Source organism: Paenibacillus sp. MZ04-78.2 (assembly GCF_024213375.1).
Taxonomy (GTDB): Bacteria; Bacillota; Bacilli; order Paenibacillales; family NBRC-103111; genus Paenibacillus_G.
Map to the genome: position 1 here is coordinate 1 of NZ_JANAVJ010000034.1, position 56,301 is coordinate 56,301.

Here is a 56,301-nt window from a genome sequence, read left to right on the forward strand (position 1 = left end):
CTGTTACTAGGATTCTGGATAAATACGTCTATTTGTCGCGTCTTGATAACCCAAAAGTTGGTTAATCAACAGGCGTGTAATTATATATACCCATCCGTTGCAGCGCATCAAAAACGGGCTGATTATATCCATTGGCAGGTGAACGAGCTGCGGAAGGCATCCGGGCAACCGAAAGGGCTATCAAATAAAAGCGCACATTCCTTCCTTGAATGTGCGCTTTACTTAACGAAAACACGTTATTTGAGCAAAATTTTTTAAGTTCAGTTTCTTCTCTGAATAACCTTCTTTTGTAGCTCATCTTTTGTCGAAATCATAAAGATTAGAGCGATTATACTGTAAGTGGTTAAATTCCCCCAGACATAATCTAACCATTGTTTGAAAGGTCGAATTGGACATTATGACTGGACCCATAAGCAAAATCTGGAGTACTCTATCTATGGCGAACATGATGAAAAATTCCGGCGAATTTGATTCGAAGCTTGCGACGAATTCGGTATATAATGGATACGAAACGGCGACCGGTTATTTTAGGTAGAAAGGCGATGGAAAAATTTCATGTCGATGCGTATGCTAAAAATATTAACGATTCTGCTCCCTCCTCTGGTCATTGGCGGGTTCGAGTACATACGCCATGACTTCCTGCTGGACGTGCTGTCCATGGAGACGGGCAACTTCTACATGACGCTGCTTACGCTGCTGCTGTCGTTCTTATTCGGCAACTGGATGTTCAACCGCATCCAGGCCATGAACGCGAAGCTGGCCGTCGAACAATCGAAGCGGGCGGTATACGAGGAGCGTGAGCGGCTCGCTCAGGAGCTGCATGACAATATCGCGCAAATTTTGTTTTTCCTGAACGTGCAGTTGAAGAAAGGTCAGATCGAAGAGGCGCGCTCGGCCGTTTCCGAAATCGACCACCATCTGCGGCAGGCGATCTTCAACCTGCGGACAGCGCCGGAGGAGGGAGCCGATTTCGGCTCGCGTCTGCGGACGTGGCTGGAGGAATGGAGCGGCATGAGCGGCATCGCCGTCAACCAACGGATTACGGTTCAGGAGGAAGGGATATCGCCGTCGGCGGAGGTGCCTTTGTTCTCCATTATCCGGGAGGCGTTCACGAACATCCGCAAACACTCGTATGCCGACCACGCGGAGGTGGAGCTTGGCCCGACGCAGGACGGGCGGAGCTGGAGACTGCGCATTGCCGACAACGGCAAAGGCATGGAAGGCGATACGGGACATCGGCCGAACCGGTACGGCGTATCAATTATGCGCAAGCGGGCGCAGGAGCTGGGGGCGGAGCTGGAAATCCGGGCGAAGGAAGGGCAGGGGCTGGAGCTTATCGTTACCGGACCGCTGCGGGAGGTGAAGCTGTGATGATGAATTACCGGGTGCTGATTGCCGACGATCATCCGTTAGCGCGCCGCGCCATTCGCACGCTGATCGACGGGGAGGACGGCTTCGAATGGATAGGGGAAGCCTGCAGCGGAGCCGAGGCCATCGAGCTGTGCGGCCGGCTGCTGCCGGATCTGGTGCTGATGGACATTCAAATGCCGGGGATGAGCGGCCTTGAAGCGACCAAACGGATTAAACAGCAGTATCCGCACATCCGCGTCGTCATGCTTACGGTGTCCGACGACGTGGCCGACCTGTTCACGGCTGTCCGGCATGGGGCGCAAGGATATCTGCTCAAAAACATGGACCCCGACGATTGGATCGCCTACTTGCGCGGCTTGCTCGACGAGAACAGCGAAATTTCCCGCGGCATGGCCGACCGGCTGTTTCATTCGTTCCGTTCGGCCGGCAAATCCGCGGCCAGCGACATCGGGCCAGGTGTGCTCTCGCAGCGTGAATGCGAGATATTGAGCTGCGTCGCCAGCGGGCAGAGCAACCGCCAGATCGCCGAGACGCTCGTGATTACGGAGAACACCGTCAAGAACCATGTCAAAAATATTTTGTCCAAGCTAACCCTCGACAACCGGGTGCAATTGACGGCCTATGCGGTACGTCACGGATTGACACAGATCGGACAAAAACAAGGGAGAAAATAGCCCGGTCGAGCCATTCTTCCGATAAGCGGTTTAAGATAGGATAAACTGACTGCTTATAAAGAAAGGGGCTTTTAATTATGAAAAAACTGCATTTTGCGCTCGTGCTCGGACTGCTTGCTTCCATGCTCGGAGGAGGCTTCGCCAGCGCGCATGTGGTCGTGCTGCCGAAAGAGACGACGCAGGGAAGCTATGAGAAATTTGCCGTTCGGGTGCCGACGGAGAAAGACATTCCGACGGTTAAAATCGAAGTGAAGTTTCCGCTCGACGCCGTATCGATCTCCAGCTTTGAGCCGAAGCCCGGCTGGAAATACGAGCTGACGAAGGATGCGAACAATAAAATTACCGGCGTGGTATGGATAGCTACCGGCGAAGGCTTGGGCGCAAAGGAATTCGGCGAGTTTTACATGCAGGGGAAAGTAGCCGATACCGCTACCGCGATTACGTGGAAGGCATACCAGACCTACAAAGACGGCAGTGTCGTCGAATGGGTCGGCGCGAACGGCTCGGACAAACCGGCTTCCGTGACGAAAGTGAACGCGAAACCGACCGGAGCCGGAACAGACAGCCACGGCCACACGACAGCGCCAGCCGCACCGGCGGCGAATAAGGCTGCGTCCGAAGCTCCCGCCGCGTCCCAAACGCCGCTTTACTTGTCTATCGCGGGCGTTGTGCTCGGAGCCGCAGCGCTGATCATTTCGCTGATGCGCAGAAAAGCCTAGTCCGTCAACAACCGGACGTCTATATGCAAGGCTCGTTTCCATCGTTCCGATAGGAAACGGGCTTTTTGGCTTGTCTTTTCCCCCGCAAAACGGTTAAACTGGTGAAAACGCCATTCTAACAACACCACGTCAAAAAAAGGAGTCAGCCATAGGATGCCGTCAAAAATTTTGAAAGAGTTTAAAGAGTTTGCGATAAAAGGAAATATGATCGACCTGGCGATTGGGGTGATCATCGGAGGCGCATTCGGCAAAGTCGTCACGTCGATCGTTAACGATCTGGTTATGCCTCCGATCGGGCTGCTGCTCGGTAAAGTCAATTTTACGAACTTGTTTATCAGTCTTGACGGGAACTCTTATGTAACCATAGAAGAAGCGAAGAAAGCCGGAGTAGCCACGTTTAACTACGGATTGTTCCTCAGCACGCTGCTTGATTTTCTGATCGTCTCGTTTGTCATCTTTATCGCCGTCAAGCAGATCAACCGGTTCCGCCGCAAAGAAGAGGTTAAGCCCGACCCGAAAGAAAACGTCAAGGAATGTCCGGAATGCTTGTCCGAAATCCCCAAAAAAGCATCCCGCTGCAAATACTGCACCGCCGTTCTCGAAGCCCCGGCTGCGGAACGCGCTTAGCCCCTACAGCCTGCGCTCCTTCTTGAAACCTTAGGGAGCCTGGCTTTTTCTTAAGAAATTATTCAGAAAAACCTCCATTTGATCTAAAGATATTTTGGATATCCTAAGTACATCAAATCCCATTGGATGAAACAAACGGACTCTTACTTTCGTTTGATATAGTAATATAATGAAGGGATACTGGTTCGAACCACGTCTAAATGGTTAAACTTAGAGCAACGAGGGGGCAATGCATTCATGAGTTTTCACACCAACGTTCAAGAAAAGGTGCTTTTTTTAAATAAATTTATTCGATCTCCTAAACAAATGGGCAGCATTACGCCCAGCTCCCGATTTTTGGCCCGTGCGATGACCAAGCCTGTTCCTTGGGCTCAAGCGCAGGTAATAGCGGAGCTTGGAGCCGGGACGGGCGCGCTAACCCGGTTCATCCGGCAAGCCAAGGGGCCGAAGACGAAGGTGCTCTTGTTTGAAAAGGAACAACTACTGAGGAAGCAGCTGGAGGCGCAGTTCCCGGAGTTTTCCTGTCATGCCGACGCCTGTAGCATGGGGCAGGTGCTGAATCAGCAGGGGATCGAGGGATTGGATGCCGTCATCAGCGGTCTGCCCTTCTATAATTTCCCGCAACAATTGCGCGACCGATTGGTCGAACAAATCACGTCGTCCCTTAAGCCGGGCGGCCGGTTTATCGCGTTTCAATATTCGCTGCAAATGAAGTCTCAGCTCGAACAAGACTTTGACATTGAAACGATCCGCTTCGTCCCCTTTAACTTTCCTCCTGCATTCGTGTATGTGTGCCGGAAGCCGGGAGGAACGGCGCAATGACTTACGATACGCTGATGCTGTGGATCGGGCAGTTCGGGTATTTGGCTTTGTTTTTCGCGCTGTGGCTCGGCATTATAGGGATGCCGATTCCCGACGAAGTCATCGTGATGACCGGCGGCGCGGTGACGGCCAGCGGCCTGCTGCATCCCGTACCCGCCTTTCTCTTAACCTATCTGGGCGTCGTATCGGGATTATCGCTCGGATACATGCTAGGCCGGTACGTGGGCACCCCGGTATTGGAGCGTCTGCGGAAAAAGAAGAAAATAGATAAAGCCTTGGAGCTATCGGAAAAGCTGAATCAAAAATACGGCAGCATGGCTCTGGTCATCAGCTATTTTTTCCCCGTTGTCCGCCACGTCCTGCCCTACCTCGTCGGAATGAACAAAATGTCGTTCCGCCGCTATGCTCTCCTTTCCTACACGACGGGGTTCGTATGGACGCTCGCCTTTTTCTTCATCGGACGGCTGACAGCCGGTCACGCCCAAGAAATCGGCATGCTCATCTATAGCTACGGGCTCAAGCTGCTGTGGATTCCGCTGGCGCTTGCTGCCGCATGGATTCTTGTCAAGCTCGCGCAGCGCAAAAAAATTGCAGGAGGGTGATTCCGTTGCAGCAAGCGAACAGCGTATTGGTAGCTGACGACGATCCGGGGCCAATTGTTTTCTTTGGATACGGGAGATTCATTGCCTGATAGCACCGGACTCGAACTGTCGATCGCGCGCAACATTGCGCGGGTTACAATATATTAACAAGCGGAAATTCCGTATGTTCTTATTGACTTTACATGAATAATTTTGTACACTTACATCGTTTCAACCCATTGGATCGAATGTTTCATTCAATTTCATAGAAGCACTTCTTATCAAGAGAGGCGGAGGGATAAGGCCCGATGAAGCCCGGCAACCGTTCCTTACCAGTTCGGAAATTCAGAACTGTAGGAAATCAGGTGCCAATTCCTCCAGAACCAAACCAAGGTTCTGGCAGATGAGAGGGACATGAGTTAAACCGCTAACCCTGTACCTCGTCGTGCAGGGTTTTTTTGTGCAAGCGGACGCGCCCGTTTAACCGAACAAGGGCCGTTTATTCCGGGGAGGAATACGATTTGATTCAGTTGAAAGGTATTGCGAAAAACTACGATGTCGGGGGCAAACAGGTTACGGCGCTGCGGAATATCGATTTGACGATCCGCAAAGGCGAGATCTTCGGCATCATCGGCCATTCGGGGGCAGGCAAAAGCACGCTGATCCGCACGATCAACATGCTGGAACGCCCGACCGCCGGAGAAGTCGTCGTGGATGGCGTCGAGATAACGAAGCTGGGCACCGCTAAGCTGCAATTGGAGCGGCGCTCGATCGGGATGATTTTTCAGCATTTCAACCTGCTGTCGTCCGCGACGGTAGCGGATAATATTGCGTTCCCTTTGCGGCTCGCCAAGCTGACGAAGGAGCAGATCGCCCGCCGGGTGGAGGAGCTGATCGGACTCGTCGGATTAACCGGTCACGACAGCAAATATCCGGCGCAGCTGTCGGGCGGCCAGAAGCAGCGGGTCGGTATCGCCCGCGCGCTGGCGACGAATCCGAAGGTGCTGCTGTGCGACGAGGCGACGTCGGCGCTCGATCCGCAGACGACCGGCGCGATTTTGTCGCTGCTGCTGGATATTAACCGGCAGCTCGGCATTACGATCGTCCTGATTACGCACGAGATGAACGTGATTCGCACGATTTGCGACCGGGTCGCGGTCATTGACGGCGGAGAGATCGTGGAAGAGGGACCGGTGACCGACGTGTTCTTGAAGCCGCAGCATCGGACGACCAGGGAGTTCGTCGCTCAAGTTTCCGATGTGGCTGCGATCGGACTGGAGACTTCCGGGAGCGCGGCCGCGGGCAATCGGACGCTTGTCCGGGTGACGTACATCGGCGAACAGACCTACCAGCCGGTGCTGTACGAAACGATGCGCGAGAAGAACGTGCCGTTCGTCATCCTGCAAGGGACGGTATCGAAGCTCAAGGATACCCCTTACGGACAGCTTGTCGTTGAGCTGCACGGGCAGGAAGGCGTCGCGGAGCAGGCTATCGCTCTGCTGCGCGGCCGCGGATTGGATGTGGAGGTGATTCAGCATGGATGAACTGCTTAATCTGGATTGGGGAGCGATCGGAGAGGCGACCTACGACACGTTGACGATGCTTGGTCTGTCCATGGTGTTTACCGTGCTAATCGGTCTGCCGCTTGGCATCATCCTCTTCTTAACTTCGCGGGGGCAGCTTCTCGAGCAGCCTGTCGTGTACGCGCTGCTGTCGCTCGTGGTCAACGTGCTGCGCTCGGTGCCGTTCGTGATTCTAATGATTATGCTGATTCCCTTTACCAGGCTGGTCGTCGGCACGTCCCTCGGGGTATCGGGCTCGATCCCGCCGCTGGTCATTGCCGCGGCACCGTTCTTCGCCCGCCTGGTGGAAACGTCGCTGCGCGAGGTAGAACGCGGCGTCGTGGAAGCCGCGCAATCGATGGGCGCGACGTACTGGCAGATCGTATCGCGGGTCATGCTGCCCGAAGCGCGTCCGGGCTTGATCGCCGGGGCGACGATTACGGCGGTCACGCTCGTGTCGTATACGGCCATGTCGGGGGTCATCGGAGGCGGCGGTCTTGGCGACCTGGCGATCCGGTTCGGCTACCAGCGTTTCCAAACGGTCGTGATGATCGTTACCGTGCTGCTTCTGCTCGTGCTGGTTCAAATCCTGCAGTCGCTGGGCGACCGGCTTGTCCGGAAATTTCAGCGAAAATAAGGATTTTATTATACAAAGGAATCGATACTATAGGAAAAGGTGGAGGAATCTTACTATGAAAAAAATGATGATCACCGCATTGTCCGTCGTGATGGCCTTCTCGCTCGCTGCTTGCGGCACCAAATCGGCAGCTCCGCAAACGGGAGGAGCGACACCGGCTCCCGGGAAAAAAGAAGTGACGCTGAAGGTCGGCGCAACCGCCTCGCCGCATGGGGAAATTTTGAATTCCATCAAGGCGAAGCTGAAAGAGCAAGGCGTCAATCTGGAAGTGAAGGAATTCACCGATTACGTACAGCCGAACGTACAGGTGTTCGAGAAGCAGCTGGATGCGAACTTCTTCCAGCACAAGCCATATCTGGAGCAATTCAATAAAGACAAAAGCATGAATCTCGTGACGGTAACCGGCGTTCATATCGAGCCGTTCGGCGGCTACTCGCAAAAAATTAAAAAGATTGACGAACTGAAAGACGGCGCAATCGTTGCGATTCCGAGCGATCCGTCCAATGGCGGCCGCGCGCTGGCGCTGCTGGAGAAAAACAACCTGATCAAGCTCAAAGAAGGCGTTGGCGTCAAAGGCACGGTCAGAGACGTCGTCGAAAACAAGAAAAACCTGATCATCAGAGAGCTGGAAGCCGCTATGCTGCCGCGTACCTTGGGTGAAGTCGATCTGGCGCTCATCAATACGAACTACGCGCTTGAAGCGAAGCTTGTGCCGACGAAGGATGCGCTGTTCATCGAAGCGAACGATTCCCCGTACGTGAACATTCTCGTATCCCGCCCGGACAACAAGGATTCCGAGGCGATGCAGAAGCTGGCTAAAGCCCTCACGTCCGAAGACGTGAAGAAATTTATCGAAGACAAGTACAAAGGCGCCGTCGTGCCTGCGTTTAAATAAGCGATAGCAGTAAGCGGAGCGGGACCTTAGGGTCCCGCTTTTTTAAATTTCTCGAGGCAACGGGGCATCGATTGGCGTCCTTAGAGTGGATTGTCACGCCTTCGAGGGATTGATATAATTGACATAATGATAATATCGATAGCAGAGGTCGTGACGCATGCAAAGCGAAAGACAGCCCTTGTACGTGCAAATTCAGGAGCACTTCAAGCAGCTCATCTCCTCCGGCAAACTGGCCGACGGGGATCGGATTCCTTCCGAAAAGGAGCTGATCGCGAAGTTCAACGTCAGCCGGATTACGGTAGCCAATGCGCTTGCCCAACTCGCCAAGGACGGCTGGATTTACCGCATTCCCGGGCGCGGCAGCTTCGTCGGCAGCGGAGAGGGCGCTTCGATCAGCCCTCAAGCTCAAGCGAACGGTGGGCCGGCCGTGACGGGAGTACAGGGCCCTGCCGCCGCTTCCCAAGCCGATCGGACGGCGGCTGGCGTACGCAGAATGATCGGTCTGCTCATTCCGTCGATGGCCGACTATTTCGCGCTGCGGCTGGTGCAGGGAATCGTGAGCAAGTTGAACGATACCGGCTTTTATCTGGCTACCGTCCTGACGCACAATTCCAAGGAGAGGGAGCGGGAAGCGATCGTCGAGCTGACCCGTATGGGGGCGGCCGGCTTGATTATTTTCCCGGTCGATGCGGAGATGTATAACGAAGAAATATTGGCGCTCAAAATCAACAAGTTTCCGTTTGTATTAATCGACCGCTATCTGCCCGGGGTAGAGACGAATTTCGTTTGTTCGGACAGCGCGCTTGGCGCCAAATTAGCCGTCTCGAATCTGTGGGAGCTCGGGCACCGGAAAATCGCAATTTGCTCGGACTCGCCGCTGCCGACCGTATCCGTAGACGAGCGCATTGCCGGGTACATGGAGGCGCTGAAAGAGCAAGGCGCGATGATCGATCCTTCGCTGATCTTGACGGACTTTCGGATCGACGACGTCCGGCTGGACGAGCAGCACCCGCTGTACCGGCATTTGCAGAGCAACTCGGCTACGGCCTATATCACGCTGAATGCGAAGCTTGGCATTCATCTAGCGATCCTGGCCCGGCGGCTCGGGCTTCACGTGCCCGGCGATCTGTCCATCCTGACGTTCGACGATCCTTCCCCGGGGCTGGAAGAGCCCGGACGGTATACGCACGTTGCCCAATCGGAAGGGGAAATCGGAAGCCAAGCCGCGGAAATTTTGATCCGGCTGCTGGATCACCCGCAGGACAAGGACAACGGGCAATATACGAAGATCGTCTTAAGACCAGAGCTTGTGGTAAGAGGCTCGACCGGCCCGGTTAAACCGTCCTAACTTTTAGCGAATACGTGGCAGATTGCGCTGCGGGAGCGGAACTTTAATCTAATAGCTGTCCTCATAATCATGCTGCGTTTGCAAGTCTCCGCCAAGATGTACGCTTAGCGGGGGCTTTTTGCCGTGCGTATGATCAAAATTTTATAGCAAATATGCATATTGATAATATATTTGATATATCGTACATTGGAGGTATATCTTAACGATAGAAAAGGAGATCGGACATGAGATTCGTAGAAGAAAAGCTGGAGCGCCGCATTAACGAATTGGCGCACGCCAGATACCGGGATCGCTTCCCGTTGACCGGTATTCGCATTGTGGAGCAAGCCGCTTCCCCGCAGGAGGCTCGGGAGCAAGCCGGAACACCGGCATCGGTCGGCATTCGCTGGGGAGGACGCGACCAGACCGCTTGGTTCGTAGGCGAGCTGACGTTTCCGGAGGCATGGAAGGATCGGGACGTCATAGGACTGATCCGGCTCGGCAACACGGGCGGGGGCAATTGTAGCGGGTACGAGGCGCTTGCTTATTTGGACGGGGAGCCTGCGCAGGCGCTGGACCGGAACCATGGGGAGCTGTTTATCCCGGCTGAAGCCGTCAATAACGGCGGCACGGAGCTGATCATTCAAGCCTGGAGCGGCCTGACACCGCCGGATGCGGGACATCAGCCGTTCGATCACCGGATCGACGAGCTGGATCTCGCTTGGCTGGACCCGGCCACGGACGACCTGTACTATACGGCGCTGCATATGCTGCAAGCGGTGCGCTGCCTGGAGGACCGCAGCAGCGAGAAGCATGGCATGCTGTCGGCGCTCGACGATGCGTTCCGGCTGCTGGATTGGCGCGCGCCAGGCTCGGAGGATTTTTACGCTGCGACGGAACAGGCTTTGGCGCTGCTCAAGCAGCGACTGGAAGAGCTGCCGCGCGGGACGCGGCCTCAGGTAACGGCGGTCGGACATTGCCATATCGACGTCGCCTGGTTGTGGAGATTGAAGCATACGCGCGAGAAATCCGGCCGCTCTTGGTCGACCGTGCTGCAGCTGATGGACCGCTATCCGGAATATATCTTTTTCCAATCCCAGCCGCAGCTTTACGCTTATTTGAAGGAAGACTATCCGGCCATCTACGAGAAAATCAAACAGCGTGTGGCAGAGAACCGCTGGGAAGCGTCCGGAGCGATGTGGCTGGAGTCGGACTGCAACATTCCTTCCGGCGAATCGCTCGTCCGGCAGCTGCTTTACGGCAAACGGTTTTTCCGCGAAGAGTTCGGCGTGGACAACCGGATTTTGTGGCTGCCCGACGTGTTCGGCTACAGTTGGGCGCTGCCGCAAATTTTGAAGAAAGCCGGCATCGATTACTTTATGACGACCAAAATCAGTTGGAGCCAATATAACCGCTTCCCGCACGATACGTTCCATTGGCGGGGCATCGACGGTACGGAACTGCTGACTCATTTTATTACGACGCCCAACAACGACGGCAGCTGGTACTACACCTACAACGGCAACGTGACCGGGTCCAGTGTGCAAGGGCTGTGGGACAACTACCGGCAAAAGGAGTTGAACGACCAGTTGCTGCTCGCCTACGGATGGGGCGACGGAGGAGGCGGACCGACGCGTGACATGCTGGAGGCGGTGCGGCGCTTCGAGGATATGCCGGCGATGCCTCAGGTGCGCCAAGGCCGGGTGGAGGAGTTTTTCGAAGCGCTCGATGACCGGGTATCGGATCACCCGCGCCTGCCGTTATGGGACGGGGAGTTATACTTGGAATACCATCGCGGCACGTATACGTCGCAAGCCTACAACAAACGGATGAACCGTCGGATGGAGGTGCTGCTGCACCAAGCGGAATTCGTCAACAGCCTTGCGATGCTGCTGAACGGCGAGCATGCGTATCCGGTTGAAACGCTGCGGAAGAGCTGGATCATTACGCTCCGCAACCAGTTCCACGATATTATCCCGGGCTCCTCGATCGGCGAAGTATACGAGGACGGCCGGGAAGAGTACGCGGAAGCGGAGCAACTGGCGGTGGCGGCTTTGGAGCAAGGCACTCAGGCGCTCGCAGGCGGTGGCGGGCAAGATGGAGCTATTGCTGCGGAAGAGGTTGTCGGTTATCGGGTGATCAACCCGTTAGGCTGGGAACGGTCGGCGCTTGTGGCCATTCCTTTGGACGCCCTTCCAGCTTCTGCCGAGCAATTAGCGTGGTCCTTGCCAAGCGGCGAAGCGCTGGACAGCCAGCTTGTTCGCGGGGCCGACGGGCAGCCCGTCTCGATGCTCGTTCATACGCCGAACGTTCCGGCATTAGGCTATACGACTATTGTAGGCAAAAGCACGAACAGCGCTTCGGCGGCAAGCAGCGACGAGTGGAGCATCGGCGAACGGCTGCTGGAGACGCCTTTTTACCGGATTGAGCTTAACGGCAGCGGCCAGATCGTATCTCTGTACGATAAACGGAACGCGCGGGAAGTGCTCAAGCCGGGCGAAGCGGCCAACGTACTGCAGGTGTTCGAAGATAAGCCGATGGCGCACGACGCTTGGGATATCGACATCTACTATCAAGAGAAGAGCTGGACCGTCGAGGAACTGACCGAAGCCGTCGTGGAGGAGCGGGGGCCGCTGCGTGCCGTGCTTAAGCTTGTATGGCGTTACCACCGCTCCGTCATCGAGCAGAAAATGACGCTGTACCGCGACCATCCGCGAATCGATTTTTGCACCCGGGTTGACTGGCGCGAGAAGCAGCACCTGCTTAAGGCGGCGTTTCCCGTTGACGTGCGGTCGACGAAGGCGACGTACGAGATTCAATTCGGCAACGTGGAACGGCCGACGCACTGGAACACGAGCTGGGATTGGGCGCGGTTCGAATCGGTGGCGCAGCGTTGGGTCGATCTGTCCGAAGGGGGCTACGGCGTCAGCCTGTTGAACGATTGCAAGTATGGTCACGATATCCGCAATCACGTGCTGCGTCTCAGTCTCATTAAGTCGGCGGTATCGCCAGATCCGGAAGCCGATCAAGGGCTGCATGAATTTACGTATTCGCTTTATCCGCATAAAAACGGTTGGCTGGAGGCGGACACGCACCGTCAGGCGTGCGAGCTCAACATGCCGCTGCTTCCGGTGCAGTTGACCGGAGCGGCGCATACGGACGGCCTTCCTGAGCAGTTGGGACTGTTCCGCGTCGATGGCTCCCATGTCATGATCGATACCGTCAAAAAAGCCGAAGATGACGAGACATTCATCGTCCGCTTGTACGAGTACGGCGGCATTCGGGGAGACGTCCGGCTTGGCGCGGATGCGCGGATCGGGGAGTTCGTCTCCGTGGAAGAGACGAACCTGATGGAGGAGCAGCCGCAAGCGGTGGAGCACGGTTCACATGAGGTTAAGCTGTTCATGAAGCCGTACGAGATCAAGACGCTGCGGATCGCTCTGAAAGCGTAGCGGGAAGCCCATTTTTAAGTGCTAACGCACCAGCAAGTGCTGCCTTTCATAAACTGAATTTGACTGTATCCCTAGACCTTGTAATGAAAACAAAGCCCGGGCAAGGAGGGGTGACACTTTGAAAGGCAGCGATCACAAAAGTAAATTTTTGCTCACCAATCGCGAACGTGAGGTTTTTGAACTGCTGGTGCAGGACAAAACGACAAAAGATATCGCACAGCAGCTGTTTATTAGCGAAAAGACAGTCCGTAACCATATTTCCAACGTCATGCAAAAGTTAAATGTCAAAGGCCGTTCGCAAGCAGTTGTCGAGTTGATCAAGCTTGGGGAACTGCAGATTTAAAGCATTCGCGAAGCAACCACACCAGCCTTCTTTTTCCGCTTTCCTTCCGGGGAAGCGCGGGAAGAGGGCTATTTGGTTTTCGGTGGAACTTAGCGTGAAGCGTTGATTTTATTGGGTTTTTGGATGATGATCATGTGAAGAAAAATCATTCAAAGCAATTTGTTCAATTTGAAGCTCAGGAATCTGTTGCTCATAGCAGATTTCACTTGTTCCCCCTACCCCATACATTCGCTTTGCTTTTCCGTTTATAAAGTCAATGTGAATGCCGATTTCAGCAGCCTTACCCCAGAGAAGAACTCTTCAACCACCTCTTCCACTCAAATTGTGGTAAAATAGATTCAGGAATTACTGCTAGGGAGGGATTCGACAATGAAATGACAGCAAGTCTGAGAATGGTTTCCCGATCAGTATCAGTATGTGTTGGTGGCAGGTCAACCCTTAGGAGGAGAAGATGAAGGACCCGAAGATGCTTGAAAAGAAGGAAAAATTGCTGCAACTGGTGAAGGGCTTTTGCGAACAATATCTGGACGAAGATTACGAGCAGTTGTCGTGCAAAATGGTAGAAAAACTGGGGCGCAAGCGGACGGTTCCATTTATGACGGGCAAGTTGGAGGTTTGGGCGGCAGGAATTATTCATGCGATTGGAACAGTCAACTTTTTGTTCGACAAAAGCTTTGAGCCTCACGTATCGGTTCATGATATATGCGGATATTTCGGCACTGCTCAAAGTACGACCTCACAAAAATCGAAGTCAATACGCGATATGTTCAAAATGGGCTATTTTAATGACGAATTTGCAACGAAAAGGTCGCAGCAAAACAATCCGTTTAACAATTTGGTATCCATAAACGGATTTATTGTCCCCGCAAATTTTCTGAAGAACAAAGAATAAGCAATAACGAGGCAATAAATTTGAAATAAGTGTGAATGTGGAATGACTCTCCGTTACTGTTGTATCGTTCAATTCGCGAAGCAGTCAGCCATACCAGCCTTCTTTTACGCTTCCTTCCGGGGAAGCGCAGGAAGAGGGCTATTTGGTTTTCGGTGGAACTTAGCGTGTAATTCAAATTATGATAAAATGAAATTAACGATTTCGTTTATATCAGGAGGGATTTACGATGAAATGGCAGCAAGTCAGAAAATTGTTTCCCGATCAATATGTACTGCTCTCCATACTTGCTTACCGCGAGGAAGAAGATAAAAAAATAATAACGGAAGTAGCGCTTATCCGGGCGATAGCCGAGAAGGATGTCAACAGAGAGTTTTTTAATGCAGGACCAGGTAACATTGTTTATCATACTTCTAATGAGGATTGCGTCATTCATCTGCGCAAAGACCCTTTGCTGAGAGTGGGACGTAGATTATGAAAATTCATTATGATGGACAACTTCTGACAATTACACTTACCTTATGTTATCGTGGGAAAACGCTGCAGATCACGGATATCATTATCGATACAGGGTCATCTCATACTGTGTTCAGTCCTGATGTATTGGAAGAAATCGGGGTAACATATGAAAATGGAGATCCTGTATATGAAGCATATGGGATTGGCGGAACGGTACCTTTTTACACCAAGGTGATGGACTATATTCAGATTGATACACTCAAAGTCAAGCAGGTGGAAGTTGATGTCGGAATCCTTCCCAAGTCCCATAAAGGCTTGCTTGGTATGGATATTTTAAGAACATATGGCTTTATTGTAGATATGGATAAGCTGGAACTTTATTCGCCTTATTCTATTGGGTAGCTACTTTAAAAGCGACTTTCAAGCCTGCTCTCTTCAATTCGCGAAGCAGTCAGCCATACCAGCCTTCTTTTACGCTTTCCTCATACGGAAGCGCAGGAAGAGGGCTATTTGATTTTCAAAGATTATAAATGTGCCAAAATTTACATGAATTTGGAGAAGGCTATGGCCGATATATATTGAGGTGTTTGAATAAAATGCCTGAAACGAACGGGTTCACGTAGTATCAGGTGAATTCGAAAGGAAGCTACTATATGGAAAACAGATTTTTCAGCCATACGATGAAATGGTTAGTGATCATGGTATTCTTGGCGGCAGCCGTAGGCTGCGAGAAGTCAACGGAGAATAAACCGGAGGCGCCACAGAAAGACGCCAGCCATCAGCAGGAAGAGCGTAAACCAAATGCGGAACCATCGCAACCGCAAGCTCAAGCTCCATCCCAACTGCCGTCCGAGTCGCAATCCAAGTCTGAGTCCGAACCGCAGCAGACTGGGGCGGCGCAAGATATTCGTAGCCTTTCTTCTCTCATACCGGCCGGCAAAGAACTCTCGCTTCTGAGAAACGGTAAGAAGGCCGTCGCTCGTGGAGACCTCAACAAAGACGGAATAGACGATCTGGCCATCATCGTAGAAGATCCCAAGGAGACAATGGCGGAAAGGGATTTACTTCTATACTTTGGAAACGCTACGGGAGCTTACGAACAATCGATCTACGCTAAAAAAGCCATTTTGTGTAAAGACTGCGGGGGCGTCAATGGAGACCCGTTGGACGACTTTTCCGCAAACAATAGTACGGTTCTGATCGGCTTTCACGGAGGGTCGAACGAACGGTGGTATTCGAAGTACCGCTTTCAATACAGGGACCGAGACTGGTTTTTGATAGGTTATACGGGCGGAAGCTACCATACGACAGACGTTTATCGGGGTGAGGAAGAAGACATCAATCTGCTGACCGGAGATTTTATCCTCAAGAAGAGCGACAAAAACGATCCGGGCGGCAAGCTGATTCAAACCGAAAAAGGGAAACGGCCTAAGCGCAAGCTTGTCAAGCTAAGCGAGTTCAAAGGGAAGATCTACGATGAGACGGTTATCGAACGTGTGGAGGCAGATAAAGGAAATCAAGATATTACTCCGTCTCCCGACAGGCAATTTGTTTTTTTTACCAAGGAGAAGAAAGAAACCAATTTCATCTGGAACATAGACGAAGCGCAGCCCAAGGAAATTAGAGGGATTGCTTCCAGGGTCGGTTCTGCCATTTGGTCCCCGAACAGTAAATGGATAATGGTCGATTCGGGCACTTCGCCGATCCGTACAGGGCAGATCGTTGACCCGGCAACCGGTAAAATTATACTGGAAGTAAATTACTTGAGCGCAGGCAAAATTTCTTTTTCACCCGACAATTCCAGGCTGCTGTATGCTCGTGGTTCCGAGGAACTTCCCTCGGTTAAAGACCAATATGTTGACGAAGGCCGCATAAGTATTATCGTGTTGGATCTCGGCACAAGTAAGGAGAAGATCGTAAAGGAAGGCACGGAAACCGTCGATTATTATTTTCCGAAGTGGAAGGACGATCATCAAATCTCTTATACGAAGACAATAAACAGCGTACTGCAAGGTAAGCTTATCCATACAGATACCCAAGAAACGATGAAGCTTGAAGAATAATCCCCAACAAAAAATACCCTCATCCCGCAAAGGATAGAGGGTATTTGCTCGTTGTAAGTGGACTGGTTGGTTTGGTTCGATCAAACTTCCATAATAATGGGAAGAATCATCGGCTTTCTTCTGGTTCGCTCATATAAGAATCGTCCTAGCGCATCTTTTACATTTGATTTTATCGTAGACCATTGGTTCTCATTCTCGTGAGTTAATTTGTTGATCGTATTGGACACTATGCGGCTTGCCTCGTCGAGCAAGCCTTCCGATTCGCGGACGTATACGAAGCCGCGGGAGATGATGTCGGGTCCGGAGAGGATCTTGCCTTCCTGTTTGCTGATCGAAACGACAACAATCAGGATGCCGTCTTGAGACAAATGCTTACGGTCCCGCAGGACGATATTTCCGACGTCACCGATGCCTAAGCCGTCGATGAGTGTGTTGCCTGCCGGAACTTTTCCACGTTTACGGCCTGCGCCGTTCTGGATTTCAACGACTTCGCCGTTATCGACGATGAAAATGTTGGCCGGGTCGACGCCGACGGCTTGCGCTAGCGTGCCGTGCTGACGGAGCATCCGGTATTCCCCGTGAATCGGGATGAAAAATTTCGGACGCATCAGATTGATCATCAGCTTCAATTCTTCCTGGCTGGCATGTCCGGAAACGTGCATGCCCGTCAGTGTGCCGGAACCGTAGATGACGTGGGCTCCGAGACGGAACAGCTCGTCGACTGTCCGCCCGATATTTCTTTCGTTCCCCGGAATGGGCGTGGCCGAAATAATAACCGTGTCCCCGGGAAGAACCTCCACCTGCTTGTGGTTCGAGCGGGCCATGCGGGTCAGCGCCGACATCGGTTCGCCCTGGCTGCCCGTACACAGAATAACGATACGGTCGGCTGCGTATTTATTCACTTCATTCGGCTCAATTAGCATGCCATCCGGAATGTTCAGATAACCAAGCTCGGAGGCGATGGTAATCATATTGACCATGCTGCGTCCGATGACGACCAGCTTCCGGTTCGAAGCGATAGCCGCCTCGATGACCTGCTGAAGCCTGTGCACGTTGGAGGCAAAGGTGGACAAGATCACGCGCTGGCGTGCGGTCCGGAATACGTCCTCCAGATTGCCGCCGACGCTTTTCTCCGAAGGGGTGAACCCTGGGCGTTCCGCATTCGTGCTCTCGGAGAGCAGGGCGAGGACGCCTTTTTTGCCGATATCCGACATGCGGTGAAGGTCCGCATATTGGCCGTTAACGGGCGTTTGGTCGAATTTAAAATCGCCGGTGTGAACGACAGCGCCTTCAGGGGTATCAAGCACGACCCCCAGGCTGTCCGGAATGCTGTGATTCGTTTTGAAGAACGAAGCGACAATTGTTCCGAACTTTAATACGGAATCAGCATGAATTAACACCCGTTCCGTCGAACCCAGCAGCCCGTGTTCTTTAAATTTTCCTTCAATAAGTCCCATCGTCAGTTTGCTCGTATAGACGGGGATGTTGAGCTGCTTGAGGATATAAGGCAACCCGCCAATATGATCCTCATGACCGTGCGTAATGACGAGCGCCCTGACTTTATTCCGGTTCTCAATCAGATAGGAAATATCCGGTACGATCATATCGATGCCGGGCAGCTCCACATCCGGGAATTTCGAACCACAATCAATGACAACAATGTCGTCTGCGTATTGTACCACATACATGTTTTTGCCAATTTCGCCTACGCCGCCCAAGGCAAAAATGGACAACTTTTTTTCTGAACTAGCCAAGTTAAACCTCCTCGATAGAATTGACGACGAACATACAAATCAAACTCAAAAGATCCGAACCAGTCACTTGCCTTTATTATAACACAACTCTTAGAAAAAAAGTAAATGTTGGACGAACCGTTGAGAAGACGCATTATTTCGCCCCGGACCGGTCAGGGACGGACATGAACGAACGGTCCGATCGGCGCCGGAACGAGCAGCGAACCTGATACGATGCGACCGGCGAGATTCTCCGCTTCGCTTCGGGGCGGACACGTACTGCGGGACAAAGAGAGCATGGCAAATGCCGGCGCTTTTGATACAATGGAAAGGAAATACAGTCAGGCACGGCATGGCACAAAAGACGGAAGGGTTGTACATTAGCCGTTATTCCATATCATTACTATGTATGTATTCAAGGAGGAATTCTTATGAGCGAACAGCAAGCATCCGGATTGCAAAAGCAGCGTTTCGAGCAGCCGATTGACGCCGGGCTGACCCTTCGGGGCGAGGTAACGGTACAGGAGGCGGCCAGCAAAGGGTCGATGCCCGTCGTGATCATGGCGCACGGCTTTAAAAGCTTCATGGATTGGGGCTTTCAGCCTTATGCCGCGGCCGAGCTGGCCCGCCGCGGATATTATGTCGTCCGGTTTAATTTTTCCTGCAACGGGGTGAACGAGCGGGATTTCGACGAGCTGGACAAATTCGCCGTGAACACGTACTCCCGCGAGCAGGCGGATCTGGCGGTTGTTTGGGAGCTGTTGCAGGAGAAACGGCTGCCCTTTGCGGAGCAGGCGGACACCGGCCGGGTTGCCTTGCTCGGCCACAGCCGCGGGGGCGGAAACAGCATCGTGTTTGCCGCGGAGCACCCGGACGTACAGGCCGTCGTTACGTGGAACGGCATCGCTTCGGCCGACTTGTTCGACGATGCTTTCAAGGAAGAAATCGCCCGCCATGGCGTCGCCTACGTGGCGAACGCGCGGACGGGGCAGAGCATGCCGATTCGGCAAACGTTCTACGATGACTTGAAGCAAAATGCGGAGCGCTTCGATATTACAGCGCGGCTCGCTGGGCTAAAGACACTGGTGCTGTCCGTGCAAGGCGACGCGGACTCGGATCGGCTGAAGGAGGGATTCCGCAGGCTGCGCGAGGCTGCTCCGAGCCAATCGTTCGTAACGATTGCAGGAGGGACGCATACGTTCGGCGCGGTTCATCCGTTTGCCGTAACGACACCGCAGCTTGAGGAAGCGCTCGAAGCGACCGCGCGTTTCCTGGACGGCCAGATGCGCGATACCGGCGAAAGGCGCAGGCAGGATTGAGCGCAGAGTGAAAAGCCAGGACATCGGTCCCGGCTCCGTCGGAAGCGGATTCTTGCTGCCGTACGCAAGCTGAAGGACTTGGAGCATTTGTTCGCCTCCTCCTAGGTTTGGATCGTCCTGCTGGACAGCCATATGTCGCGTAACGCCGCATATTATCGCCGAGATGCACAGCAAGCTCGACATTCCGATTCTGGCCGGCGGCTTGATCCGGACGAATGAGGACGGACGTGGAGCTTATGCTCGGCTCCGGCGCAGTAGCGGTCACCACATCCCGCAGGGAGCTGTGGGACGCCCATGCACCGGAGTAGCAGGCTCACCGGACCGCCGGGCGCTTACTCGGTCGAGGCAGGCGTCGCCGCATCGTGCAGCAGCACGTCCAGCTGGCGCAGATGCTCCTCCGCGACCTCCGGCGTCCAGCCGAAGCGCTTCGCCATGTAAGCCGTCGCCAGCTGCTTCCAGCGCCGCGCCCAAGCGATATCGAAGTACAGCGCGCCGGTCCGGCGGACGAAAAAGTCCTGCGGCGTCGCGACCATTTCCTCATCGATTCCATAGGCGAGCGAAGCCAGCACATCCACCGGCAGGCCGGTTTGCTCCGCTTCTTCGCGCAGCAGCGTGCAGCGCTGGAAGACGCGGTCCGCGTTGGAGCCGTAGCGCTGCACGACCGACTCGGCTTGACGCTTCGTCAGACCAAGCGCTTCGCCGTCGCGTACTTTTGCTTCCGCGAACGCCTTGAATTGCGCGGAGCCGCCGACGTCCCCGCCGGACAGCTTGATCCGGTCCGTCGTACAGCCCGGATACGAAGCGCCATTTTGCTCTTGGAGCTGGCCTGTGACCAGGTTGACGGTGCGCTCCGCCATTTTGCGGTAGCCGGTCAGCTTGCCGCCGGCAATGGTAATCAGACCCGAAGGGGCGATGAAAATTTCATCCTTCCGCGACAGCTCCGACGGCGATTTGCCGTCTTCGTGAATGAGCGGCCGCAGCCCGGACCAGCTGGACTCGACATCGGCCGCCGCCAGCTTGAGGCTCGGGAACATGAAGTTGGCCGCCGTCAAAATATAGTCGCGGTCGGCCGTCGTCATCCGCGGATGAACGAGATCGCCGCTGTAATTCGTGTCCGTGGTGCCGACATACGTTTTGCCGTCGCGCGGAATCGCGAACACCATGCGGCCATCCGGCGTATCGAAGTAGATCGCCTGCTTGAGCGGGAACCGCCCGCTGTCGATGACAAGGTGCACGCCTTTGGTCAGGTGCAGCCGCTTGCCCTGCTTCGAGCCGTCTTTTTCCCGGATCGTGTCGACCCAAGGTCCGGCCGCATTGACGATTTTGCGTGCAAAGATGTCATACGTTTCGCCGCTCAGCATGTCGACGACGCGCACGCCCATCAGCTTCCCGCCTTCATAGAGCAGCTCTTCCGCCTTCGCATAGTTGACCGCCAGAGCGCCGCAATCCGCAGCGGCTTTCATCGTTTCAATCGTCAGCCGGGCGTCGTCCGTGCGGTACTCGACGTAGTACCCGCCCCCCTTCAGCTTGTCTTCGCGGAGCAGCGGCTCGCGCCGCAGCGTTTCGGCTTTGGACAGCATGATCCGGCGCTCGCTTCGTTTGACGCCCGCCAAGGAGTCGTACATCATCAGCCCGACGGAGGTTGCCAGCTTGCCGTAGGTGCCGCCTTCGATCATCGGCAGCAGCATCCACTCCGGCGTCGTCACGTGCGGCGCGTTCTCGTAGACGATGGCACGCTCTTTGCCCACCTCAGCCACCAGCTTGAATTCGAGCTGCTTCAAATAACGCAAGCCGCCGTGAATCAGCTTCGTGGAACGGCTAGACGTGCCCGCGCCGAAGTCCTGCATCTCGACCAGTCCGGTTTTCAGCCCCCGGGTTTGCGCGTCGAGCGCGATTCCCGCCCCGGTGATACCACCGCCGATGACCAGCAGATCGAGCGGGGCTCCGGCCATCTCCCGAAGCCGTTCTTGCCGGTGTTCCCCTGAAAATTTCGCCTGTTTTGTCATGTGTTCAATCCCCTTTCGCAATGTACGACCGCCCGGTTCCGGGTAAAAGCAAAAAAGAGAAGACGTGAAACAACTCTACGTCGGCGCGTCGCTTGTCGCATACGCGCTCCTGAAGAGCTTGCTCACGGTCTTCTCTTGATCTCTGACCTACTGATTAACTTGTTGGCTTTATCATAGCATGGCACCGGCTTCGGATCAACCTTGACAGCGAAATCGGGCGTATGATAGATTCCCTTTGCAACCTTTTTCCTATTATATTAGCGGACTATCCTCGGGGGAGGAATCGATATGAATAAGCCGGGCTATATGTTGGCTTTGGACCAACGAAGCACGAGCGGGGTCCGTCTTCGGCAGGACCCGGAAATTCGCGGGTCTGCGCTCGTTCATGATAGGGAGTCGAGGAGGATCGAACATGGAGTCTGACCGTTTCGATACCGCGCACCGTCCGTGGCCGCTGCCTGCGCTGCCGTGGATCATGAAGCAGACTTGGCGCAATCTGTTGTTTGCCCATTGGCCCGTTCCGGCGGATGAGCTTCGCGCTTATGTGCCGAAGGAGCTGCCGCTGGATACCTTCGAAGGCAGCGCGTGGCTTGCTGTTGTTCCCTTCCGAATGACCGATATCCGGCTGCGCGGCTTGCCGCCGATTCCCGGAACGAGCCGGTTTCCGGAGCTTAACGTCAGAACTTACGTCACGCTCCATGACAAGCCCGGCGTCTATTTTTTCAGCCTCGATGCGGCGCACACGCTTGCCGTCAAGCTGGCCAGATGGCTGTATCATCTTCCTTACTACCGGGCGGATATGGGCGTAACCATGCAGAACGAAACCGTGTTTTACCGGAGCGAACGCCGGCAGGCGGGCCCCGCCTTTGCCGCACGTTACCGGCCCGTGTCGGAGCCGTATACGGCCAAGCCGGGATCGCTGGAGCATTGGCTGACCGAACGCTACTGCTTGTATACCTTGAACGGGCGCCGGGACGTCATGCGCTGCGACATCCATCATCAGCCCTGGCCGCTGCAGAAGGCGGAAGCCGAGCTTTACGAGAATACGATGCTGACGGGCAACGGCCTTCCGTTCGCGCCGGACGTTCCCCCGCTTCTTCATTATGCGGAAGCTCTGGAAGTGCGCGTATGGCCGCTCCTGAAGGTCACTGACCGAATGCCTTGACCTGCGCCCGTTTGGGACGAATCCTGCATAGCGCTACGATCGGCCGATACATTTTTTCCCTAAAATTGTCAAATTTTCTTGTTTTAATCTTTACCAAAAAAGCAAGTCCGGAAAATGAAAAAAAAGACGCATATTTTGCCAATATCCTGAATGTTTCGTGTCTTTTCGGTGTATAATGGAATTATATGAACCTATTATAGTAAACTATATGCATATAGCTTTACGCGAGGTAAGTCAAGGAGGAAACGGTTATGGATAAAATTTCGTCTCTGTCGGAGCTGCTGGCGGAGCAGAAGGCGTCATCGTATATCGAAATTCCCGGGGCGATGTCCCGGACGTTCGGACAGACGACGCTTTCGACCACGCTTCCGATGAGCAAGCTGTTCGCCATCTACGAAGTGGATTTGGAGGTTCAACGCTCCATCGTTCCGCAAAACTTGTCCAAGATGATGGACTATATCATGCTCTATCTGGATCACGGACAAGGCATTTATTTTCCGGGCATCATCCTCTCGGCCCGTGGCGCGGGAGAGTATGATGCGCAGGCGCAGGTCTACCGTTTGCAGGCGATCGAGAAGCTTTACGTCGTGGACGGACAGCACCGGCTTGCCGCCTTCCGCCGCCTGATGGAAACGTTGCAGGGCGCGATGGCCCGGGCGAAAGACCGCCGGGAGTACGACCGCATGGAGGAAATCAGCGCGAAGCTGAGCAAGCTGTACGCTTTCCCAATGTCCACCATGATCTACCTGGACATCAACGCGCGTCAGGAACGGCAGCTGTTCTCCGACATCAACAAGCTTCCGCGCAAAATCGGCGGAAATCTGGCCGTTCTCCGCGAGCAGCGCCGGTTCTATCACGTGCTGGCCTCGAGGCTGGTGGAAGATGCGCCTGTGATGAAGAATTTGCCTGTCGACATGTTTACGGAGCGGGGCAAAGGGCCGGAGTATTTGTTCTCCTACCACCTGCTGATCGAAATTTTGATCGGCTTGTTCGAAGGACGGCTCAAGTCGGCGGCGCGCAACAACGGGTACTATTTTGAGGAAAAAGAGATCGAAGAGCATTTGAAGCTGGCGGCGCTTTATTTCGAAAGCCTGCTCAAGTACTTGCCGGAGCCGGAAAAGGGCGAGCTCTGCTGGACGGAGAACCTGCAGATCGCGCTGGCGATGTTCTTCCACGAGGAAGTGACGAAAACCGGCACGTTCAACAAATACGCGCTCGATTACGCGCTCAAAATTTTGCCGCATATCGACTGGAGCGCCATTTACAGCGGGGACGAGAAAGACCGTTTGCCAAGACGCTCGCGTATCGTAAAAGCGTATCAGTTCGTCAAAGATTTTTACGTGGAGCACCACATGTTCCTGATCCGCGACGATTCGCTGGGGCAGCAAGCTTTTCCGGAAGATAGCTCTAAGGAGGACGTCGGTTAATGGACGGTTTAAATTTGCAAATGACCATACATCCGTTTTGCGATCGGTTCGGACTCGCAACGGTAGCGATACAAGTGCAGGATCTGCTGAACTACACCACCATTGATCCGATGGTGCAGCGGAAGCTGAGCGGAGGACAACGCCGCAAAATTTCCAACTACTTGCAGGAGCGCGAGCTCGACCGCGTCTTTTTCGGTCCGGTCACCTTAAGCTTGCGCGACGTCAGCAGTTTGGCTAAGGTGCAGAGCGGCCTGTACCTGCGTCCGGGCTCGAAGCTGAGCGTTCTGGACGGCCAGCACCGCATTCTCGCTCTCGGCTACGTGAACGAGCAAATGCTCAAAGAAGCGCGCAGCCTGGAGAAAAAAGTAGCGGCCATGAAAATCAAGCACCGGAAAGCGCCGGACAATGCGGAGATCGCCAGCGAGCTGGAACAGCTGGAAGGCCAGGTCGAGCAGTTGGAACGCCGCCGTCTGGAACTGATGGAAAGCGAGCTGGCGGTGCAAATCTACATTGGGCTGAGCGAGGAAGAAGAAAAGCAACTGTTCGGTGACATCAACTCCAAGGTTCAACTCGTCAGCAAAGAGCTCGGCCATTCGTTCGACTCGATCGATCCGCTCAACGTCGTCATTCAGCAGGTGGTGGACCACAATGTCTTCTTGAAGTCTGCGGGCGTCGAGCGTCGGGCCAACCTGACCGCTTACAACAAAAATTTTACGTCGTTCAGCTGGATGTACTCGACCGCGACGATGCTGTTTACGGGCAAAATGCAGCCGTCCTACGAGCTGGCGCGCCGGATCAAGCAGGACCCGTCCACCTACATCGAGATTTTGCACCAGTTCTACAGCACGCTGGTTCCTCTTATGCCGGAGCAGCCGGGGCTGCCGCAGTACACTTCGGCGTCCCGCGCCATGCAGGAAAGCGTCGCGCTGTATGCGCACCGTTATTTGTTCACGGACGGCAAGTATACGAAAAACTGGACCAACTGTCTGAACATCTTCGAAGGCTTCGATTGGACGCATGAGAACGAGCAGCTGATCGAGCGCTTCGGAGTGCTGGACAACGGCAAGCTGAACCTGATTCACGAAAAATCGCTGCGCAAGCACGGCAAGCTCGTTCAGCTGTTCCAAGAGCTGCACGGCGATCCGGCTGAGGAAGGCGAAGCGTCGGCATAGGCAGTTTGAAGTGGAAACCTAAAATTAGGCGTCCCTGCATAGCGGGGGCGCCTTTTTGATGATATGTCCGTTGATGGCGGAGACGAAGTGACGAGACGAGCAGTCACCGGCCCAATTATACCGCGCTCAGCTTGTTCACGATCAGCAGCGCCGCCCCGGTGGCGAGCGCTTCTTCGCCGAGCGTGCCTTGGCTGAACACAACCTGATATTTGGGATAATAGTACGTTCTTTGAATCGCTACGCGCGTCGCCGTGTGGAAGAAGCCGGCATGACCGCCGATCAAGGCGCCGCCCAGAATGACCTTTTCCGGATGCAAAATGTTAAGCAGGTTGGACAGCCCGATGCCGAAATAGGTGGCGGCCTGCGTAAACAGCTCGACCGTCAGCGGATCGCCGGCCTGCAGCGCCTGCTGGAGATGGGCGAAGCCGATCTTCTCCGGATCGGGTTCCAGCCGGAGCAGCAGGCTGTCGCGGCCTTGCTTGAGCCGGGCTTGCGCCTGCTGCTCCAGCGCATGAATGGAAGCGTACGATTCGAGCGCGCCGAAGTTGCCATGATTCCACAGGCGGGTACCGTCCGTTTGGATGATCATTTGGCCGATCGACCCTTCCATATCTACGGCCCCGTAGACGACCTGCCCGTTCGTCATCATGGCCGAACGCAAGCCGACGCCGACGTGAACGTATAGCAAATGAAGGTAGTCGCGCTCCCGGTCCGACCACGATTCGCCGATGAGCGCCGTATTCGCTCCGTTATCGAGCACAATCGGAAAGCCGAGGCGGCTCTCCAGGAAGCCGGTGACGCTGACATTTTTCCAGCCGGCGGCGGCGAAATGAAGCGGCTCCAGCAGCATGCCGGAAGCCCGGTCCACCGGCCCGACGGCCCCGATGCCCATCCCGAGCACCTTGTCGGCCGGAAGAGTGCGGCGATCCAGCATGGCGCGGGCCTCCGCCACAATTTCTTCCAGCAGCACCTCGGGGGTGACATCCTCCGTCATGACCCAGCGCTTGCTGTCCAGCTTGTTCAGCTGCAGGTCAAACAGAATGAGCTTGGAATACATCCGCGATATATCCAATCCGAACACATAAGCATAATCGGGATTTACCGTATATAAAATCGGCCTGCGCCCTCCGGTCGATTCGCCGAAGCCGGCCTCCGCAATAACCCCTTGTGCCGTTAATTCTTCCAGCGTCCGGGTCATGGTACTGCCCGTCAGCCCGCTTTTCTCCAGCAGATCGATCTTGGAGACCGTCCCCTGCTTGCGGATCTGCTCGAAAATTTCTTTATGCTTGCGCCCGGCAATGCGCTGTTCAATGGCGATTGTCATCTTTTTCCTCCGTTGCCAGAAGGGTCTCATTCGTTTTCAACCGTTAATTATACTACAGTCCCTGACGACCGGCTATCCTTCTTTGAGAAAATGGAAGCCCGCCCTCAGCGCTGATGGCAGATTCGAACAAAAACGTGCGTTCAGGCGGGACCTTCTGGTAAAATAGGGCTTAGTTTGTCCAGGAAAGCTGGGATAGAAGGGACGAAAGCGAAATGACCGAATGGTTCGAAAAAAGCTTCGGACGGGATTATATGCTCGTCTATAAGCATCGCGATATGCAAGGCGCTTATGAGGAAGTGCGCCGGATGATGGAATGGCTGGAGCAGCCCGAGGGGGCGGAGGTCCTTGATCTGTGCTGTGGCATGGGGCGGCACTCGATGGCGCTGAACGGATTCGGCTTTCGGGTGACCGGAGTGGACTTGTCGGAGGTGCTGCTGTCAGAAGCGAGAAAGCTGGATACCGCAGGCGAAGTGCGCTGGGTTCATGGGGATATGCGCAACGTGCCGATAACCGATCAATTCGATGCGATCGTCAACTTGTTCACGTCGTTCGGTTATTTTCCCGGTGATCGGGACAACGAGCAAGTGCTGCGGGAAATGTACCGTCTGCTCGCGCCGGGCGGGCGATTCATTATCGATTATTTGAATCCGGCCTATGTGGCGGGGCATTTGGTGCCGCACTCGGTTCGAACCGTCGAAGGTATCCATATCGATGAGAAACGCCGGATCGAGGACGGATTCGTGCGCAAAACGATCGTGCTGCAGGACGGAAGTGGATCGGGTGACCGGGTTTATGAGGAGCAGGTGAAGCTGATCGGACGGGAGCGTTTCCTGGACATGCTGGAGCTGGCCGGGCTGAAAATTGACGCCATTTACGGCGATTACGACGCTTCGGCTTACGAGCCCGACCGATCGAAACGAATGATCTTTGTCGGCAGGAGGGACGCATAATATGGACGGATCGCCATCAAGCCGCCAAGGGAGCGTGACGAAGCACGGCGACGTGCTGCAGATCAAGGTGCCCCTGCCGTTTCCGCTGCGCTGGGTGAACAGCTATTTGCTGCCGGGAGAGAGCGGCTGGACGCTGATCGACCCGGGGCTGCGGACGGAGGCGGCCGAAGCTGTCTGGACGTCGGCGCTTGCGGAGCTTGGGCTCGGCTACTCCGACATCGACCACATCGTGCTGACGCACCATCACCCGGACCATTACGGGCTGGCCGGATGGTTTCAAGAGCGCACCGGCGCGCCCGTGCTGATGTCGCGGATCGGCCTTGAACAGACGCGCTTGCTCTGGGGAGACGGGCAGCCGATGACGCAGCGGATCATCGGGCTTTTCCGGCGGGAAGGGCTGCCGGAGGAGCTGATGAAGCCGCTGGAGGAGCATCTGCAAGGCTTTGTCCCGTCCGTTTCGCCGCAGCCGGAAGTCACCGTCGTGGAAGCTGGGGAGCGCGTCAGGCTTGGCCGCGAGGAATACGAAGCGATCGAGACGCCGGGGCATGCCGCAGGGCATTTGTGCTTTTACCGCGCGGAGACGGCCGTCATGTTCTGCGGGGATCACGTGCTTCCGCAAATATCCCCAAACGTCAGCTACTTGCCCGACGGGATCGACGAGAATCCGCTTGCCAGCTATTTGTCCAGCCTGGAAGCGATTCGCCGATACGAGGTGCGGCTTGCTTTTCCCGGTCACCGGGAGCCTTTCGGCTACTTGCAGCAGCGCGCCGACGAGCTGATTGCCCATCATGCGGAGCGTTTGGATGCGATGCTGTCGAAGCTTGCGGAGCCGGCAACGGCGTACCACGTATGCCGAGCGACCTTCGGGGAGCGGCTTAGCCTGCACCAGCTGCGCTTTGCGCTGTTGGAAACAATTGCGCACCTGATCTGGCTGCGCGAAGCCGGCAAGCTGACCGAAAGCGTGCGCGAGGGGCTTGTAATTTACCAGCAAGTGTAGTGCTACTCCAATTCGCCGGTTTCGACCGACCGGCAGCAGGCGGCATGGCCCCGTTTTTTTGAAGGGAGCCTGCCGCTTTTGGCGTAGGTCGGGCGAGATGAAGCAAACTTTGGAATAAAAAGGGAGTCATTGGGGAATAGTCTCCGGGAGGGAGGCCGTTTGCCACCGACTCCCCGCTGCTGCGTAATATGACTTGCCGGGCTGAAATTGCGAGCAACGGCGATTTGAAGCAGCCCCGGCTGAACATCGTGATGCAGGTGGCGGCTTCGCCCGGCAGACCATCCGTTTTCCGCTGAGAGTTGGGCATCGAACCTGCAGCGATAGGGAACGGAATTGAGTTACATTCGACGGAGGTGCTTGACGATGAAAACAAAAAAACACGCACAATGGATGAGAACGGCGGCTTTGTTGTCCGCACTGATTCTCACTTTAACGCTGACAGCTTGCAAGAAAGAGGCGGCCCAGCCGCCGAAAACCACGGAGCCCGCTCCGACGGAGCAGACGACCCCACCCGGGCAAACGACCCCGCCAGGCCAAGCCGGACAGACGACACCGGGTCAGACCGGCCAAAGCGGCGAGGCGGGGAGGCCGCCGGAGGAAGCTCCCATTCAGATAGGTCCGCTTAAGTACAACGAATCGGAACGGGAAGTGATCGCCAATTCGGCCAAAAACGCCGGCGTTCCGACGTATTATTTGCCAGAGCGGGGAGCCACGATCGATAAGCTCGATCAGACGGGAACTAACGCCAAGCTGCTGACGCTGAAGTTTTACAATATGCTGATCATGGAATCGCCGGAAGAAATCAAGCCGAGCGGTAACGTGGAATCGAAGCAGGAGGTCAAGCTCAGCAACGGGACAGGCCAATGGGTCACGGTTGACGGCAAAAAGACCCTGTACTTGAAGCTGGACAAGACTTATATTGCTCTTAGCTCGGACAAGCTGTCCGAAGCGGACCTGCAAACCGTAGCCGAATCGCTTGCGATATTGAAATAAGCGGCAATTCACAGTTAAAAACGGCGCTCTCTCCTCGGAGAAGCGCCGTTTTCCATTACGTACGTTCCTTCTCTTGCTGCTTGCGGTGTGCGATGCGGCTGCTGGCGGACGCCGCGATGGCGCCGACGATATCGTCAAGGAACGTATGCTTTTGCCCGCTGCTCTTATCGTTCAGCCGCCCGACCAGCCCCGGCTTGATTTTGTCTATATATCCGAAATTGGTTAGCCCGATGCTGCCGTACACATTGACGATGGACAGGGCCAGAATTTCGTCGCAGCCGTACAGCCCCTCGTCGTTTTCAATCATCTCCTGAAGAGGGGAAAACAGCTTGCCCTCCTCGGCTAGTACGTCAAGCTGAATCCCTGTCAAAATGGCATTCTGCACTTCCCGTTTGCCGAGTACCTGCTCCACACTCTCCCGACATTCGTCCATCGTCAGGCTGGAGTAATAGTCCTTTTGCAAAAAATAAGTAAGCTCCGCCATATCTTCCATCGTGACGCCGCGCTTCGTCAGCCACAAGGCCGAAGCTTCGGCAACCTGCTTGCTGTTCAAGCTGTAGCTCATAGAGGCCTCCTTAGGAATCCGAGAAAAACCGGAAGTGGTTTTTGCCTTGCTGCTTCGATGTGTACATCGCCGTATCGGCGCTCTGCAGCAGCGTTTCGATATCCTGCCCGTCCTCGGGGTAGCAGGAAACGCCGATGCTGCTCGTTATGCTCATGGTTTGGCCGTTCAATTCGAACGGCTGGGTTAGCGTTTGCACGATTCTGCCGACGATCTTGGCAATATCCTCCCGATGCTCGAACTGCTGCAGCAGCACGACGAATTCGTCGCCGCCCATCCGGCAGACGGTATCCGGTTCCCGGATGGAATGCGAGAGACGGGAAGCGGCCATGGTCAGGAGCTCGTCGCCGGTGGCATGGCCGTATGTATCGTTAATGCGCTTAAAATCATCGAGGTCCAAGTAAATGACGGCCAGCTTATGGTGGTAGCGCTTCGCCATATGCAGCGATTGCGTAAAACGGTCTTGAAACAGCCTGCGGTTCGGCAGTTGGGTCAACGGATCGTAGTAAGCCAGACGGGTCAGCCGTTCCTCCTGCTTCTTGAACGCCGTGATGTCTTTGGCTGTCAGGGCGGCCTGCCATCCCGAAGACTTGCATGCTAACGGATATCCTTGTCCATCAAGCCATACGAGAGCTCCGTCCGGCAGCACGACCCGAAATGTCATCGCGAACGGTTCGCGCTCTTGAAGCAGCCGGCGGCATGCCTGCTGCAGCGGAAGGAGATCGGTTTCGTACACCCAGCGGAACAATACCGAACCGTAGTTAGGCTCCGGGGACAAGCCGATGGGCGAACCGGTTTCATCGAATACCCACAGCCAATCCGGAGATTGAAGCACAACGGCCCGGTATAGGTCGTCAGGCACGAAATCAGGAAGACGATTTTCCATAGGAAATCACCTCATTTTGGAAAAACACTTCTATATTATAGGCTTTTAGTACTGTATAAATCAAGGCTATATCCGTCTAAAGTACCATAAATCCAATTTTCTTCCGAATCGGACAAATGGATGGCATAAACTTGTCTGCCGCCCGTATACATAAAAGTAAAAACGGACAACACCCAATATCAAGGAGGAACACGCAATGAAACAATACAAATGGATACGATGGGCCGCCGCTGTCGGAATGGTCGTTCTGCTTGCCTCCGGCTGCTCGCTTCCGGGAAAAAAGGAACAGTCTCAGCAAATCGATCCTCCGCCAGCCGGTGCGGACGCCATGGCCACAAACGGCAAAGTGTCCCGGACGATTGCCAATCCGATGCAAGTGACGGTTTACGCCAAGGATGAAAAAGGGTTCGTCGCCCCGATTGCCGTTCAAGTCGAAAAGACCCAAGGCGCCGCCCGCAAGGCGCTTGAATACATGGTGGACGGCGGTCCGGTACAAGGACGTCTGCCGGCCGGATTTACAAGCCTCCTTCCCAAAGGTACCGAAATCAAAGGCATAAACGTCGTGGAAGATCAAAAGCTGGCTATCGTTGATTTTTCCAAAATGTTTACAGATTATAACCTGCAGGACGAAAGAAAAATTATGGAAGCCGTCACCTGGACGTTGACAGGCTTTCCTTCGGTAGAGAAGGTGCAGCTCCGCGTCGAGGGCAAGGCATTGAAAGAGATGCCGGTCGGCGGCACGCCGCTCGACGAATCGCTGACCCGGGCGATCGGAATCAACGTAGAGAAGCCGGAAAGCGTAGAGTACGGACAATCGACGCCGGTTACGCTGTATTTCTTAAATCAGAATCAGGAAAATTACAGCTATTACGTGCCTGTCACCCGGCTCGTCCCAAGGACGGACAATGTTGCGGAAGCGGTCATCCGGCAGCTCATTGCGGGACCGGATCAGAAGAAAGGCTTAGTTGCCGTCATGGCTCCGGGAGCCGAGATGCTGAAAGTGGACAAAACGGACGACCTGATTACCGTCAATTTCTCAGATAAAATGCTCGGCCCGGATAAAAAAGCGCCTGCCGAAGCGTTGAAAGCGGTTGTCTTATCGCTTACGGAAAATACGAACGCGGCCGCCAAGGTGCAAATCCTGGTGAACGGCGACGCCAAAGTAAGCGCGACCGATAATCAGAGCTATGCGAAGCCCGTGTCCCGCCCTCAGACTGTGAATCAACTGAAGCTGTAACTTGGCACGATACTCACAAAACGAACGCTCCTTCCTGTGCGGCCCGGCTTCCGGAAGGAGCGCTTTTCCGTTTCCGCCAGCCCGTTTGGTTTTCCTGGGGCGCTCTGGTACAATGGGAACGTGAAATCCAAAAGGAGGAAATGAGACTTACATGAGAAGCGACGGGAGAAGAGTCGATCAGGCGCGTCCTGTGAAAATTACGACCAATTACAATAAACACGCCGAAGGCTCGGTGTTGATCGAAGTGGGAGATACGCGGGTCATCTGCACGGCGACGGTGGAGGAACGGGTTCCGCCGTTTATGAAAGGGCAGGGCAAAGGATGGGTGACGGCCGAATACTCGATGCTGCCTCGTGCGACTTCGGTCCGCAATCAGCGCGAAGCGGCCAAAGGGAAGCTCGGCGGACGCACCATGGAAATTCAGCGGCTGATCGGACGGGCGCTGCGTTCCGTCGTCAATCTGGAAGCGCTCGGCGAACGTTCCATTACGCTGGATTGCGACGTGATCCAGGCGGACGGCGGCACCCGGACGACGTCAATCACCGGCGCGTTCGTCGCGATGGCTATCGCGATGGATAAAATCGCGCGGGAGCGGAATTTGAACCGGTTCCCGATCACCGATTTTCTCGGTTCCGTGAGCGTGGGCATCATTCAGGAGAAGCCGTGCCTGGACCTGAACTATGAAGAGGATTCCAAAGCGAAGGTCGACATGAACGTGGTCATGACCGGCCAAGGCAAATTCGTCGAGGTGCAAGGAACCGGCGAAGAAGCCCCGTTCTCCCGGCAAGAGCTTGACGCGCTGCTGGCGCTGGCCGAAACGGGCATTCAGGAGATGATTCGGGAACAGACGCTGGCGCTCGGGCCGATTGCCGAACGCATTAAGGGGGCGTCCCATGCGGCTCGGAGCTGAGGTCGTTATCGCGACCACAAACGCCGGCAAACTTAAGGAATTCGAGAAGATATTTCGGGAGAAAGGCATCGCGGTCAAAAGCCTGCTCGATTACCCGGAGATCCCGGATATCGTCGAGGACGGAGATACCTTTGCGGCGAACGCTCTGATTAAAGCCAGAGCGGTGGCCCGGCGGCTGGGCGTTCCCGCGGTGGCGGACGATTCCGGTTTATGCGTGGATCGTCTGAACGGCGCGCCGGGGGTATACTCCGCCCGCTACGCGGGCGAGCCGAAGGACGATGCGGCGAATAACCGCAAGCTCGTCGGCGAGCTGGACAAGCTGGAGCCGCTGCCCCGACCGGATGATGCGGCTCATCCCGAAGCGCTCAGCCCCGCCCGTTTCGTCAGCGCCATTGCGCTGGTGGATGCGGAAGGAACGCCGCTTGCCGAAGTCGAAGGGACGTGCGAGGGCGTCATTATTCGCGAACCGCGCGGCAGCGGGGGCTTCGGGTATGATCCGTTGTTTTACGTCCCGCAGCTCGGCCGGACGCTGGCGGAGTTGACGCTTGAAGAGAAAAATGCGCTCAGCCATCGCGGTCAGGCCATCCGCAAATTGTGGAACTTCTTGGCCTGAAGAAGCCGTACGGCTATTACTGAATCGATACTTTGTAATGGCGGAGCCACGTGTCGACTTGGGCCAAATAAGCGAACAGCTGCGGTCCGGTCATCAGCTGGCCGAACCAAGGCAGCTGGAAGCGGCCTTCGTGGTCCTCGGCGAGGGTGCGGATTTTGGCCGTATCGATGAACGGAAGCAGAGGCGAGGAAGGATCGTTTAAGATGTCCAATACCCGGGAACGGACGGCGGTTAAATAGTTTGGATTGTGCGTTTTCGGATACGGGCTTTTTTTGCGGGTCAGCACGTCTTCGGGAAGAATGCCGCGGAGCGCTTGGCGCAAAATGCCTTTTTCCCGGTCGCCGGCCGTTTTGACCTCCCACGGAATATTCCATACGTATTCGACCAGCCGGTGATCGCAGAACGGCACGCGCACTTCGAGACCGACCGCCATGCTCATCCGGTCTTTGCGGTCGAGCAGCGTCGGCATAAAGCGGGTAATGTTCAAATAGGACATTTCCCGCATCCGGTTCTGCTGTCCGTTCTCGCCGGCCAGACGGGGCACTTCGGAGAGAGCTTGCCGGTAGCGGTCCTGCACGTATTGGGCGGGCTTTACCCAATCGACGAATTCGGGAGAGAGCAGGGCGATGCGTTCGGGGGTCGCCAGCGACCAGGGGAAGGTTCCGGCATTCAGCGCTTCCTCCCGGTGAAACCAAGGGTACCCGCCGAAAATTTCGTCGGCCGCCTCGCCGGATATCGCCACTGTGGCGCCTTTTTTAATTTCCCGGCAAAATAAATAAAGCGAACCGTCCACATCGGCCATTCCGGGCAAGTCCCTGGCCAGCACGACAGTTCGGAGCGCCTCGACGAGCTCCGGCGTATCGAATTCGATCGCGTGATGCACGGTTCCGAGGTGTTCCGTCATACGCTTGATCCAAGGCGCATCCGCATTCGGCTGAAAGGCGCTTGCTTGGAAGTGCTTGTCGTTGTCGACATAATCGACCGAATAGGTGTGCAGAGCTCCGAGCCCTTGCTGCGCATAGTAGTGGGCGGCAAACGTCGTTAGCGCGCTGGAATCGAGCCCGCCGGATAAGAGCGTGCAGATCGGCACATCCGAGGCGAGCTGTCGGATCACCGTGTCCTGAAGCAGCTCGCGCACTTTGGCGGCCGTCGTCTCCACATCGTCCTCGTGCGGCTTGCTTTCCAGCTTCCAGTAAGCGCGTACGCTCAGGCCGCGCGCATCCATGACCATGCAGTGCCCCGGCTTCAGCTCCTGCATATTTTTATAGACCCCGTGGCCCGGCGTGCGCGCCGGCCCGATGGCGAAAATTTCCGCCAGCCCTTCGCCGCTGATCTGAACCGTAAAGTCCGGATGCGCCAGGATGGCCTTCGGCTCCGAACCGAACAGCAGCCGGCCTTCCGAATAGGAATAGAAAAGAGGCTTGACGCCCAGCCGGTCGCGTACGAGGAACAGCGATTGCTCTTCGTGGTCCCAAATGGCAAAGGCGAAAATGCCGTTGAGCCGGTCGACGCAGGCTCGGCCCCATTCGACGAACGAAACGAGCAGCACCTCGGTGTCGCAGGTGGTGGCGAACCGGTGGCCTCGCTGCTCCAGCTCTTTTTTCAATTCGGGCGCATTGTATAGCTCGCCGTTATAGACGATGGTTATTGTATTATCCCCGACTTTCCGGGTCATGGGCTGGGCTCCGCCCGCCGGGTCCATGACGCTCAGACGGCGGTGGCCAAGCGCGCAGCGGGGCGTAATCCAGCTGCCGGAGGCATCCGGACCGCGCGAGGCGAGCGTATCCGTCATCGTTTCGAGAACGGACGGATACTGGGTCAAATCCTTGTTCCAATCAATCCATCCCGTGATTCCACACATAGCTTTCATCCTCTCCGGTCTTCCAGAATCTGTCGCTCCCATGAGGGGGCCAAAGATGACAGCAAGATGTTAAAGGTTATGCTTGGCGGGAGTGGATGATGTCTGTCCGGGCAAGCCGAGCCGTGGAAAACTTGATGAAAAAATGGACAAACGGACGAAGAAAAGTTACACTTAGCGTAGGTGTATTTTTATAATGGCCTGCGTCTCGGAAGCCGATGTATAGAAAGCGTCGGTTTTGTCTCACGCTATAGCTGGAGGAACGATAGGCAGGAAGACAATTGATCAACAGGTAAAGGTGGTTCATCATTAATGAAAAGAACGTTCTCAGAACAACAAAAAGAATACAAGGAAGCCAAAGACAACTTCGAGAAGGCGAATAAAGAATTCGAACAAAAGCTCGCTACGACGAAAAAACTCGGTAACGTAACTCCGGAAGTGATGGAGCAGCTTGTCGGCGATACGGGACTTCATATTGCATTGAACCGGCTCGGTGCGGCGGAAGCCGCGCTTCTGAAATGGTCGCACGAGATGATTCAGAACGAACGCGACTATTTGCAAAATAAAGAGCAGGTCGACCGCATGTACGGTTTCATCGATCAAAATCCGCACATTAAAGCGCAGCTCATCCAAGCCGCGATGAAAATGGAATAGATTTCGGGAAATGGAACGCTGAAAAGCGCAGCCCGGATGCCGTGTTTATACGCATCCGCGGCTGCTTTTTCATGTCCGCATACCGCGCGTCCGAATCCGGTATCCTAATATTAAGGGGACGATGGAATGGACAGGAAATCGATCGCGGCAGGAGATTTTGCTTTCGCTTCTTTTTTGGAGTACACTGGCATTCATAAAGAAGCTTAGCAAGAAAGGCGGTGTTTCATGAGCGGGCAGACCAATGACAATGTGATTCTTTTTCCAAAAACCGTCGAATATTATCAATTCGAACTGACCCGGCTCCTTGAAGCGGAACGCTACGGAGAAGCGATGAAGCTCCTCCGCTTTTTGCTTGCCTGTCAATCCGACGACAACCGGGCGCGGGAAGAATGGCGGTCCTTGCTCGACTGGCTGCAGGTCATGTTTCCGGACTTGGCGCTCGGGCAGGCGGACGAAAGCCAAGAGCTCAGCGAAGCGGACCTGCTGCGGCAGCATTTGCACGCCAAGGGCGAACAGAAAGGCGACTATGCGAAGCGGCTGCTGGCCAGCCTGCGGGAGCAGCGGGCCGTGGACAAGCAACTGCTGGCTCTGGATCAGCTCGCGTTTCTGGAAGACGAATCGATCGACGAAGAGCTGCTCGGTTGGTTGAAGGAGGATGCCGGACGGCATCCGCTGATCGAGTTCAAGGCGCTGCAAACGCTCAGGAAGCGGGGCGTGACCGGCAGCGTAACGCTGCACAAGAACAGCGAAGCGGCGATCGTCGAGATCGAGGATACGCCGGAGGCCTTCGATCAGTTTCCTTCGCAGATTCAAGAGATTATCAACCGCGTGCAGGAAATCAGCGAGACGCAGCACCCGGCGCTCTCTTATTTTGCATCGGAGACGTGGAACGAATTTTTGGCATTTATTTATGGAACTTCCGCTTACAGACAAATGCTGCGGCAGGACCCGACCTGCGTGGACGTGTGGGCAGCAGCGCTGCATTTGACCTTGCTCGAACAAGTATTTGAAGGCGGAGACAAAGCGGAGCTGTTCGAATTGTACGGGATTACGTCGAAGCTGGCGTTTCAGTGGGAGCAGGCTTACCGGATGATGCAGCAATTCGCCGCAAACGTATTCACCCGGAGATTATAAAATGGCGCCGCGGGACGATTTCCCGACGTTTCCGCGTTTGAAGCCTTGAAAACCGCATTTATTACGGTTATAATATAGTGGTTATATCGGCGGGCTTGTCCGGGCTGTACCGCGACTCCGCCAGAACGTGACAAAATTGCGATGGATAATTTTTGGAGGGGAAAGCATAAAATGAAAGCAAGCTGGGAAAAAATAGAGAAGAACGTAGCCGTTCTTGATATTGAAGTGGACGCGGACCAAGTAGCCGCCGCTCTGGACAAGGCATTCAAAAAAGTTGTGAACAAAGTTAATGTTCCTGGCTTCCGCAAGGGCAAAGTGCCTCGCTCTATTTTCGAATCGAAATTCGGCGTGGAAAGTTTGTATCAAGACGCTCTTGATATCATCGTGCCTGACGCTTACATGGCAGCCGTTCAAGAGACGGGCATTCAGCCGGTGGACCGTCCGGAAGTGGACGTCGAGCAATTCGGTAAAGGCCAAGTTCTGAAGTTCAAAGCGAAAGTTACCGTGAAGCCTGAAGTCGAGCTTGGCGAGTACAAAGGCATCGCGCTCGAAGCTCCTTCCGTCGACGTAACGGCCGAAGAAGTGAACGAAGAGCTGGAAAAACTGCAAAAGCGCCATGCGGAACTTGTTCCGGTAGAAGCAGGCGCAACCGAGAACGGCGACATCGTCGTAATCGACTTCGAAGGCTTTGTGGACGGCGTTCCTTTCGAGGGCGGCCAAGCGGAGCGTTATTCGCTTGAGCTTGGCTCCGGCAGCTTTATCCCGGGCTTCGAAGAGCAAGTCGTCGGCCTGGAGAAAGACGGCGAGAAGGACATCACCGTAACGTTCCCGGAAGACTACCATGCGGAAGAGCTGAAAGGCAAAGAAGCTGTTTTCAAAATCAAGCTGCATGACATCAAGCGCAAAAACTTGCCTACGCTCGACGACGAGTTCGCTAAAGATGTGAGCGAGTTCGAGACGCTGGACGAGTACAAAGCGGATTTGGAGAGCAAGCTGAAAGAGCGCAAGCAAAACGAAGCTGATCGCAAAAAAGAAAACGATCTGGTAGAAAAAGCTTCCGAAGCTGCGCAAGTGGAAATTCCGGAAGTCATGATCAATGACGAATCGGAGCAAATGGTGAAAGAATTCGAAAACCGTCTGCGCACGCAAGGCATGAACATCGACATGTACTATCAGTTCACCGGTCAAAGCGCCGACAACCTCAAAGGTCAAATGCGCGCTGACGCCGAGAAGCGCGTACGCAACAACCTCGTGCTTGAGGCAATCGCGAAAGCGGAAAGCCTTGAAGCGACGGAAGAAGAAATCAAAGCCGAGCTGGAGAACCTGGCCCAAATGTACGGTCGTTCCGTTGACGAAATCTACAGCATCTTTGCTTCCAACGGCAATTTGGGATCGCTGCTGCAAGATATCGTCAACCGCAAAACCGTGAAATTCCTGGTTGACAACAGCAAAACGGCTTAATTGGAAATTATATAAACGCGAAGAGACATGCAAAGGCACGTGTACATCCATGCGTGCCTTTGTTTTACCTTAAATCACGTTTGACGTTTCCCCGAAGCATGCACATAAGAAGTACATAAGCATAACATAATAAGCGTTATATACGAGCAAGCGAATCATTACATATGCGGTACATTGTGAAATACATAGTCGGCAGCAAAGCAGTCCTGTCCCGTCGGGTGTACGTTAAAATACCCGCCACGTTTGCGTGTATCGGAGAGGAAATGACTTTAGTCTTTAAACGTGCTACAATGTTTTGAGTAAGGCTCGAAAATGAATTGCATTTTATGAAGTAAAGGGGTTGGGACGATGACTCTGGTACCTATGGTTGTGGAACAGGAAGGCCGCGGCGAACGCTCTTACGATATTTACTCGCGTTTGCTGAAGGATCGTATTATTTTTTTGGGCAGCGCGATCGATGACGACGTCGCCAACCTGGTTATTGCCCAGTTGCTTTTCTTGTCGGCAGTAGATCCCGAGAAGGACATTCAATTGTACATCAACTCCCCCGGCGGTTCGGTGACGGCCGGTATGGGTATATATGATACAATGCAATTTATCAAACCGGACGTTTCGACGATTTGCGTCGGCATGGCCGCCAGTATGGGTTCTTTGCTGCTTACGGCAGGAGCCAAAGGCAAACGCTTGGCGCTTCCGAACAGCGAAGTGATGATTCATCAACCGCTTGGCGGCGTCCGCGGGCAGGCATCGGATATTAAAATTCATGCCGACTGGATTATCAAAACAAAGCAGAAACTAAACCAAATCTATGTGGAGCGTACGGGGCAGCCTTACGAAAGAATCGAACGCGACACGGACCGTGACAATTTCATGAGCGCCGAAGATGCCAAGGCGTACGGTCTCATTGATGCGGTTATCACTCGCAGTGATCTGACTTAGAAAAGGAGTGATCCCATGTTTAAATTTAACGATGAAAAAGGCCAGCTCAAGTGCTCGTTCTGCGGCAAATCCCAGGAGCAGGTGCGCAAGCTGGTTGCCGGGCCCGGCGTTTATATATGCGACGAGTGCATCGAGCTTTGCACGGAAATCGTTGAGGAAGAATTGGGTCACGAGGAAGAGCTCGACCTGAAAGACGTGCCGAAGCCGAAGGAAATCCGCGCAATTCTGGATTCCTACGTCATCGGGCAGGAACAGGCCAAAAAATCGCTGTCGGTTGCCGTATACAACCATTACAAACGGATCAACTCGCAGCAAAGCAAGCTCGAAGATGTCGAACTGCAAAAGTCGAACATCGTCCTTGTAGGTCCGACGGGCAGCGGGAAAACGCTGCTGGCTCAAACGCTGGCCAAAATTTTGAACGTCCCGTTTGCGATCGCCGACGCGACGTCTTTGACGGAAGCCGGATACGTAGGGGAAGACGTCGAAAACATTTTGCTGAAGCTCATTCAAGCGGCTGATTACGATGTGGAAAAAGCCGAGCGCGGTATTATTTATATCGATGAAATCGATAAAGTGGCCCGCAAATCGGAAAATCCGTCCATCACCCGCGACGTTTCGGGCGAAGGCGTACAGCAAGCCCTTCTGAAAATTTTGGAAGGCACGGTTGCATCCGTACCGCCTCAAGGCGGACGCAAGCATCCTCATCAAGAATTCATCCAAATTGATACGACGAACATCCTGTTTATTTGCGGCGGGGCATTCGACGGGCTTGAACAGATCATTAAGCGCCGGATCGGCAAAAAAGTGATCGGCTTCGGCACGGACGGTCATAAAGCCGACCTGAAGCCGGGCGAATATTTGTCCCTTGTGCTTCCGGAAGACTTGCTGAAATTTGGTTTGATTCCGGAATTCGTGGGCCGTCTGCCGGTCATCTCGACGCTGGAGCCGCTGGACGAAGCAGCGCTTGTCCGCATCTTGACCGAGCCTAAAAATGCTCTTGTCAAGCAGTATCAAAAGATGCTGGAGATGGATAACGTGTCCCTTGAATTCGAACCGGAGGCGCTGGAGGAAATTGCGAAAGAAGCGATTAAGCGCAATACCGGGGCGAGGGGGCTGCGCGCCATTATCGAAGGCATTATGCTGGAAGTGATGTACGAGGCGCCATCCCGCACGGAGAACTCCAAATGCATCGTGACCAAGGAAGCCGTACAAGCGAAGATCATACCTCAGATCACCGCAGCGGACGGCCAGTCCATGAAGAAAAAAGAAGAAAGCGCGTAAGCGCCGGATATATAAAAAAACCAAACGCCTCCAATCCGCAGGGACCGATTGATTCGTCCCCCGGAGCGGAGGATGTTTGGCATCATGGGAGAGAAGAAAACACATGTTCCATAGAACGGAAACGGTTCCGGTTAAAGTCGGCAATCTAACCATCGGCGGCAGCAATGACGTGATTATCCAGAGCATGTGTACGACCAAGACGGCGGATGTAAAGGCTACGGTGGCCGAGATTCATCGGCTGGAGGAAGCGGGATGCCAGATCGTCCGCGTTACAGTCAACAATAAGGAAGCGGCGGAAGCGATTAAAGAAATCAAGAAGCAGATCTCGATTCCGCTTGTGGCTGACATTCATTTTGACTACCGACTCGCTTTGCAGGCCATTGAGAACGGGATTGACAAAGTAAGAATTAATCCGGGGAACATTGGCCGCCGCGAGAGGGTAGAAGCCGTCGTTAAGGCCTGCAAGGAGCGGGGAATTCCGATCCGGATCGGCGTCAACGCCGGTTCGCTTGAGAACCACTTGCTGGAAAAGTACGGCTATCCGACGCCGGAAGCGATGGTCGAAAGTGCCCTGTATCATATCAGCATTCTCGAAGAGCTCGATTTTCGTGATATCATCGTCTCGTTGAAGGCATCCGACGTCCCGATGGCGATTGCCGCTTATACGAAAGCCGCGGCAGCCTTCCGTTACCCGCTGCACCTTGGCATTACGGAGGCCGGGACATTGTTCTCCGGCACTGTGAAGAGCGCCGCAGGCTTGGGTGCGCTGCTAAGCATGGGGCTCGGTTCAACGATCCGGATTTCGCTCAGCGCCGACCCGGTTGAGGAAGTCAAGGTATGCCGCGAGCTGCTGAAATCGTTCGGGTTGATCACGAACGCCGCCACCTTGGTTTCTTGCCCGACTTGCGGACGATTGGATATCGATCTGTTTTCTATCGCGAATGAGGTGGAAGAGTATATCTCCAAGCTGAAGGTGCCGATCAAAGTATCCGTACTTGGCTGCGCGGTTAACGGCCCGGGTGAAGCCAGGGAAGCCGATATCGGCATTGCTGGCGCCCGCGGTGAAGGCTTGTTGTTCCGTTACGGCGAAATGATCCGCAAAGTACCGGAAGCCGAGCTGCTGTCCGAGCTGAAGAAGGAAATCGATATTATCGTCGAGCATTTTGAGCGTACGGGCGAGATTCCCGGCCGAAAGCATCACACGGCGATTTAATACGGCACATCATAACTACACCCGCACATTGCAAGCGGAGGGAAGCGTTACGGCTTCCCGCCCGGCATTGGCGGGTGTATTTTGTTTGTTTAAAGCTTGGCGTCAAAGAAAATCGGGAGCTCCTCAACACCGTAGACTAAGCTTCCAATCGGCTGGGACCCCTTGGAAACCGTTTGTATAGGTTTCTGGCGTACTGCAAACAATGAAGCTAGGAAATTACGGATAAGGGGGTACGGTCCATGAGAAGGAAATGGTGGGTGTCCGTCGCAGGATGGCTTTGTCTATGCGTCATCATTCCGGCAACCGCAGTTGGACAGTACACTGCTATCGAACCGGTGGCAGAAACGAAGCAAATTGCCGTCGTTATCGACGATTTCGGTAACGGTCAAGCGGGCACCGAGCAAATGATGGAGCTGCCGATTCCGTTTGTTGCGGCGGTCATGCCTTTTTTGCCAACAACGAAACGCGATGCGGAATGGGCGCATAAGCTGGGCAAGGAAGTTATCGTACATCTGCCGATGGAGCCGCGGAACGGAAAGCCGGAGTGGCTTGGTCCGGGAGCGATATCGACGAGGCTGCCCGATGATGAAATTCGCCGCAGAGTCATTGCCGCCATTGAGGATGTGCCGCATGCGGTAGGCATCAATAACCACATGGGATCGAAGGCCACATCCAACGAAAGGGTCATGCGCATTGTGCTGACCGTATGCAAAGAGCGCAACTTGTATTTTTTGGATAGCCGGACGACCGACAAGAGCGTCATTGGTAAGCTGGCGAAAGAAATGGGCGTGCGCACGGCGGAAAACAATTTGTTTATGGATGATACCTACACCCGGAACCATATTCTCAAGCAAGCGGTAAAGCTGCAAAAGCTTGTCCGCGACAATGACAGCACGATTGTCATCGGCCACGTCGGTCCGCCGGGGAAGCATACCTCCGAAATTTTAAAGCAATCGATTCCGACTCTGCAGCAGCTTGGCGGACATTTTGTACCGGCGTCGCAATTGATGAAATAATTTACCCCAATGCAAAAAAAAGACCGCGAACTGCCGTGAAATCGGCTTGCTATGCGGTCTTTTACTATTGTTGCTGCTGCATATACTGCTCAACGCCCGCAGCGATGGCGTCCGCAATGCGCTGCTGGGACTGGGCCTCGGATAGCATCCGGCGGTCATCGGCATTTGTAAGGAAGCCCATCTCGACGATAACCGTTGGCGCTTTCGAATACTTCAACAAATAAAACGTCCGGCCCGGCACAGACTTGTCGCCCGTACCATATAGCGCATTCATCGCTGCTTGCACGGCTTTGGCGAGTTGCTTGCTTTGCGGTTTCGCTTGATGAATGAGGATCGCGCCTCGTTTGGAGGAATTGCGGGCAGAGTTGACGTGCAGACTGATCATGATTTTGGGCTTGACCTCATTGCACAGATGGCTGCGCTGAGCCAAGTCCTTGATATGTCTCGAACGAGTTTTTAACCATAAGTTTTCTCCGCTTAGCGCGTAATCGTCCATCCGGTTCATTAAGACGACGTACCCTTTTCTGCGCAACGTCTCGTACGTTTTTTTACCGATCGCCAAATTAATATCTTTCTCCAGTAACTCACCGTACGAGGTGCCCCCGTCGATTCCGCCGTGACCTACATCGATTAAGACGTCGACGCTCGATATGGCGGGATTGGCAGATTTTAGCTCCGGCAAGTACCAGGATTCGGGCACCGATGCTTCCGCATGTCCGGCTTGAAAAGTCAGAACGGTCAGCGCCAGCATTGCGGCAACGGCAAGTTTCATTGCCCGGCTCCATAGATTCAGCCTCGACATCCGCCGCTCAATCCTTTCGCGAAAAATCGTCCGCAGCTTAATTCGTATCACATGGTTGTAGCATTCCCCAAAAAGTTTCTTAAAGCACAGCGATTAATGCTACTATGACAGGGCAATACTACCAATTATATGAATGCCGTAGCGGCTGGTCAGGCGGCCGTGAGCAATAGGAGGGATTAGATTGAATATCAGTGTGGTTTTGATGGTTATCCAGTTGTTTTTTGCCATCGTTATCGGTATGTATTTTTGGAATTTGCTTCGCAATCAGCAGACGAACCGTTCCGCCGTCGACAAGGAATCGAAGAAAGAGCTGGAGAAGCTGCGCAGGCTGCGATCCGTCTCTTTAAATAAACCGTTAGCCGAAAAAACAAGACCGACTGCCATGGACGACATCGTCGGGCAAAAGGAAGGGCTGCGTGCCCTGAAAGCGGCGCTGTGCAGCGCCAATCCGCAGCACGTGATCATCTACGGTCCGCCTGGCGTCGGCAAAACAGCCGCTGCCCGCGTCGTATTGGAGGAAGCGAAGAAAAATCCGGAATCGCCGTTTCGTCCGGACGCCAAATTTACCGAGATCGATGCGACGACGGCGCGATTTGATGAGCGGGGCATTGCCGACCCGCTAATCGGCTCGGTTCACGATCCGATCTATCAAGGAGCGGGAGCTATGGGAGTTGCCGGTATTCCGCAGCCGAAACCCGGGGCGGTAACGAAGGCGCACGGAGGGATTTTGTTCATTGACGAGATTGGTGAATTGCATCCGCACCAAATGAATAAATTATTAAAGGTGCTTGAAGATCGCAAAGTATTTTTGGAAAGCGCATATTACAATTCCGAAGACACGAATGTGCCGAGTTATATTCACGACGTGTTCCAGAACGGCCTGCCTGCGGATTTCCGGCTTGTAGGGGCAACGACACGCAACCCGCAAGAGCTGCCTCCGGCAATCCGCTCGCGCTGTATGGAACTTTATTTCCGTCCGCTGTTGCCGGAAGAAATCGGCTCGATTGCCACCAAAGCGCTGAAAAAAATCGGATTTCCCGACTGTCCTTCCGCGATTGAAGTCGTTAAGAAATATGCGACCAACGGGCGCGAAGCGGTAAACATTATTCAGCTTGCGGCAGGGATAGCGCTGACCGACCAGCGCCGAGAGCTGTCGGCCGCCGACATCGAATGGGTTGTCAACAGCTCGCAAATTCCGCCGAGGCCGGAGAAAAAAATTTCCCAGCGTCCGGAAATCGGGTTGGTTAACGGATTGGCCGTATACGGACCGAATCTCGGAATGCTGCTTGACATTGAAGTGACCGCCATTCCGGCGGTGCAGCCGGGCACGGGGCATTTTACGATTACCGGTGTCGTCGATGAGGAAGAGATGGGCGGCGGGTCGCGGACGTTACGTCGCAAAAGCATGGCGCGCGGTTCCGTCGAAAACGTGCTTACCGTCCTGCGACGGCTCGGCTTACATCCATACGATTACGACATGCATATCAATTTTCCGGGCGGCATTCCGATCGACGGACCGTCGGCCGGCGTATCGATGGCCGTAGCGATTGCTTCCGCCATCAAACGGATTCCGGTCGACAACCATCTGGCGATGACCGGCGAAATCAGCATTCACGGCAAGGTTAAACCGGTAGGAGGCGTTATTGCCAAAGTCGAGGCTGCTTTTCAGGCTGGAGCGACCAAAGTCATCATTCCGAAGGAAAACTGGCAGGAAGTTTTTGCGGGACTTAACGGATTGGAAGTCATTCCGGTCGACTCGGTAGAGGAACTGCTTCATCACGCTCTCGGTATTGAAAGCGCCCATTTGGCTGCCGAGCCTCCTGCCATGCCTCAAGAGACAGTCAGCGGCGCCTCCGTTACGATTTTGCACGCCGATGCGCTCGAATAGAGTGGTTGGCGTCTCTTTATTCGTAAGAGCGGAAACCGTCGACCCGATTGGTGTTTTAAAATCAATTTTGATAAAATGTAAATCACATGTATGTAAGTATAGTCTGGAGGTGCTCGCGGATGGGAACGAGCAAACAGAAATTGCGACGCTTGCCGCTGCTTCCGCTCCGGGGGCTGCTGGTGTATCCGAGCATGGTTCTGCATTTGGACGTGGGCAGGGAAAAGTCGGTACGGGCCCTGGAGAAGGCTATGGTCGAAGACAGCATGATCCTGCTGTGCTCACAATCCGAGGTGAATATCGAGGAGCCGAAAACCGAGGATATTTACCGGATTGGCACGATATCGAAAGTGCGGCAAATGCTCAAGCTGCCGAACGGAACGATCCGCGTGCTTGTGGAAGGCGTCGTTCGCGCCGAAATTGCGGAATTTCTGGTAAACGACGAATACTACGAGGTACACGTCAGGGAACTCCCTGAGCAGGAAACGTCCGATCCCGAAATCGACGCGTTGATGCGCACGGTGCTGAACCAATTTGAAAATTATATCAATCTTTCGAAAAAAGTGACCCCGGAAACGTTGGCCGCCGTATCCGACATTGACGAACCGGGGCGGCTCGCGGACGTGATTTGCAGTCATTTATCGTTAAAAATTAAAGATAAGCAAGAAATTTTGGAAACGGTCGATGTCCGGCTGCGGCTTGAAAAGCTGCTCGGCATCCTGAACAATGAGCGCGAGGTGCTCGAGCTCGAACGCAAGATCAGCCAGCGCGTCAAGAAGCAGATGGAGAAGACGCAGAAGGAATATTATTTGCGCGAGCAAATGAAGGCGATTCAGAAGGAGCTCGGGGACAAAGAAGGACGGGCCGGCGAGGTCGTGGAGCTGCGCAACCAGCTCGCGCAAAGCGACGTGCCTGAGAAGGTGAAGGAAAAGATCGAGAAGGAAATCGATCGGCTTGAAAAAATGCCGGCGACTTCCGCCGAAGGCTCGGTCATCCGCAACTACATCGACTGGCTGCTTGGCTTGCCTTGGGCCCAATCGACCGAAGACGACCTCGATATCCGCAAGGCCGAGGAAATTTTGAATCAGGATCATTACGGCTTGGAGAAGCCGAAAGAGCGTGTCCTTGAATATTTGGCCGTACAAAAGCTGGTCAAGAAGCTCAAAGGACCGATTCTATGCCTCGTCGGTCCTCCCGGGGTCGGGAAGACGTCGATCGCCCGTTCGATCGCCAGGTCGCTCGGCCGGCAGTTCATGCGCATTTCCTTGGGCGGCGTGCGCGACGAAGCGGAAATCCGTGGACACCGCCGTACGTATGTGGGCGCGATGCCGGGTCGGATTATTCAAGGGATGAAAAATGCGGGAACAAACAACCCCGTCTTTCTGCTGGACGAAATCGATAAAATGGCGATGGATTTTCGCGGCGACCCGGCTTCCGCTCTGCTGGAAGTACTGGACCCGGAACAAAACAGCACGTTCAGCGACCACTTCGTCGAAGTGCCGTTCGACCTGTCCAACGTCATGTTCGTAACGACGGCCAACGCCATACACAACATCCCGCGGCCGCTGCTCGATCGGATGGAAGTGCTGTACATTCCGGGGTACACGGAAATTGAAAAGCTGCACATCGCGCGCAACTACTTGCTGCCGAAGCAGCAGGAGAACCACGGTTTGCAGGACGGCCAGCTCGTCGTAGACGAGGACGCGCTTATGAGCACGGTGCGCGAGTATACGCGCGAGGCGGGCGTCCGCAACCTGGAGCAGCAAGTTTCGTCTATCTGTCGGAAGGCGGCCAAGGAAATCGTCGGCGGGGCGACTGCCGTGCATGTGAAGGCCGACAACCTGAAAGAGTACCTTGGTCAGCCGAAATTCCGCTACGGTATGGCAGAGGAGCACGATCAGGTCGGCGCGGTGACCGGGCTTGCCTGGACGGAAGTCGGCGGCGACACGCTCGTTATCGAAGTGACGGTGATGCCTGGCAGCGGCAAGCTAACACTTACCGGGAAACTCGGAGACGTCATGAAGGAATCCGCTCAGGCGGCTTTCAGCTACACCCGTTCGCGGGTCGAGCAATTCGGCATTCAGCCGGACTTCCATGAAAAATACGATATCCACGTACACATTCCGGAAGGCGCCATCCCGAAGGATGGCCCGTCCGCCGGCATTACGATGGGCACGGCGCTCATCTCGGCTTTGACCAATATTCCGGTTTCGCGTCACGTCGCAATGACGGGAGAGATCACGCTTCGCGGCCGCGTGCTCCCGATCGGCGGCCTGAAGGAAAAAGCTCTCGCCGCTCACCGCGCGGGCATCCGCACGGTTTTGCTGCCGAAGGATAATGCCAAAGACATCGAAGAAATTCCCGAGAGCGTGCGCTCCGAGCTGACGTTCATCCCGGTCGCGCATATGGATGAAGTGCTCGAACACGCTCTGGTCAAGCCTGTAGGCGTATAATAACAGGCGTTGGGAGGGATGGGGGTTCGTCATTATCATTCATTTCAGACAACGTGAGGAAAAGTATTTTCGCGGAAAGTTTACGGCCGCCTTTGAAATCAAGTTGTATCCGCTAAGGACTATAATAGACAACTTGAATTTCAAGAGCGGTGGAGCGGAAATATTTTTCCGGCCCGGCAGATCAGAATGATTTTTTACGAACTTCATCCTTTCCAACGCTCCACCAAGAAATGAGTGAAACGTATGAAGGTCAATCAAGCTGAATTCATCATCAGCGCGGTTGGTCCGAGCCAGTATCCTACGGATGCCTTGCCGGAGATTGCTTTGGCAGGGCGTTCCAATGTAGGGAAGTCTTCGCTGATCAACCGGATGATCAACCGTAAAAACTTGGCCCGTACCAGCTCCAAGCCCGGCAAAACCCAGCAGTTGAACTATTACAAAATTAATTCCGATTTGTTCTTCGTCGATTTGCCGGGGTATGGGTATGCGCAGGTGTCCAAAACTGAACGTGAAAAATGGGGCAAATTTATCGAAAATTATTTGCTCCACCGGGAATTTTTGAAGCTGGTCCTGCTCATAATCGATCTTCGCCATCCGCCGTCCAAAGACGATCAAGCCATGTATTCGTGGCTGAAGCATCACGGCACGCCGATTTGCATCGTGACGACGAAAGCGGATAAAATTCCGCGCAGCAAGTGGCAGCAGCATATGAAGATCGTCAAGGAAACACTGGGAGCGGACAAGTCGGACCCGGTTGTCCTATTTTCATCCGAATTGGGACTCGGGAAAGACGAGCTGTGGCAGATCATCGAACAGAAGATCGGCTATGGCGCCGATACGGCAGTGGAGGGACAGCCCGAGACGCAGTCCGAATCCTCCGAGCAAGAACATTAATACGCTGCCCTCCAAGGGCAGAAAACCAAAAAGGCTATTCCTCGATTTCCGGTTTCTTGTACCGGTAAACGGGAATAGCCTTTTTAAGCTTGATCTTTGGCAAGTGCAAGCAAGATCTCGGCGACCAGCCCACCGACCGTATGGCGCAAACCAATACAATGATTTTTCATCCAGCGGATTCCTCCTTCGTATAATCTGCCGCCTTTTGCCCCAAACTTGGAGCAAGAGACTTTGGATTCCACATCCCGAGCGAGGAGCGTCAGAGCGAATTGAACCTGTTAACTCGTTTCAGCTTAAAAAATGCGGCCGCCATCCTGTTAGGCTCAATCCTACTTATGCTCGGCGGGATATACGCTTTCACGTCCCTGAAAGTGGACTTGCTGCCGGATGTGGAACTACCCACGTTAACGGTGCAGGCCGTGTATCCCGGGGCAGCTCCCGCCGATGTGGAGGAGCGGGTGACGCGCGAGCTGGAACGAAGCTTGAAAGCGCTCAGCGGCCTGGAATCATTAACGAGCCAATCGATGGAAAGCTTCGCCGTGGTGCAAATGAAGTACCTGATCGGGACGGATATGGAGCTGGCCTCCCGTCAGGCAGAGGACGTGTTCAAGGGGCTGAAGCTTCCCGAAGGCGTGACGCCCAAAGTGACGCGATTGAATTTCAGCGTGCTGCCTATCCTGAACTTGGCCGTATTCTCGAAGCAGAGCGATTCCATTGAGGAGCTTATCGTTCAGGACATTCAGCCGGAACTGGAAAAAATCCCTGGCGTCAGCAGCGTGGCGGCAGGCGGCTTAAAAGAAAGTTATATCCGAATTGCCGTCGATCCTGCCAAAGCCAAAGCATATAATCTAACCTTAACCCAAATTCAGCAAAAAGTGCAGGGGCTATTTTTATCCTTCCCGGCCGGTTCCGTGGTTGAGAACGAACTGGTCATCCCGGTCCGAGTCGAGCAGCGCGCCGCCGGCATTCAGGAATTGAAGCGGCTTGCGATCGAGGTACAAACGGGTTTCCCGCCTGTCCCCACAGAGATCGCGCTTGAAGATATCGCCGCTGTGCAGCCGATAGAGGAAGCGTCCGAGCTGGTTCGTTACAACGACAAAAGCGCCCTGGCTCTATCCATTTCCAAAAAACAAGATGCCAATACGGTCCAAATCGCCGATCAGGCATTTGCCGTGCTGAACAAGCATCGGGACCGGATCGATTACGCGCTCGCTTTCGATCAGTCGGAAGGGATCAAAAAGTCGGTCGAAAGCCTGCAGAGAGAAGGACTGTACGGAGCGCTGTTCGCCTCTTTGGCGGTGCTGCTGTTTCTGAGGAATCTAAGAGCAACGCTCATCGCCGTCTTATCCATTCCTTTGTCTTTATTAATCGCATCGATCATTTTAAATCGCATGGACATCACCCTGAACGTCATGACGCTGGGCGGCATGGCCATTGCGGTAGGGCGGGTGGTCGACGACAGCATTGTGGTGATCGAAAATATTTACAGACGCATGAGCCGAAGAAAGCCCGGCGAAGACCGGACGCAAATTACGCTGGATGCGACCAAAGAGATTATGGGCGCGATCACATCGTCCACCTTGACGACCGTCGTCGTGTTTTTGCCGCTCGGCTTCGTGGGGGGAATTACCGGGACGTTTTTTAAGCCGTTTGCGCTGACTGTCGTCTTTGCGCTCGTCGCTTCGCTGCTTGTCGCCGTTACGCTCGTTCCGATTTTGGCCAAAGCTTCGTTCGGGCGCATCCGGGAGACGGAGGAGCGGGAAAGCGCGCTGCAGCGGGGGTACGCGGCAGTGCTCGCCTCGGCGCTGCGGCACAAATGGACCGTCATCGCCGTTTCGCTGGCGGTGCTTGCCGGGTCGCTTCTGCTGGTGCCGAAGCTCGGATTTATTTTTTTGCCGAACGAAAAGCAGCGGATCGTCGCCGCCGGAGTACAGCTGCCGCCTGCTTCCCAGCTTCAGAAAACGAACGAAATATCCAAAGATATTGAAAAGATGCTCCGCGAACAGGCGGACGTTTTCGAATACGTATTTACAACCATCGGCGGGCTTGATTACCGTTCCGGTCTCAAGCAGGAGAATCGGGCGCAATACATGATGAGCGTGAATCGCTCGGCCGATATCGAAGCCGTCGTGAAGACGCTCGTGGTCAAGATGGATGCCATCGTAAAAAAGAGCTCGCCGGAGGGAACCGTAACGGTGCAGGCAATGAGCTCCGGCGGCCCCATGACCGGAACAAGCGTCGAAGTCCGGCTGTTCGGCAGCCAGCCGGACCGGCTGGGAGAAGCCGCCAAGCGGATGGAGGACCGGCTGAAGCAGATGCCTTATCTGCGCTCGGTTCAAAACAATTTCCGCGAAAAACAGCGGCAGTGGGCCGTCCGCATCGATCCTGGGAAAGCCGCCGCGGCAGGAGTCGACCCCCAGTTGGTGCTTGGAGTCGTCGCGGACCGGACCAAACCGGTCGAGATCGGCACGTACAAGCTGGACGGCAAGCCGCAAAAGCTGGAGGCCATTTATACGGCGGGCCCCGCCAATGCGGCTGAGCTGGAGCAAATGTCGCTGTTTGGTAAGAAAGGCCCGGTGCTGCTTCGCGATATAGCAGCCGTCGAAGCATCCGATACCGTATCCGCGATTCAGAAGCTGGACGGCAAGCCTTATGCCGCGGTCAGCGCGGAGCTGACCGGAAACAACATTAGTCAAGTGACGCAGGACGTGAAGGACGCGGCTTCTGCTGTCCCGCTGCCGGAAGGTGTTACGCTCGGTTTCGGCGGCGGCAGCGACGAGACGGAGAAGACGTTTAAGGATCTGGGCGTGGCGATTGCCGCTGCCATCGGGTTGGTTTATTTGGTTATGCTCGTCACCTTTGGCCAAGCGCGCGTTCCTTTCATCATCTTGTCTTCACTGCTGTTCGTCCCGGTCGGCGCAGCTTTCGGCCTGTATATGATCGGCGAGCCGCTGTCGGTCAGCGCCATGATCGGTCTGTTGATGCTGGTCGGCATCGTCGTGACGAACGCGATCGTGCTGATCGACCGGGTGCGTCAAAACCGCGACAGCGGGTTAAACATACGCGAGGCGCTTATCGAAGCGGGCAAAACGCGACTGCGTCCTATTCTGATGACCGCATTCGCTACCGTCTGCGCGTTGATTCCTTTGGCGTTGACCGAATCGGAGGGCAGTTTGATTTCCAAAGGGCTAGCCGTCGTCGTGATCGGGGGCTTGGTTACATCGACGCTGCTGACGCTGGTTATCGTGCCGGTGTTATACGAATTGTTTTTTCATCGTCAGCGCCGCAGGGAACTGCGGAACAAAAGGAGGTAAAACGAGTTTTTAAGCTTTTATGCCGCCCTCCTGCGAGGAAAACGCGGAATTTTCTGATTTCCGGCGAAAATCAATGGCTGCCCGGCAGGAATATTAAATAATTATGTAGTATAATGTATATAGACAATAGAATCAGGCTCACAGACATATGGTTTGAAAAAAATGAATCGAGGGATTTTTATGGCAATTAGGTTAGCGACCGAATACGTCAAAACCTGCCTGCAGCTTACGGAAGCCGAGATGGCCAAGTTCATTCGGATGTTTGTCGATCACGGAGCCTCTCTGCAAGTCAAAGTACTCGAAAACGGAAATCAAGAGGTGGTATTGCCGGACGACGCCGGCGAAGAAATCGTGCTGTCGTTCCAACGTGAAATGAACTTGTATGTATGCCGGGGAACATGCCGCATCCGCAACAAAAATTTGGTTAACCTGATGCGCAAAGCCGTAGCCGAATTTAGAGGCGACGCTGTTGTGCATCGCATTTATGCAGCATACACAATGGTTTATACGTACAAGCAAGGCGCAGTTATCCGGATTACCGAGAAAAAGGACGCCGCGGAAAAAGTAATTTACGAATATCGGGACACCGTCGGACAATTGGAGCAGCTGTTCCATAAGAATGAGGTGGAGCAGGAAATCCAAATGCTCAAAGCCCAAGTGAATCATCTGCTCGACATGAGAAACGAGATGCAAGAAGCCGCCATCCGCGAGCATATCGACGGGCGTTTGCACAAACTTACCCATCGCTTGTTCGTACTCGAAGCTTAACATATATTCTTTTGGACTTCTCGATTATAGCGGAAAAAGCTCTTCCTGATCGCCCATAACAAGGGCAGGGAAGAGTTTTTTTGTATTTTAAAAAAAACGGAAAAGTTGGGCTTGTCCGGCGCTTCGCTGCTTACACCCCGGGCGGGCTTCGGGCATAATTTATTGTTGTGTGCCGCCCTGCGGCAGGTAAATATGGCCTGTGCAAAAAAAAGGGTTGCATTTCTGTTCAATAGATGTTATTTTTATCTTCGTTGAAAACAAAATAGGAACCAGGATTCACTCAGGACATGTAATGTTGCGAGAGATTATTCCCTCGGGAAGTGAATGACGTAGGTCCTAGCGGATGAAATTTTCAAAACATTTTATTCCTAGGAAGGGGGAACCGGAAGATGGAATATTCAACTTTCGGAAGACACGTAGCTGTAGACACTTGGGGAGTAGATTTTGAACTTCTCAACAATGCTGAATGGTTACAAGCGCAAATGGTAGAAGCTGCTGAGGTATGCGGAGCAACCGTTTTGTCGGTACAATCCAAACAATTTGAGCCCCAAGGGGCAACCGTTCTGGTCATGTTGTCGGAAAGTCATCTCTCCATTCATACGTATCCTGAGAGAGGATTTGCTGCCCTTGACTGCTATACTTGTGGCGAGACGGTAGACCCTCAACTCGCGATCGAGCACATGCTGTCCGTGCTGAAGCCGGAAGTATCTCATGCAAAGAAACTGGTTCGCGGTTTGGGCGAACTGCAAGTGGAAACACCGGTATTAAAGCAAGCTGAATTGGTAAAATAATTACAAGCGCATATACAATAACCACGGATGATTCCGTGGTTATTTCTTTTGCCCCGGGCCCATACACTCTCAAAGAGAGCTTGGTTCCTGCGGCGTCCGTCCGCCGCAGGCAGAGGAGGGGGACCCGGGTTGAAAAGATTCAGAAAAAAGCTGTTCATGTACTTGATCGTAGCTGTGCTGATCATCTGGCCCGTTCTGCAGATCGCAGAGCTGATCGGTCGTAAGGCACCGCCCGAAAAAGCGGAGAAGCTGCTGTATCAAGTATCCCTCTTTCAAATGGAGCTGCTCGGCAGTTACTTGCAGGAAACCGGCAAGCTCAAGGATACCGATTCGCTCGGCGCGCTCCATCAAGCCGTTTACTCGGCTTCGTTCGCGCACGATCATCTGGCGCTTGCCTACGGCGAAACCAGCTTGGCGAAGCTCGATTCGCTCGCCCAGCTCATGCAATATTTGCTGCGCCTCCAGGTTGGCGGCTCCCGCGCTCTGCGCGCGGAGGAGGCCAAGACTCTCGGAGACGTTTCGAAGCTGTACGCCGACCTGTACGAGGCTTATGGTAAATTGATGTCGAGCGGCACCGACATTGTCGATTCGCAGAACGACCGTTTGATGAAATCCGACAAAGTGATCGCCGATCTCCTGCGCAAAAAGCTGCTGCAATAATCGTTGTAATCGTATAGGCCTACCCGTTTCGGAGGAAACTAAAACTGGCAGCCTTAGGCAGGGCGAGGAGGTATGGTAGGCAAGGTAGAAGTAAGAAGCTGCTGGCAGGAAAGGGGAGCGGCGGTTGGCCGAAACATGGGCAAGTGTGGACTTCTGTCAATATAGTAGACACAGATTTCAACAATTTACCGTGTTAAAGTAGTATTGTCGTTCAAAATCAGTTGGCGTGCAGTAACCGATCGTCGAGTGAATACGCTCATTGTTGTAAAAAACTTCGATGTACTCAAAGATGCTTTTCTCGGCTTCAGCACGGGTCTCATATTTGTTCAAGTAGATAAGTTCCTTTTTGATGATACTGTGAAAAGATTCAATGCAAGCGTTATCGTAGCAATTCCCTTTTCGGCTCATGCTCCCGATCATTGAATAGACCTGAAGCTGCTTTTGGTAGTCCTGGGAGGCGTACTGGCTGCCGCGGTCGGAATGATGCAACACCTCTCCATCGGGCTGCTGACGGCCGTAGGCTTGCTTGAGCGCCTGCAGCACCAGCTCTTTTGTCATGCGGTCACCCATATGCCATCCGACTATCTTGCGGGAGTATAGATCCATTACGCTTGCCAGATACAGCCAGCCCTCCCCGGTCGCGACATAAGTAATATCCGTCACCCATTTTTCATTCGGTTTACTTGCCGTAAAGTCTTGGTTGAGCACGTTGTCTTGTACCGGCAGGCTGTGCTTGGAATTCGTCGTAGCTTTATATTTCTTGACGGTTCTAGACCGCCACTCTTGCTTCTTCATGATGCGTGTCACGGTCCGTCCCGATACGCTGACTCCTTGCTGATGCAGCTTCTGTGTGACTTTTGGACTCCCATAAAGCTGACGGGAATCGTCGAACACTTCCTTGACCTGCTCTGTCCATTCTTTGTGCTGGCGCTCTCGCTTGCTTTCCGGGCGATCACGCCATTTGTAATATCCGCTGCGAGATACGTTCATTACTTTGCACAACTTCTCCAGCCGGTACTCGGAGCGGTATTCGTAGATGAAAGTATATTTTACCGACGGTCTTTCGCGAAGAAGTGCATAGCCTTTTTTAAGATTTCGTTCTCCTCTTGCAGTTCTCGTATTTGCTTTTGCAGTTCCCGCAATTGGTGATCTTCCGACTTGAACGCTTGATGCTGAGCGATTTCCGGCTCACCGCCGAACTTCTTCATCCAGCCATACAACGTGTTGTCCTTGATCTTCAGTTCGCGGGCGACTTCCGCCACCGCCTTACCGCTCTCTTTCACATACTGTACGGTCTTCTTTTTGTAGGTCTCATCGTAGAGAGGTTTTTTCATCTTTGACACAGTCCTCCGATATCAGTCGTTTCATCAGTGTAATCTGTGTCTACTATCCTGAAAATTAATTATCTTGTAAAAGCTTCGAAGGCATCACTAAATTAACCCGGTAACATCTGTTTTTTTAAA

The 56,301-nt window shown here is 54.2% G+C and carries 49 protein-coding genes and 1 riboswitch; of the genes, 41 read left to right on the plus strand and 8 right to left on the minus strand.

Annotation, left to right across the window (positions count from 1 at the left end; genetic code table 11):
• Window positions 1–555 precede the first annotated feature (555 nt).
• The 16 genes from NLX71_RS19905 (at window position 556) to NLX71_RS19980 (ending at window position 16,421) form a co-directional block, all read left to right on the plus strand.
• Window positions 556–1,371, plus strand: coding sequence for a sensor histidine kinase (locus NLX71_RS19905; protein WP_254365513.1), 816 nt, complete (start codon window positions 556–558; stop codon window positions 1,369–1,371).
• On the plus strand, window positions 1,371–2,045 hold the full coding sequence (locus NLX71_RS19910) for a response regulator (RefSeq protein WP_254365514.1): 675 nt from the start codon (window positions 1,371–1,373) through the stop codon (window positions 2,043–2,045). The genes NLX71_RS19905 and NLX71_RS19910 overlap by 1 nt, the downstream gene beginning before the upstream one ends.
• A 77-nt stretch (window positions 2,046–2,122) precedes the next feature.
• Window positions 2,123–2,764 carry a YcnI family copper-binding membrane protein gene (locus tag NLX71_RS19915; RefSeq protein ID WP_254365515.1) on the plus strand — a complete coding sequence of 214 codons (642 nt, stop codon included), beginning with the start codon at window positions 2,123–2,125 and terminating at the stop codon, window positions 2,762–2,764.
• 165 nt (window positions 2,765–2,929) lie between these two features.
• Window positions 2,930–3,391, plus strand: a complete 462-nt coding sequence (mscL, locus tag NLX71_RS19920) for a large conductance mechanosensitive channel protein MscL (RefSeq protein ID WP_254365554.1) — start codon at window positions 2,930–2,932, stop codon at window positions 3,389–3,391.
• 237 nt (window positions 3,392–3,628) lie between these two features.
• Window positions 3,629–4,213: a class I SAM-dependent methyltransferase gene (locus NLX71_RS19925; RefSeq protein WP_254365516.1), complete on the plus strand. Its 585-nt coding sequence runs from the start codon at window positions 3,629–3,631 to the stop codon at window positions 4,211–4,213.
• Window positions 4,210–4,815, plus strand: coding sequence for a DedA family protein (locus NLX71_RS19930; RefSeq protein WP_254365517.1), 606 nt, complete (start codon window positions 4,210–4,212; stop codon window positions 4,813–4,815). Before NLX71_RS19925 ends, NLX71_RS19930 begins: the two co-directional genes overlap by 4 nt.
• 254 nt (window positions 4,816–5,069) lie before the next feature.
• Window positions 5,070–5,204: riboswitch (SAM riboswitch) on the plus strand.
• A 111-nt stretch (window positions 5,205–5,315) separates the two neighbouring features.
• Window positions 5,316–6,338, plus strand: coding sequence for a methionine ABC transporter ATP-binding protein (locus NLX71_RS19935; protein WP_254365518.1), 1,023 nt, complete (start codon window positions 5,316–5,318; stop codon window positions 6,336–6,338).
• Window positions 6,331–6,993 (plus strand): methionine ABC transporter permease, encoded by a 663-nt coding sequence (locus NLX71_RS19940; RefSeq protein ID WP_254365519.1) that lies wholly within the window; start codon window positions 6,331–6,333, stop codon window positions 6,991–6,993. Before NLX71_RS19935 ends, NLX71_RS19940 begins: the two co-directional genes overlap by 8 nt.
• 55 nt (window positions 6,994–7,048) lie before the next feature.
• Entirely contained in the window at window positions 7,049–7,888 is an 840-nt protein-coding gene (locus NLX71_RS19945) for a MetQ/NlpA family ABC transporter substrate-binding protein (protein ID WP_254365520.1), read from the plus strand.
• Between the two features lie 157 nt (window positions 7,889–8,045).
• Window positions 8,046–9,236, plus strand: a complete 1,191-nt coding sequence (locus NLX71_RS19950; RefSeq protein WP_254365521.1) for a GntR family transcriptional regulator — start codon at window positions 8,046–8,048, stop codon at window positions 9,234–9,236.
• Window positions 9,237–9,460: 224 nt separating this feature from the next.
• Window positions 9,461–12,667, plus strand: a complete 3,207-nt coding sequence (locus tag NLX71_RS19955) for an alpha-mannosidase (RefSeq protein ID WP_254365522.1) — start codon at window positions 9,461–9,463, stop codon at window positions 12,665–12,667.
• Window positions 12,668–12,785: 118 nt separating this feature from the next.
• Entirely contained in the window at window positions 12,786–13,010 is a 225-nt protein-coding gene (locus tag NLX71_RS19960) for a helix-turn-helix domain-containing protein (protein WP_010493958.1), read from the plus strand.
• 466 nt (window positions 13,011–13,476) lie between these two features.
• Window positions 13,477–13,902 (plus strand): DUF6398 domain-containing protein, encoded by a 426-nt coding sequence (locus tag NLX71_RS19965; protein ID WP_254365523.1) that lies wholly within the window; start codon window positions 13,477–13,479, stop codon window positions 13,900–13,902.
• A gap of 226 nt (window positions 13,903–14,128) precedes the next feature.
• Window positions 14,129–14,377 carry a hypothetical protein gene (locus NLX71_RS19970; RefSeq protein ID WP_254365524.1) on the plus strand — a complete coding sequence of 83 codons (249 nt, stop codon included), beginning with the start codon at window positions 14,129–14,131 and terminating at the stop codon, window positions 14,375–14,377.
• Window positions 14,374–14,760: a retropepsin-like aspartic protease gene (locus NLX71_RS19975; RefSeq protein WP_254365525.1), complete on the plus strand. Its 387-nt coding sequence runs from the start codon at window positions 14,374–14,376 to the stop codon at window positions 14,758–14,760. Before NLX71_RS19970 ends, NLX71_RS19975 begins: the two co-directional genes overlap by 4 nt.
• A 251-nt stretch (window positions 14,761–15,011) precedes the next feature.
• Window positions 15,012–16,421, plus strand: a complete 1,410-nt coding sequence (locus tag NLX71_RS19980) for a TolB family protein (RefSeq protein ID WP_254365526.1) — start codon at window positions 15,012–15,014, stop codon at window positions 16,419–16,421.
• Between the two features lie 80 nt (window positions 16,422–16,501).
• Here the strand turns inward: NLX71_RS19980 and NLX71_RS19985 are convergent, their stop codons facing one another.
• A complete protein-coding gene (locus NLX71_RS19985) occupies window positions 16,502–18,175 on the minus strand; it encodes a ribonuclease J (protein ID WP_302058362.1) in 1,674 nt (557 codons plus the stop codon).
• A 410-nt stretch (window positions 18,176–18,585) separates the two neighbouring features.
• On the opposite strand from NLX71_RS19985, the gene NLX71_RS19990 reads away from it, so the two are divergent.
• The gene (locus NLX71_RS19990) at window positions 18,586–19,473 is read left to right on the plus strand and encodes an alpha/beta hydrolase family protein (RefSeq protein ID WP_254365527.1); all 888 of its coding nucleotides are present in this window, start codon (window positions 18,586–18,588) and stop codon (window positions 19,471–19,473) included.
• Between the two features lie 332 nt (window positions 19,474–19,805).
• On the opposite strand, the gene NLX71_RS19995 is transcribed toward NLX71_RS19990, so the two are convergent.
• Window positions 19,806–21,479 carry a glycerol-3-phosphate dehydrogenase/oxidase gene (locus NLX71_RS19995; protein WP_375377944.1) on the minus strand — a complete coding sequence of 558 codons (1,674 nt, stop codon included), beginning with the start codon at window positions 21,477–21,479 and terminating at the stop codon, window positions 19,806–19,808.
• A gap of 288 nt (window positions 21,480–21,767) precedes the next feature.
• Here NLX71_RS19995 and NLX71_RS26685 point away from each other — a divergent pair, with 288 nt between their 5' ends.
• The 4 genes from NLX71_RS26685 to NLX71_RS20010 all read left to right on the plus strand — a co-directional run bounded on the left by NLX71_RS26685 (window position 21,768) and on the right by NLX71_RS20010 (window position 25,243).
• Window positions 21,768–21,902, plus strand: a complete 135-nt coding sequence (locus NLX71_RS26685; RefSeq protein WP_302058363.1) for a hypothetical protein — start codon at window positions 21,768–21,770, stop codon at window positions 21,900–21,902.
• Window positions 21,892–22,644, plus strand: a complete 753-nt coding sequence (locus NLX71_RS20000) for a YqjF family protein (RefSeq protein WP_254365528.1) — start codon at window positions 21,892–21,894, stop codon at window positions 22,642–22,644. The genes NLX71_RS26685 and NLX71_RS20000 overlap by 11 nt, the downstream gene beginning before the upstream one ends.
• Before the next feature lie 251 nt (window positions 22,645–22,895).
• Window positions 22,896–24,071: a DNA sulfur modification protein DndB gene (locus NLX71_RS20005; protein ID WP_254365529.1), complete on the plus strand. Its 1,176-nt coding sequence runs from the start codon at window positions 22,896–22,898 to the stop codon at window positions 24,069–24,071.
• A complete protein-coding gene (locus tag NLX71_RS20010) occupies window positions 24,071–25,243 on the plus strand; it encodes a DNA sulfur modification protein DndB (RefSeq protein ID WP_254365530.1) in 1,173 nt (390 codons plus the stop codon). The genes NLX71_RS20005 and NLX71_RS20010 overlap by 1 nt, the downstream gene beginning before the upstream one ends.
• 115 nt (window positions 25,244–25,358) lie before the next feature.
• Here the strand turns inward: NLX71_RS20010 and NLX71_RS20015 are convergent, their stop codons facing one another.
• Complete coding sequence (locus NLX71_RS20015) at window positions 25,359–26,567, minus strand: ROK family transcriptional regulator (protein ID WP_254365531.1); 1,209 nt, start codon at window positions 26,565–26,567, stop codon at window positions 25,359–25,361.
• A 212-nt stretch (window positions 26,568–26,779) separates the two neighbouring features.
• Here NLX71_RS20015 and NLX71_RS20020 point away from each other — a divergent pair, with 212 nt between their 5' ends.
• The 3 genes from NLX71_RS20020 to NLX71_RS20030 all read left to right on the plus strand — a co-directional run bounded on the left by NLX71_RS20020 (window position 26,780) and on the right by NLX71_RS20030 (window position 29,507).
• Window positions 26,780–27,517 carry a class I SAM-dependent methyltransferase gene (locus tag NLX71_RS20020; RefSeq protein WP_254365532.1) on the plus strand — a complete coding sequence of 246 codons (738 nt, stop codon included), beginning with the start codon at window positions 26,780–26,782 and terminating at the stop codon, window positions 27,515–27,517.
• A 1-nt stretch (window position 27,518) separates the two neighbouring features.
• Window positions 27,519–28,514, plus strand: coding sequence for an MBL fold metallo-hydrolase (locus NLX71_RS20025; RefSeq protein ID WP_254365533.1), 996 nt, complete (start codon window positions 27,519–27,521; stop codon window positions 28,512–28,514).
• A gap of 363 nt (window positions 28,515–28,877) precedes the next feature.
• Window positions 28,878–29,507: a hypothetical protein gene (locus tag NLX71_RS20030; RefSeq protein WP_254365534.1), complete on the plus strand. Its 630-nt coding sequence runs from the start codon at window positions 28,878–28,880 to the stop codon at window positions 29,505–29,507.
• Window positions 29,508–29,562: 55 nt separating this feature from the next.
• Here the strand turns inward: NLX71_RS20030 and NLX71_RS20035 are convergent, their stop codons facing one another.
• Entirely contained in the window at window positions 29,563–30,072 is a 510-nt protein-coding gene (locus tag NLX71_RS20035; protein ID WP_254365535.1) for a phosphatidylglycerophosphatase A family protein, read from the minus strand.
• A 10-nt stretch (window positions 30,073–30,082) separates the two neighbouring features.
• On the minus strand, window positions 30,083–30,955 hold the full coding sequence (locus tag NLX71_RS20040; protein WP_254365536.1) for a sensor domain-containing diguanylate cyclase: 873 nt from the start codon (window positions 30,953–30,955) through the stop codon (window positions 30,083–30,085).
• Window positions 30,956–31,151: 196 nt separating this feature from the next.
• Between NLX71_RS20040 and NLX71_RS20045 the strand changes: the two genes are divergently transcribed.
• The 3 genes from NLX71_RS20045 to NLX71_RS20055 all read left to right on the plus strand — a co-directional run bounded on the left by NLX71_RS20045 (window position 31,152) and on the right by NLX71_RS20055 (window position 33,715).
• The gene (locus NLX71_RS20045; RefSeq protein WP_254365537.1) at window positions 31,152–32,192 is read left to right on the plus strand and encodes a GerMN domain-containing protein; all 1,041 of its coding nucleotides are present in this window, start codon (window positions 31,152–31,154) and stop codon (window positions 32,190–32,192) included.
• Between the two features lie 151 nt (window positions 32,193–32,343).
• Entirely contained in the window at window positions 32,344–33,102 is a 759-nt protein-coding gene (gene rph / locus NLX71_RS20050; protein ID WP_254365538.1) for a ribonuclease PH, read from the plus strand.
• Window positions 33,086–33,715 (plus strand): XTP/dITP diphosphatase, encoded by a 630-nt coding sequence (locus tag NLX71_RS20055; RefSeq protein ID WP_254365539.1) that lies wholly within the window; start codon window positions 33,086–33,088, stop codon window positions 33,713–33,715. The genes rph and NLX71_RS20055 overlap by 17 nt, the downstream gene beginning before the upstream one ends.
• Before the next feature lie 16 nt (window positions 33,716–33,731).
• Here NLX71_RS20055 and asnB read toward each other — a convergent pair whose 3' ends face one another.
• Window positions 33,732–35,576 carry an asparagine synthase (glutamine-hydrolyzing) gene (gene asnB, locus NLX71_RS20060; protein ID WP_254365540.1) on the minus strand — a complete coding sequence of 615 codons (1,845 nt, stop codon included), beginning with the start codon at window positions 35,574–35,576 and terminating at the stop codon, window positions 33,732–33,734.
• Window positions 35,577–35,885: 309 nt separating this feature from the next.
• On the opposite strand from asnB, the gene NLX71_RS20065 reads away from it, so the two are divergent.
• The 7 genes from NLX71_RS20065 (at window position 35,886) to NLX71_RS20095 (ending at window position 43,271) form a co-directional block, all read left to right on the plus strand.
• The gene (locus NLX71_RS20065; RefSeq protein ID WP_090669457.1) at window positions 35,886–36,227 is read left to right on the plus strand and encodes a hypothetical protein; all 342 of its coding nucleotides are present in this window, start codon (window positions 35,886–35,888) and stop codon (window positions 36,225–36,227) included.
• Between the two features lie 225 nt (window positions 36,228–36,452).
• Window positions 36,453–37,361, plus strand: a complete 909-nt coding sequence (locus tag NLX71_RS20070) for a hypothetical protein (RefSeq protein WP_254365541.1) — start codon at window positions 36,453–36,455, stop codon at window positions 37,359–37,361.
• A 171-nt stretch (window positions 37,362–37,532) separates the two neighbouring features.
• On the plus strand, window positions 37,533–38,822 hold the full coding sequence (gene tig / locus NLX71_RS20075; RefSeq protein WP_254365542.1) for a trigger factor: 1,290 nt from the start codon (window positions 37,533–37,535) through the stop codon (window positions 38,820–38,822).
• 348 nt (window positions 38,823–39,170) lie between these two features.
• The gene (gene clpP, locus NLX71_RS20080) at window positions 39,171–39,761 is read left to right on the plus strand and encodes an ATP-dependent Clp endopeptidase proteolytic subunit ClpP (RefSeq protein ID WP_090669449.1); all 591 of its coding nucleotides are present in this window, start codon (window positions 39,171–39,173) and stop codon (window positions 39,759–39,761) included.
• Between the two features lie 15 nt (window positions 39,762–39,776).
• On the plus strand, window positions 39,777–41,042 hold the full coding sequence (gene clpX, locus NLX71_RS20085; RefSeq protein ID WP_254365543.1) for an ATP-dependent protease ATP-binding subunit ClpX: 1,266 nt from the start codon (window positions 39,777–39,779) through the stop codon (window positions 41,040–41,042).
• A 103-nt stretch (window positions 41,043–41,145) separates the two neighbouring features.
• A complete protein-coding gene (gene ispG, locus NLX71_RS20090; RefSeq protein ID WP_254365544.1) occupies window positions 41,146–42,255 on the plus strand; it encodes a flavodoxin-dependent (E)-4-hydroxy-3-methylbut-2-enyl-diphosphate synthase in 1,110 nt (369 codons plus the stop codon).
• A 239-nt stretch (window positions 42,256–42,494) separates the two neighbouring features.
• Entirely contained in the window at window positions 42,495–43,271 is a 777-nt protein-coding gene (locus NLX71_RS20095) for a divergent polysaccharide deacetylase family protein (protein WP_254365545.1), read from the plus strand.
• A gap of 64 nt (window positions 43,272–43,335) precedes the next feature.
• Here NLX71_RS20095 and NLX71_RS20100 read toward each other — a convergent pair whose 3' ends face one another.
• Window positions 43,336–44,043, minus strand: a complete 708-nt coding sequence (locus NLX71_RS20100; RefSeq protein ID WP_254365546.1) for an N-acetylmuramoyl-L-alanine amidase family protein — start codon at window positions 44,041–44,043, stop codon at window positions 43,336–43,338.
• Between the two features lie 211 nt (window positions 44,044–44,254).
• Here NLX71_RS20100 and lonB point away from each other — a divergent pair, with 211 nt between their 5' ends.
• The 7 genes from lonB to NLX71_RS20135 all read left to right on the plus strand — a co-directional run bounded on the left by lonB (window position 44,255) and on the right by NLX71_RS20135 (window position 54,838).
• Window positions 44,255–45,961 carry an ATP-dependent protease LonB gene (lonB, locus tag NLX71_RS20105; RefSeq protein WP_254365547.1) on the plus strand — a complete coding sequence of 569 codons (1,707 nt, stop codon included), beginning with the start codon at window positions 44,255–44,257 and terminating at the stop codon, window positions 45,959–45,961.
• Between the two features lie 119 nt (window positions 45,962–46,080).
• The gene (gene lon / locus NLX71_RS20110) at window positions 46,081–48,411 is read left to right on the plus strand and encodes an endopeptidase La (RefSeq protein ID WP_254365548.1); all 2,331 of its coding nucleotides are present in this window, start codon (window positions 46,081–46,083) and stop codon (window positions 48,409–48,411) included.
• A gap of 243 nt (window positions 48,412–48,654) precedes the next feature.
• Window positions 48,655–49,305 carry a ribosome biogenesis GTP-binding protein YihA/YsxC gene (gene yihA, locus NLX71_RS20115; RefSeq protein ID WP_254365549.1) on the plus strand — a complete coding sequence of 217 codons (651 nt, stop codon included), beginning with the start codon at window positions 48,655–48,657 and terminating at the stop codon, window positions 49,303–49,305.
• A gap of 269 nt (window positions 49,306–49,574) precedes the next feature.
• On the plus strand, window positions 49,575–52,619 hold the full coding sequence (locus NLX71_RS20120) for an efflux RND transporter permease subunit (RefSeq protein ID WP_254365550.1): 3,045 nt from the start codon (window positions 49,575–49,577) through the stop codon (window positions 52,617–52,619).
• A 180-nt stretch (window positions 52,620–52,799) separates the two neighbouring features.
• Complete coding sequence (locus NLX71_RS20125; protein ID WP_254365551.1) at window positions 52,800–53,387, plus strand: non-ribosomal peptide synthetase module; 588 nt, start codon at window positions 52,800–52,802, stop codon at window positions 53,385–53,387.
• Window positions 53,388–53,776: 389 nt separating this feature from the next.
• Window positions 53,777–54,178, plus strand: a complete 402-nt coding sequence (gene speD / locus NLX71_RS20130) for an adenosylmethionine decarboxylase (protein WP_254365552.1) — start codon at window positions 53,777–53,779, stop codon at window positions 54,176–54,178.
• A 129-nt stretch (window positions 54,179–54,307) separates the two neighbouring features.
• Entirely contained in the window at window positions 54,308–54,838 is a 531-nt protein-coding gene (locus tag NLX71_RS20135; protein ID WP_254365553.1) for an S-adenosylmethionine decarboxylase, read from the plus strand.
• Between the two features lie 177 nt (window positions 54,839–55,015).
• Here the strand turns inward: NLX71_RS20135 and NLX71_RS20140 are convergent.
• Window positions 55,016–56,172 (minus strand): IS3 family transposase gene (locus tag NLX71_RS20140; RefSeq protein ID WP_254365557.1). Its coding sequence is split into 2 segments (ribosomal slippage): window positions 55,016–55,917 and window positions 55,917–56,172, totalling 1,158 coding nucleotides; the frame shifts between segments, so codons are not numbered across the junction.
• Between the last annotated feature and the right edge of the window lie 129 nt (window positions 56,173–56,301).

Coding starts and splice junctions, on each gene's coding strand:
- NLX71_RS19990 (WP_254365527.1), top strand. CDS start 18,586: ATGAGCGAACAGCAAGCATCCGGATTGCAAAAGCAGCGTTTCGAGCAG.
- tig (WP_254365542.1), top strand. CDS start 37,533: ATGAAAGCAAGCTGGGAAAAAATAGAGAAGAACGTAGCCGTTCTTGAT.
- NLX71_RS20070 (WP_254365541.1), top strand. CDS start 36,453: ATGAGCGGGCAGACCAATGACAATGTGATTCTTTTTCCAAAAACCGTC.
- NLX71_RS20100 (WP_254365546.1), bottom strand. CDS start 44,043: ATGAAACTTGCCGTTGCCGCAATGCTGGCGCTGACCGTTCTGACTTTT.
- NLX71_RS26685 (WP_302058363.1), top strand. CDS start 21,768: ATGAATAAGCCGGGCTATATGTTGGCTTTGGACCAACGAAGCACGAGC.
- NLX71_RS20030 (WP_254365534.1), top strand. CDS start 28,878: ATGAAAACAAAAAAACACGCACAATGGATGAGAACGGCGGCTTTGTTG.
- NLX71_RS19915 (WP_254365515.1), top strand. CDS start 2,123: ATGAAAAAACTGCATTTTGCGCTCGTGCTCGGACTGCTTGCTTCCATG.
- NLX71_RS20055 (WP_254365539.1), top strand. CDS start 33,086: ATGCGGCTCGGAGCTGAGGTCGTTATCGCGACCACAAACGCCGGCAAA.
- NLX71_RS20025 (WP_254365533.1), top strand. CDS start 27,519: ATGGACGGATCGCCATCAAGCCGCCAAGGGAGCGTGACGAAGCACGGC.
- NLX71_RS19925 (WP_254365516.1), top strand. CDS start 3,629: ATGAGTTTTCACACCAACGTTCAAGAAAAGGTGCTTTTTTTAAATAAA.
- speD (WP_254365552.1), top strand. CDS start 53,777: ATGGAATATTCAACTTTCGGAAGACACGTAGCTGTAGACACTTGGGGA.
- NLX71_RS19965 (WP_254365523.1), top strand. CDS start 13,477: ATGCTTGAAAAGAAGGAAAAATTGCTGCAACTGGTGAAGGGCTTTTGC.
- NLX71_RS20015 (WP_254365531.1), bottom strand. CDS start 26,567: ATGACAATCGCCATTGAACAGCGCATTGCCGGGCGCAAGCATAAAGAA.
- clpP (WP_090669449.1), top strand. CDS start 39,171: ATGACTCTGGTACCTATGGTTGTGGAACAGGAAGGCCGCGGCGAACGC.
- asnB (WP_254365540.1), bottom strand. CDS start 35,576: ATGTGTGGAATCACGGGATGGATTGATTGGAACAAGGATTTGACCCAG.
- NLX71_RS20035 (WP_254365535.1), bottom strand. CDS start 30,072: ATGAGCTACAGCTTGAACAGCAAGCAGGTTGCCGAAGCTTCGGCCTTG.
- NLX71_RS19995 (WP_375377944.1), bottom strand. CDS start 21,479: ATGACAAAACAGGCGAAATTTTCAGGGGAACACCGGCAAGAACGGCTT.
- NLX71_RS19905 (WP_254365513.1), top strand. CDS start 556: ATGTCGATGCGTATGCTAAAAATATTAACGATTCTGCTCCCTCCTCTG.
- NLX71_RS19940 (WP_254365519.1), top strand. CDS start 6,331: ATGGATGAACTGCTTAATCTGGATTGGGGAGCGATCGGAGAGGCGACC.
- NLX71_RS20040 (WP_254365536.1), bottom strand. CDS start 30,955: ATGGAAAATCGTCTTCCTGATTTCGTGCCTGACGACCTATACCGGGCC.
- NLX71_RS20005 (WP_254365529.1), top strand. CDS start 22,896: ATGGATAAAATTTCGTCTCTGTCGGAGCTGCTGGCGGAGCAGAAGGCG.
- NLX71_RS19930 (WP_254365517.1), top strand. CDS start 4,210: ATGACTTACGATACGCTGATGCTGTGGATCGGGCAGTTCGGGTATTTG.
- rph (WP_254365538.1), top strand. CDS start 32,344: ATGAGAAGCGACGGGAGAAGAGTCGATCAGGCGCGTCCTGTGAAAATT.
- NLX71_RS20125 (WP_254365551.1), top strand. CDS start 52,800: ATGGCAATTAGGTTAGCGACCGAATACGTCAAAACCTGCCTGCAGCTT.
- NLX71_RS19970 (WP_254365524.1), top strand. CDS start 14,129: ATGAAATGGCAGCAAGTCAGAAAATTGTTTCCCGATCAATATGTACTG.
- NLX71_RS20045 (WP_254365537.1), top strand. CDS start 31,152: ATGAAACAATACAAATGGATACGATGGGCCGCCGCTGTCGGAATGGTC.
- NLX71_RS19910 (WP_254365514.1), top strand. CDS start 1,371: ATGATGAATTACCGGGTGCTGATTGCCGACGATCATCCGTTAGCGCGC.
- NLX71_RS20095 (WP_254365545.1), top strand. CDS start 42,495: ATGAGAAGGAAATGGTGGGTGTCCGTCGCAGGATGGCTTTGTCTATGC.
- NLX71_RS20020 (WP_254365532.1), top strand. CDS start 26,780: ATGACCGAATGGTTCGAAAAAAGCTTCGGACGGGATTATATGCTCGTC.
- lon (WP_254365548.1), top strand. CDS start 46,081: ATGGGAACGAGCAAACAGAAATTGCGACGCTTGCCGCTGCTTCCGCTC.
- yihA (WP_254365549.1), top strand. CDS start 48,655: ATGAAGGTCAATCAAGCTGAATTCATCATCAGCGCGGTTGGTCCGAGC.
- NLX71_RS20000 (WP_254365528.1), top strand. CDS start 21,892: ATGGAGTCTGACCGTTTCGATACCGCGCACCGTCCGTGGCCGCTGCCT.
- NLX71_RS19945 (WP_254365520.1), top strand. CDS start 7,049: ATGAAAAAAATGATGATCACCGCATTGTCCGTCGTGATGGCCTTCTCG.
- ispG (WP_254365544.1), top strand. CDS start 41,146: ATGTTCCATAGAACGGAAACGGTTCCGGTTAAAGTCGGCAATCTAACC.
- NLX71_RS19955 (WP_254365522.1), top strand. CDS start 9,461: ATGAGATTCGTAGAAGAAAAGCTGGAGCGCCGCATTAACGAATTGGCG.
- NLX71_RS19950 (WP_254365521.1), top strand. CDS start 8,046: ATGCAAAGCGAAAGACAGCCCTTGTACGTGCAAATTCAGGAGCACTTC.
- clpX (WP_254365543.1), top strand. CDS start 39,777: ATGTTTAAATTTAACGATGAAAAAGGCCAGCTCAAGTGCTCGTTCTGC.
- NLX71_RS20010 (WP_254365530.1), top strand. CDS start 24,071: ATGGACGGTTTAAATTTGCAAATGACCATACATCCGTTTTGCGATCGG.
- NLX71_RS19980 (WP_254365526.1), top strand. CDS start 15,012: ATGGAAAACAGATTTTTCAGCCATACGATGAAATGGTTAGTGATCATG.
- NLX71_RS19975 (WP_254365525.1), top strand. CDS start 14,374: ATGAAAATTCATTATGATGGACAACTTCTGACAATTACACTTACCTTA.
- NLX71_RS20065 (WP_090669457.1), top strand. CDS start 35,886: ATGAAAAGAACGTTCTCAGAACAACAAAAAGAATACAAGGAAGCCAAA.